The sequence below is a fragment of the Enterobacter sp. DNB-S2 genome (genome assembly GCF_019443845.1).
Classification (GTDB): domain Bacteria; phylum Pseudomonadota; class Gammaproteobacteria; order Enterobacterales; family Enterobacteriaceae; genus Enterobacter; species Enterobacter asburiae_B.
In genome coordinates this window covers 2,292,326-2,346,344 of sequence record NZ_CP050520.1, presented here as the reverse complement: position 1 = coordinate 2,346,344, position 54,019 = coordinate 2,292,326, and the positions used below count along the sequence as shown (strand labels likewise).

The 54,019-nt window shown below is 57.9% G+C and carries 60 protein-coding genes, 2 tRNA genes, 1 pseudogene and 1 riboswitch (2 of these 64 cut by a window edge); of the genes and pseudogenes, 36 read left to right on the top strand and 27 right to left on the bottom strand.

Annotated features, from left to right (window positions below):
- Positions 1-103, bottom strand: partial view of a general stress protein gene (locus HB664_RS11065; RefSeq protein WP_023311077.1) — the 5' portion only. 68 nt of this gene lie to the left of the window's left edge; only the first 103 of its 171 coding nucleotides appear in the window; it begins with the start codon at positions 101-103; its stop codon lies off the left edge, out of view.
- Positions 104-493: 390 nt separating this feature from the next.
- Here HB664_RS11065 and wrbA point away from each other — a divergent pair, with 390 nt between their 5' ends.
- Both wrbA and HB664_RS11055 read left to right on the top strand, forming a co-directional pair.
- Positions 494-1,090: an NAD(P)H:quinone oxidoreductase gene (gene wrbA / locus HB664_RS11060; RefSeq protein WP_023311076.1), complete on the top strand. Its 597-nt coding sequence runs from the start codon at positions 494-496 to the stop codon at positions 1,088-1,090.
- Positions 1,091-1,110: 20 nt separating this feature from the next.
- Positions 1,111-1,338, top strand: a complete 228-nt coding sequence (locus HB664_RS11055) for a YccJ family protein (protein ID WP_008499832.1) — start codon at positions 1,111-1,113, stop codon at positions 1,336-1,338.
- Between the two features lie 33 nt (positions 1,339-1,371).
- Here HB664_RS11055 and agp read toward each other — a convergent pair whose 3' ends face one another.
- Positions 1,372-2,613, bottom strand: a complete 1,242-nt coding sequence (agp, locus tag HB664_RS11050; protein WP_219940796.1) for a bifunctional glucose-1-phosphatase/inositol phosphatase — start codon at positions 2,611-2,613, stop codon at positions 1,372-1,374.
- A 152-nt stretch (positions 2,614-2,765) separates the two neighbouring features.
- Between agp and HB664_RS11045 the strand changes: the two genes are divergently transcribed.
- The gene (locus HB664_RS11045) at positions 2,766-3,209 is read left to right on the top strand and encodes a helix-turn-helix domain-containing protein (RefSeq protein ID WP_032658095.1); all 444 of its coding nucleotides are present in this window, start codon (positions 2,766-2,768) and stop codon (positions 3,207-3,209) included.
- 125 nt (positions 3,210-3,334) lie between these two features.
- Positions 3,335-4,129: an SDR family oxidoreductase gene (locus tag HB664_RS11040; RefSeq protein WP_219940795.1), complete on the top strand. Its 795-nt coding sequence runs from the start codon at positions 3,335-3,337 to the stop codon at positions 4,127-4,129.
- 1 nt (position 4,130) lies between these two features.
- Here HB664_RS11040 and HB664_RS11035 read toward each other — a convergent pair whose 3' ends face one another.
- On the bottom strand, positions 4,131-4,490 hold the full coding sequence (locus HB664_RS11035) for a helix-turn-helix domain-containing protein (protein ID WP_023311072.1): 360 nt from the start codon (positions 4,488-4,490) through the stop codon (positions 4,131-4,133).
- Positions 4,491-4,590: 100 nt separating this feature from the next.
- On the opposite strand from HB664_RS11035, the gene HB664_RS11030 reads away from it, so the two are divergent.
- Positions 4,591-5,340, top strand: a complete 750-nt coding sequence (locus HB664_RS11030; protein WP_033145156.1) for an SDR family oxidoreductase — start codon at positions 4,591-4,593, stop codon at positions 5,338-5,340.
- Between the two features lies 1 nt (position 5,341).
- Here HB664_RS11030 and HB664_RS11025 read toward each other — a convergent pair whose 3' ends face one another.
- Positions 5,342-5,845, bottom strand: a complete 504-nt coding sequence (locus tag HB664_RS11025) for a DedA family protein (RefSeq protein ID WP_039261670.1) — start codon at positions 5,843-5,845, stop codon at positions 5,342-5,344.
- 159 nt (positions 5,846-6,004) lie between these two features.
- Positions 6,005-6,174, top strand: a riboswitch (M-box (ykoK) riboswitch).
- Positions 6,175-6,234: 60 nt separating this feature from the next.
- Between HB664_RS11025 and HB664_RS11020 the strand changes: the two genes are divergently transcribed.
- Positions 6,235-7,236 carry a magnesium transporter gene (locus tag HB664_RS11020; protein ID WP_023311069.1) on the top strand — a complete coding sequence of 334 codons (1,002 nt, stop codon included), beginning with the start codon at positions 6,235-6,237 and terminating at the stop codon, positions 7,234-7,236.
- A gap of 84 nt (positions 7,237-7,320) precedes the next feature.
- Here HB664_RS11020 and hpxK read toward each other — a convergent pair whose 3' ends face one another.
- The 7 genes from hpxK to hpxU form a co-directional block, all read right to left on the bottom strand.
- On the bottom strand, positions 7,321-8,550 hold the full coding sequence (gene hpxK / locus HB664_RS11015; RefSeq protein WP_210867287.1) for an allantoate amidohydrolase: 1,230 nt from the start codon (positions 8,548-8,550) through the stop codon (positions 7,321-7,323).
- Positions 8,547-9,788, bottom strand: a complete 1,242-nt coding sequence (locus HB664_RS11010; protein ID WP_182931787.1) for an alanine--glyoxylate aminotransferase family protein — start codon at positions 9,786-9,788, stop codon at positions 8,547-8,549. The genes hpxK and HB664_RS11010 overlap by 4 nt, the downstream gene beginning before the upstream one ends.
- Before the next feature lie 13 nt (positions 9,789-9,801).
- Entirely contained in the window at positions 9,802-10,539 is a 738-nt protein-coding gene (locus HB664_RS11005; RefSeq protein WP_217072755.1) for an amino acid ABC transporter ATP-binding protein, read from the bottom strand.
- A complete protein-coding gene (locus HB664_RS11000; protein WP_071884868.1) occupies positions 10,520-11,176 on the bottom strand; it encodes an amino acid ABC transporter permease in 657 nt (218 codons plus the stop codon). The genes HB664_RS11005 and HB664_RS11000 overlap by 20 nt, the downstream gene beginning before the upstream one ends.
- Positions 11,176-11,841: an amino acid ABC transporter permease gene (locus tag HB664_RS10995; protein ID WP_219940794.1), complete on the bottom strand. Its 666-nt coding sequence runs from the start codon at positions 11,839-11,841 to the stop codon at positions 11,176-11,178. The genes HB664_RS11000 and HB664_RS10995 overlap by 1 nt, the downstream gene beginning before the upstream one ends.
- Positions 11,842-11,845: 4 nt before the next feature.
- A complete protein-coding gene (locus tag HB664_RS10990) occupies positions 11,846-12,628 on the bottom strand; it encodes a transporter substrate-binding domain-containing protein (RefSeq protein ID WP_023311064.1) in 783 nt (260 codons plus the stop codon).
- A gap of 191 nt (positions 12,629-12,819) precedes the next feature.
- The gene (gene hpxU / locus HB664_RS10985; protein WP_219940793.1) at positions 12,820-13,659 is read right to left on the bottom strand and encodes a MurR/RpiR family transcriptional regulator HpxU; all 840 of its coding nucleotides are present in this window, start codon (positions 13,657-13,659) and stop codon (positions 12,820-12,822) included.
- 143 nt (positions 13,660-13,802) lie between these two features.
- Here hpxU and hpxW point away from each other — a divergent pair, with 143 nt between their 5' ends.
- From hpxW to HB664_RS10950, 7 genes are all read left to right on the top strand, one after another.
- Entirely contained in the window at positions 13,803-15,386 is a 1,584-nt protein-coding gene (hpxW, locus tag HB664_RS10980; protein WP_219940792.1) for an oxamate amidohydrolase, read from the top strand.
- A gap of 10 nt (positions 15,387-15,396) precedes the next feature.
- Positions 15,397-15,585 (top strand): oxalurate catabolism protein HpxX, encoded by a 189-nt coding sequence (gene hpxX, locus HB664_RS10975; RefSeq protein WP_033145148.1) that lies wholly within the window; start codon positions 15,397-15,399, stop codon positions 15,583-15,585.
- Positions 15,582-16,979, top strand: coding sequence for an AtzE family amidohydrolase (locus HB664_RS10970; protein ID WP_219940791.1), 1,398 nt, complete (start codon positions 15,582-15,584; stop codon positions 16,977-16,979). The genes hpxX and HB664_RS10970 overlap by 4 nt, the downstream gene beginning before the upstream one ends.
- Positions 16,976-17,362 (top strand): oxalurate catabolism protein HpxZ, encoded by a 387-nt coding sequence (hpxZ, locus tag HB664_RS10965; RefSeq protein ID WP_023311059.1) that lies wholly within the window; start codon positions 16,976-16,978, stop codon positions 17,360-17,362. Before HB664_RS10970 ends, hpxZ begins: the two co-directional genes overlap by 4 nt.
- A 130-nt stretch (positions 17,363-17,492) precedes the next feature.
- Positions 17,493-17,684: a hypothetical protein gene (locus HB664_RS10960; RefSeq protein ID WP_143347263.1), complete on the top strand. Its 192-nt coding sequence runs from the start codon at positions 17,493-17,495 to the stop codon at positions 17,682-17,684.
- A complete protein-coding gene (locus HB664_RS10955; protein WP_258235887.1) occupies positions 17,672-18,925 on the top strand; it encodes a PAAR domain-containing protein in 1,254 nt (417 codons plus the stop codon). Before HB664_RS10960 ends, HB664_RS10955 begins: the two co-directional genes overlap by 13 nt.
- Entirely contained in the window at positions 18,918-19,310 is a 393-nt protein-coding gene (locus tag HB664_RS10950; RefSeq protein WP_219940790.1) for a DUF943 family protein, read from the top strand. Before HB664_RS10955 ends, HB664_RS10950 begins: the two co-directional genes overlap by 8 nt.
- A 625-nt stretch (positions 19,311-19,935) precedes the next feature.
- Here the strand turns inward: HB664_RS10950 and puuE are convergent.
- The 3 genes and pseudogenes from puuE to HB664_RS10930 all read right to left on the bottom strand — a co-directional run bounded on the left by puuE (position 19,936) and on the right by HB664_RS10930 (position 22,343).
- A complete protein-coding gene (gene puuE, locus HB664_RS10940; RefSeq protein ID WP_258235894.1) occupies positions 19,936-20,835 on the bottom strand; it encodes an allantoinase PuuE in 900 nt (299 codons plus the stop codon).
- A pseudogene (gene hpxA / locus HB664_RS10935) lies at positions 20,753-21,627 on the bottom strand (allantoin racemase). The gene puuE and the pseudogene hpxA overlap by 83 nt, the downstream one beginning before the upstream one ends.
- Positions 21,627-22,343 carry a GntR family transcriptional regulator gene (locus tag HB664_RS10930; protein WP_010429412.1) on the bottom strand — a complete coding sequence of 239 codons (717 nt, stop codon included), beginning with the start codon at positions 22,341-22,343 and terminating at the stop codon, positions 21,627-21,629. The pseudogene hpxA and the gene HB664_RS10930 overlap by 1 nt, the downstream one beginning before the upstream one ends.
- A 144-nt stretch (positions 22,344-22,487) precedes the next feature.
- On the opposite strand from HB664_RS10930, the gene HB664_RS10925 reads away from it, so the two are divergent.
- Both HB664_RS10925 and guaD read left to right on the top strand, forming a co-directional pair.
- The gene (locus tag HB664_RS10925) at positions 22,488-23,984 is read left to right on the top strand and encodes an NCS1 family nucleobase:cation symporter-1 (protein ID WP_029741848.1); all 1,497 of its coding nucleotides are present in this window, start codon (positions 22,488-22,490) and stop codon (positions 23,982-23,984) included.
- A 99-nt stretch (positions 23,985-24,083) separates the two neighbouring features.
- Positions 24,084-25,403 (top strand): guanine deaminase, encoded by a 1,320-nt coding sequence (guaD, locus tag HB664_RS10920; RefSeq protein ID WP_196354627.1) that lies wholly within the window; start codon positions 24,084-24,086, stop codon positions 25,401-25,403.
- Here the strand turns inward: guaD and uraH are convergent.
- Both uraH and uraD read right to left on the bottom strand, forming a co-directional pair.
- Positions 25,383-25,706: a hydroxyisourate hydrolase gene (gene uraH, locus HB664_RS10915; protein WP_048976712.1), complete on the bottom strand. Its 324-nt coding sequence runs from the start codon at positions 25,704-25,706 to the stop codon at positions 25,383-25,385. The genes guaD and uraH overlap by 21 nt on opposite strands.
- The gene (gene uraD / locus HB664_RS10910; RefSeq protein WP_064672247.1) at positions 25,703-26,203 is read right to left on the bottom strand and encodes a 2-oxo-4-hydroxy-4-carboxy-5-ureidoimidazoline decarboxylase; all 501 of its coding nucleotides are present in this window, start codon (positions 26,201-26,203) and stop codon (positions 25,703-25,705) included. Before uraD ends, uraH begins: the two co-directional genes overlap by 4 nt.
- Before the next feature lie 239 nt (positions 26,204-26,442).
- On the opposite strand from uraD, the gene hpxO reads away from it, so the two are divergent.
- Genes hpxO through HB664_RS10895 form a run of 3 tightly spaced genes read left to right on the top strand, consistent with a single transcriptional unit; the run spans position 26,443 to position 29,596 of the window.
- Positions 26,443-27,597: an FAD-dependent urate hydroxylase HpxO gene (gene hpxO, locus HB664_RS10905; RefSeq protein WP_219940788.1), complete on the top strand. Its 1,155-nt coding sequence runs from the start codon at positions 26,443-26,445 to the stop codon at positions 27,595-27,597.
- Between the two features lie 17 nt (positions 27,598-27,614).
- Positions 27,615-28,649 (top strand): molybdenum cofactor-independent xanthine hydroxylase subunit HpxD, encoded by a 1,035-nt coding sequence (hpxD, locus tag HB664_RS10900; protein WP_219940787.1) that lies wholly within the window; start codon positions 27,615-27,617, stop codon positions 28,647-28,649.
- An 11-nt stretch (positions 28,650-28,660) separates the two neighbouring features.
- The gene (locus tag HB664_RS10895; RefSeq protein ID WP_219940786.1) at positions 28,661-29,596 is read left to right on the top strand and encodes a PDR/VanB family oxidoreductase; all 936 of its coding nucleotides are present in this window, start codon (positions 28,661-28,663) and stop codon (positions 29,594-29,596) included.
- A gap of 43 nt (positions 29,597-29,639) precedes the next feature.
- Here HB664_RS10895 and HB664_RS10890 read toward each other — a convergent pair.
- Positions 29,640-29,727, bottom strand: a tRNA-Ser gene (locus HB664_RS10890).
- A 276-nt stretch (positions 29,728-30,003) separates the two neighbouring features.
- On the opposite strand from HB664_RS10890, the gene HB664_RS10885 reads away from it, so the two are divergent.
- The 6 genes from HB664_RS10885 to HB664_RS10865 all read left to right on the top strand — a co-directional run bounded on the left by HB664_RS10885 (position 30,004) and on the right by HB664_RS10865 (position 35,141).
- On the top strand, positions 30,004-31,140 hold the full coding sequence (locus tag HB664_RS10885) for a D-alanyl-lipoteichoic acid biosynthesis protein DltD (RefSeq protein ID WP_219940820.1): 1,137 nt from the start codon (positions 30,004-30,006) through the stop codon (positions 31,138-31,140).
- Positions 31,137-31,259, top strand: coding sequence for a hypothetical protein (locus tag HB664_RS22805; protein ID WP_255640238.1), 123 nt, complete (start codon positions 31,137-31,139; stop codon positions 31,257-31,259). The genes HB664_RS10885 and HB664_RS22805 overlap by 4 nt, the downstream gene beginning before the upstream one ends.
- A 9-nt stretch (positions 31,260-31,268) precedes the next feature.
- Entirely contained in the window at positions 31,269-32,387 is a 1,119-nt protein-coding gene (locus tag HB664_RS10880) for an MBOAT family O-acyltransferase (RefSeq protein ID WP_219940819.1), read from the top strand.
- Positions 32,384-33,817 (top strand): AMP-binding protein, encoded by a 1,434-nt coding sequence (locus HB664_RS10875; RefSeq protein WP_219940785.1) that lies wholly within the window; start codon positions 32,384-32,386, stop codon positions 33,815-33,817. The genes HB664_RS10880 and HB664_RS10875 overlap by 4 nt, the downstream gene beginning before the upstream one ends.
- 17 nt (positions 33,818-33,834) lie before the next feature.
- Positions 33,835-34,053: an acyl carrier protein gene (locus tag HB664_RS10870; protein ID WP_008499867.1), complete on the top strand. Its 219-nt coding sequence runs from the start codon at positions 33,835-33,837 to the stop codon at positions 34,051-34,053.
- A gap of 251 nt (positions 34,054-34,304) precedes the next feature.
- The gene (locus HB664_RS10865) at positions 34,305-35,141 is read left to right on the top strand and encodes an alpha/beta fold hydrolase (protein WP_032658141.1); all 837 of its coding nucleotides are present in this window, start codon (positions 34,305-34,307) and stop codon (positions 35,139-35,141) included.
- A 124-nt stretch (positions 35,142-35,265) separates the two neighbouring features.
- Here HB664_RS10865 and HB664_RS10860 read toward each other — a convergent pair whose 3' ends face one another.
- A complete protein-coding gene (locus HB664_RS10860) occupies positions 35,266-35,523 on the bottom strand; it encodes a YjhX family toxin (protein WP_021240841.1) in 258 nt (85 codons plus the stop codon).
- Between the two features lie 313 nt (positions 35,524-35,836).
- Between HB664_RS10860 and HB664_RS10855 the strand changes: the two genes are divergently transcribed.
- Entirely contained in the window at positions 35,837-36,241 is a 405-nt protein-coding gene (locus HB664_RS10855) for a GNAT family N-acetyltransferase (protein ID WP_033146518.1), read from the top strand.
- A 64-nt stretch (positions 36,242-36,305) separates the two neighbouring features.
- Here the strand turns inward: HB664_RS10855 and HB664_RS10850 are convergent.
- Both HB664_RS10850 and HB664_RS10845 read right to left on the bottom strand, forming a co-directional pair.
- Positions 36,306-36,393 (bottom strand) — tRNA-Ser (locus HB664_RS10850).
- 130 nt (positions 36,394-36,523) lie between these two features.
- Positions 36,524-38,152 carry an ABC transporter substrate-binding protein gene (locus HB664_RS10845; RefSeq protein ID WP_033145136.1) on the bottom strand — a complete coding sequence of 543 codons (1,629 nt, stop codon included), beginning with the start codon at positions 38,150-38,152 and terminating at the stop codon, positions 36,524-36,526.
- Between the two features lie 269 nt (positions 38,153-38,421).
- On the opposite strand from HB664_RS10845, the gene yccA reads away from it, so the two are divergent.
- The gene (gene yccA / locus HB664_RS10840) at positions 38,422-39,081 is read left to right on the top strand and encodes an FtsH protease modulator YccA (protein WP_023335168.1); all 660 of its coding nucleotides are present in this window, start codon (positions 38,422-38,424) and stop codon (positions 39,079-39,081) included.
- 54 nt (positions 39,082-39,135) lie between these two features.
- Here the strand turns inward: yccA and HB664_RS10835 are convergent, their stop codons facing one another.
- Positions 39,136-39,612, bottom strand: coding sequence for a hypothetical protein (locus tag HB664_RS10835; protein WP_033145135.1), 477 nt, complete (start codon positions 39,610-39,612; stop codon positions 39,136-39,138).
- Positions 39,609-40,364: a winged helix-turn-helix domain-containing protein gene (locus tag HB664_RS10830; protein WP_219940784.1), complete on the bottom strand. Its 756-nt coding sequence runs from the start codon at positions 40,362-40,364 to the stop codon at positions 39,609-39,611. The genes HB664_RS10835 and HB664_RS10830 overlap by 4 nt, the downstream gene beginning before the upstream one ends.
- 309 nt (positions 40,365-40,673) lie before the next feature.
- On the opposite strand from HB664_RS10830, the gene HB664_RS10825 reads away from it, so the two are divergent.
- From HB664_RS10825 to tusE, 6 genes are all read left to right on the top strand, one after another.
- Complete coding sequence (locus HB664_RS10825) at positions 40,674-41,417, top strand: fimbrial protein (protein WP_219940783.1); 744 nt, start codon at positions 40,674-40,676, stop codon at positions 41,415-41,417.
- Between the two features lie 75 nt (positions 41,418-41,492).
- A complete protein-coding gene (locus tag HB664_RS10820) occupies positions 41,493-41,999 on the top strand; it encodes a CS1 type fimbrial major subunit (protein WP_021240847.1) in 507 nt (168 codons plus the stop codon).
- Between the two features lie 72 nt (positions 42,000-42,071).
- On the top strand, positions 42,072-44,789 hold the full coding sequence (locus HB664_RS10815; RefSeq protein ID WP_219940782.1) for a TcfC E-set like domain-containing protein: 2,718 nt from the start codon (positions 42,072-42,074) through the stop codon (positions 44,787-44,789).
- 1 nt (position 44,790) lies between these two features.
- Positions 44,791-45,948: a CfaE/CblD family pilus tip adhesin gene (locus HB664_RS10810; RefSeq protein WP_219940781.1), complete on the top strand. Its 1,158-nt coding sequence runs from the start codon at positions 44,791-44,793 to the stop codon at positions 45,946-45,948.
- A gap of 10 nt (positions 45,949-45,958) precedes the next feature.
- On the top strand, positions 45,959-46,510 hold the full coding sequence (locus HB664_RS10805) for a LuxR C-terminal-related transcriptional regulator (RefSeq protein WP_047061513.1): 552 nt from the start codon (positions 45,959-45,961) through the stop codon (positions 46,508-46,510).
- Positions 46,511-46,579: 69 nt separating this feature from the next.
- The gene (gene tusE / locus HB664_RS10800) at positions 46,580-46,909 is read left to right on the top strand and encodes a sulfurtransferase TusE (protein WP_008499913.1); all 330 of its coding nucleotides are present in this window, start codon (positions 46,580-46,582) and stop codon (positions 46,907-46,909) included.
- Here the strand turns inward: tusE and yccX are convergent.
- Genes yccX through HB664_RS10785 form a run of 3 tightly spaced genes read right to left on the bottom strand, consistent with a single transcriptional unit; the run spans position 46,906 to position 48,555 of the window.
- Positions 46,906-47,187, bottom strand: a complete 282-nt coding sequence (gene yccX / locus HB664_RS10795) for an acylphosphatase (protein ID WP_033145129.1) — start codon at positions 47,185-47,187, stop codon at positions 46,906-46,908. The genes tusE and yccX overlap by 4 nt on opposite strands.
- Before the next feature lie 11 nt (positions 47,188-47,198).
- Positions 47,199-47,987 (bottom strand): AraC family transcriptional regulator, encoded by a 789-nt coding sequence (locus HB664_RS10790; RefSeq protein ID WP_047652831.1) that lies wholly within the window; start codon positions 47,985-47,987, stop codon positions 47,199-47,201.
- Positions 47,988-47,997: 10 nt separating this feature from the next.
- Positions 47,998-48,555: a kinase inhibitor gene (locus HB664_RS10785; RefSeq protein ID WP_064672236.1), complete on the bottom strand. Its 558-nt coding sequence runs from the start codon at positions 48,553-48,555 to the stop codon at positions 47,998-48,000.
- Positions 48,556-48,728: 173 nt separating this feature from the next.
- Between HB664_RS10785 and rlmI the strand changes: the two genes are divergently transcribed.
- Positions 48,729-49,919, top strand: coding sequence for a 23S rRNA (cytosine(1962)-C(5))-methyltransferase RlmI (gene rlmI / locus HB664_RS10780; protein WP_219940780.1), 1,191 nt, complete (start codon positions 48,729-48,731; stop codon positions 49,917-49,919).
- 60 nt (positions 49,920-49,979) lie between these two features.
- On the top strand, positions 49,980-50,297 hold the full coding sequence (gene hspQ, locus HB664_RS10775) for a heat shock protein HspQ (RefSeq protein ID WP_008499919.1): 318 nt from the start codon (positions 49,980-49,982) through the stop codon (positions 50,295-50,297).
- 36 nt (positions 50,298-50,333) lie between these two features.
- On the opposite strand, the gene HB664_RS10770 is transcribed toward hspQ, so the two are convergent.
- Positions 50,334-50,747: a CoA-binding protein gene (locus HB664_RS10770; RefSeq protein WP_028012609.1), complete on the bottom strand. Its 414-nt coding sequence runs from the start codon at positions 50,745-50,747 to the stop codon at positions 50,334-50,336.
- 173 nt (positions 50,748-50,920) lie between these two features.
- Here HB664_RS10770 and HB664_RS10765 point away from each other — a divergent pair, with 173 nt between their 5' ends.
- Positions 50,921-51,583 (top strand): DUF2057 family protein, encoded by a 663-nt coding sequence (locus HB664_RS10765; protein WP_219940779.1) that lies wholly within the window; start codon positions 50,921-50,923, stop codon positions 51,581-51,583.
- 80 nt (positions 51,584-51,663) lie between these two features.
- Positions 51,664-52,122 (top strand): methylglyoxal synthase, encoded by a 459-nt coding sequence (gene mgsA / locus HB664_RS10760; RefSeq protein ID WP_094934911.1) that lies wholly within the window; start codon positions 51,664-51,666, stop codon positions 52,120-52,122.
- 58 nt (positions 52,123-52,180) lie between these two features.
- Here the strand turns inward: mgsA and helD are convergent, their stop codons facing one another.
- Positions 52,181-54,019, bottom strand: partial view of a DNA helicase IV gene (gene helD / locus HB664_RS10755; RefSeq protein WP_219940778.1) — the 3' portion only. 216 nt of this gene lie beyond the right edge of the window; only the last 1,839 of its 2,055 coding nucleotides appear in the window; its start codon lies off the right edge, out of view; the stop codon is at positions 52,181-52,183.

The following is a 54,019-nucleotide window of genomic DNA, read 5'->3' as shown; positions in this document are numbered from 1 at the left end:
TCTTGAAGTTGCCCCCGCTATGCTGGCCACCTTTACGGCCTGCTTCTGATGCTCTTTCACGGTCTTCTGCGAAATTACCTGAACCACCACGATGGTTTGCCATCTCTAACCTCCAGAATGTGAAACATTAGACATCATATTGCATTCAGTAAAAGAGGATTCTTTCACCTCGCAACACAAGGACAGTGCCTTTATCTGTGCCGCGTGAAACTAAGCTTAGTGGAATGCCGCTATCCGGCAAGCCGCAGGTAATATTCTGCAACATGAACTCAGCCTTTCGGGTGAGATGACGCGGCGGCGATTCATAAACCTTTCTTATCATTTCAAAAATCTGCTGCCAAAAAGTTGTTTCATTTTGCTACAAAGCCTTTTTGTAACCATATTGTTATAAATCAAAGAAATGCCGTTCATTTTTGCAGTCTGGCTGTGATGGCATATCTTTAAAAGAACGCAGCGATCCGCTGTCAGAAAAACCAACGAGGAGTGATGCAAAATGGCAAAAGTTCTGGTGCTCTATTATTCCATGTATGGACACATTGAAACCATGGCTCACGCGGTAGCAGAAGGTGCGAACAGGGTTGATGGCGTTGAGGTTGTGGTGAAACGCGTACCGGAAACCATGCAGGCGGAAGCCTTCCTGAAAGCCGGGGGGAAAACGCAAAACGCCCCGGTCGCCACCCCGCAGGAGCTGGCGGACTATGATGCCATTATCTTCGGCACACCGACCCGCTTCGGCAATATGTCGGGCCAGATGCGCACCTTCCTCGATCAAACCGGCGGACTTTGGGCATCCGGGGCGCTCTACGGCAAACTCGCCAGCGTATTCAGCTCTACCGGCACCGGCGGCGGTCAGGAGCAGACGATTACCTCAACCTGGACTACCCTTGCTCATCACGGGATGGTGATTGTGCCGATTGGCTACGGCGCCCAGGAGCTGTTTGACATTTCCCAGGTGCGTGGCGGTACGCCTTACGGCGCAACCACCATTGCCGGTGGGGATGGCTCACGTCAGCCAAGCAATGAAGAACTGTCTATCGCCCGCTATCAGGGTGAATACGTCGCGGGTCTGGCCAAAAAACTGAACGGCTAACACCCAACAGGAGGACAAGCATGCCAACTCAAGAATCCAAAGCTCACCACGTGGGCGAATGGGCAAGTTTACGCAACACCTCTCCGGAGATTGCCGAAGCTATCTTTGAAGTCGCAAAGTACGATGAAAAGCTGGCCGAGCAGATTTGGGAGGAAGGTAACGATGAGGTGCTGGTGCGCGCCTTCGAAAAAACGGATAAAGACTCGCTCTTCTGGGGCGAGCAAACCATCGAACGTAAAAACGTCTAAGCGTTTCCCCCCGCCGCAGCGGGGGGTTCTCTTTTACTTCGCCGCGTTATTCATCACCGCATTGAATTTATCGACAGGACAGAAGCCGTTCGCATCCACCGGGCAGCCTTTCAGCTCCAGCGTCACGCGCTGCGCGGGGGACTTAAGCGACAGCACGCTGGCGTTACGCAGCTGCTCTGAGCTCTGGTAGACATACTCAATTTTCATCAGCTCCTGGTTGGCATTTTTGTCATGCCAGCGCTGGAAGACAATCTTGCCGCCAATCGGGGTGCGCTCCTGCTGGTCGTGCAGCTGATACGGTTTGAAATCCAGGGCCGTCAGCAGGGAAGCGATGTTCGAGTCATGCCCCACCAGCAGGGTGATTTTCGGCGCTTTCGCCTGTTCGGTGACCAGCGTTTTATCAATGTACTTCACCAGCGGCTTCGCCACGTTTTGCGCCACTTCGGTGGAGGTAAACAGCGAGTCCTGATAGCCGTTCTTCAGCTTCGACAGCACGCGCCACTGCTGGTCGGTTTTGATTTCGCCCCAGGCCACCTGGTCGGCCGGGAAGCCTTCGTAATACTGCAGCGTGAACGCGTCCACCAGCGAGTTACCCACCTTCAGCGGCCCGGATACGCCAGGCTCTTTTTCATAGTCGGCGCTGAAGGTATCTTTCGCGTCAGTCAGCGAGCAGACCTTTTTCTCTTTGCAGGACGGGGAATCCGCGTAGTTCGTCATCTGCTCCAGCAGCTTATAGCTTTCGCCCAGCTGCATTTTCTGCCGCTCGGACTCCATCGCCTTGAGCGCTTTTTCGCGAAATTCCGGCGAGTTATCGGTAATCACCGGATTAAAGGTCGGATCCATGGTGCCCATTTTTTCCTGATGGTGCACGGGAACGTCGCAGCCCGGGAACGCACCGGTGATGAAGAACTGCGCGGTGGCGACGGTACGCTGCAGGCTGTTGGCGTAAGCATAAACGCTATCCGCCGCTGGGCATTCTCCCGTCTTCACCATCCCCTGCTGCGCCAGCCACTCGCGCATGTAATGGCCCATATAGACTTCCAGCACGCCGCCCTTGGTGGTGAGCTGACCGCCCGGCACCTCCCACTCCGGCCACTGCTTCGGCGTGGACTGCTCCAGCACGCTACCGTTATTGGCGAGCGGCGCGCGCAGGTTGTGACGGCTCATGATTAAAACTTGCTCCAGCTGATACCCTTCCGGCGTCTCTTGCGCCTGCACGCCAAACGTTGCTGAAATGGAACCGGCGACTGCCAGCGCGAGTAGTGCTTTTTTCATCCCTAATTCCTCACTCGTTTTAAAATGTCGCGTTCAGTGTGACAGATTCGTGACAATTTTCCGGGAAGCATTTCTCAAACTGATGATTAACGTGCTTACGGTGTGTGCCAATAAGTTTTATAATAAAACCACACCCCACCGGAGAATTGACCGTGAAACGTACCCGCCTCGAAGAGAGCACCTGCCCCGTCGCCCGTTCGCTGGATATCATCGGCGACTGGTGGTCGCTGCTGATTGTTCGCGACGCGCTGCGCGGGATTAAGCGCTTCGGCGAGTTCCAGAAAAGCCTCGGCATCGCGAAAAACATGCTGACCACGCGGCTGAAACTGCTGGTCGACGAAGGCATCCTCCGGCTTCAGCCCGCGTCCGACGGCAGCGCCTGGCAGGAATACGTCCTGACCGACAAGGGGCGAGCCCTGCAAACGGTGCTGGTTGCCCTCTCCCAGTGGGGCAATGAATTTTTGTTTGCGGATAACGAATGCGGCACCGTGCTGGTCGATACCGAACAGCGCAAACCCCTGCGCAAACTGGCGCTTATCGCCGACGATGGCCGCGAACTGACGCCTGAAGAGATCGTGGCGAAACTCCCCTCCTGATCGTTCCCGACGGCAACAGCACAAAATGCTCGCAAATATGGTTGCATTATAAAACCAAATAGCAGAGAGTTTATTGAGTTTCATCTTGAAACCAAATAACCCACTTTGCCCTGAGGTAACACACGATGACTACGCAAATCACCACCGCCCTGATTACGGGCGCCTCTTCCGGAATTGGTGCTGTTTATGCCGATCGCCTTGCCGCGCGCGGCGCTAACCTGGTGCTGGTCGCCCGTCGCGAAGATCGCCTGAACACCCTTGCCGCCGACCTTCGCGCGCGCTACGGCGTGGCCGTCGATATTCTGGTGGCCGATCTTACCGATGAAGCCGGGATCCGCGCCGTGGAAGAGGCGCTGCGCAGCAATACCGCGATTGATACGCTCATTAACAACGCGGGCACCGCGCAGATGGCGCCGTTCCTCGCGGGCGATGTGGCGCAGCATCAGGCCATTAACACCCTGAACACCACGGCGCTGATGCGTCTGACCTACGCCATCCTGCCCCGCCTGGCGCAGAACAATCGCGGCACGCTGATCAATATCACGTCCGTGCTGGCCCTGCACGTCCGGGCGGGCAGCGCGCTCTACAGCGCCACCAAGGCGTGGGTGTTGAGCTTTACCCGTGGGTTACAGGAAGAATTTGCCGACAGCAGCGTGCGCATTCAGGCCGTGCTGCCCGCCGCCACGGCGACAGAAATCTGGAGCCATTCGGGCGTCACGGTGAACGATCTGCCGGAAGGATCGGTGATGACCACCGACGATATGGTGGATGCATCGCTGGCGGGTCTGGATCAGGGTGAACCGATCACTATCCCGCCGATGCATGACGCCGGCCTGTGGGATCGCTACGAAGCGGCGCGTCTTGAGCTGTTCAACAGCGCGCGCACCGGCATTCCGGCACCGCGCTACGCAAAACAGTAGCCTAACGCTCAAGCTGGTCGCCGTACTCACTCATCCAGGCGGCCAGCGGGGAGAGTGCGTCCTGCAGGGTTAACCCCAGCGCGGTGATCTGATACTCCACGCGCGGCGGGATCTCCGGGTAGACCGTCCGCGTCACCAGCCCGCGCTGCTCAAACAGGCGCAGCTGCTTGGTCAGCTCTTTCTGCGTGATGGGGGCAGCGGCCCGCAGCAGATCGCCAAAGCGTACGGGCGTGTTGAACACAATCAGACGGTACAAAATGGGGATCGCCCACTTACCGGATATCAGGTTCACAAACTGCGTCATCGGGCAGGTATACGCCTCAGATTTTTTTTCACAGCACACCTCCAGCATTTCTGCCATAGCACACCTCTTGCCTCTTTAGTATCCATTTGGTACCTGGTTTCCTTTCGATACTAACGTTTCTATAGTGCTTTCTCCAGAGACATTTCAGGAGAAGAACATGGGTCGTTTAACAGATAAATATACGCTGATTACCGGCGGCACCAGCGGCATCGGTCTTGCCACCGCGCAGGCGTTTATCGCCGAAGGCGCGCGCGTCGCCGTGACCGGACGCAACCCGGACACCCTCGCCGAAGCAGAACGTATTCTTGGCGATAAGGCCTGGGTGATCCCGACCGATGCGGGAGATATCGCCTCGCAAAAAGCGCTGGCGGAAACCCTCGCCGCCCGCTGGCCACGCCTGGACGCGGTGTTTCTCAACGCCGGTGACGTAACGCACGCGCCGCTGGAAGCCTGGCAGGAGGAGGCGTGGGACCGACTGATGGGCATCAACCTGAAGGGGCCGTTCTTTTTAATTCAGGCGCTGCTGCCGCTGCTGAATAACCCGTCGTCGGTGATCCTCTGCGGTTCGGTGAGCGCGCGTATCGGCCTGCCGACCAGCAGCGTGTATGCCGCGAGCAAGGCCGCCCTGCTGTCGCTGGCGCGCACGCTGTCGGCGGAGCTGCTGCCGCGCGGGATCCGCGTCAACGGCCTGAGCCCCGGTCCGGTGGAGACCCCGGCGTTTACCAAAACGGGCTTAAGCGACGAGGCGCTTAACGCGATGATGGCGGAGATCATCAAGCTGGTGCCGCTCGGCAGAATGGGCTCGACGACGGAGCTGGCAAAAGCCGCGCTCTATCTGGCCTCCGACGAGTCGAGCTACACGGTGGGAACGGAGCTGCTGGTCGACGGCGGAATGGGGAGTTTGTAACTCAAAAGGCGCTGATGCCGGTGACGATGCCGACATACAGCGCCGCCCATGCGCAGGCGGAAAGCAGGCTGACGGCGTAGACCTTGACTGCATTCAGCCTGAGCATTCCCGCCGCCAGCGGCACGATGTAGCGCAGCACCGCCAGAAAACGCGCGGTGAACAGGACCAGCACCCCGTTTTTCTGCAGCTGATGCTGCACCCGCAGCATTTTACCGGCGTGCTTTGCCGAGAAGCGGGTCATCCATCGCGTGTGCCCCATCAGCTGGCCGATATGGTAGTTCAGCACCGAACCCGCCGTTGCCCCCAACACCACGGCCAGCCACGCCTGCGCAGGATGCATGCTCGCCTGGCTGACGGTAATGCCCGCCAGCAGCATCACCGAGGCGGGCGGCAGCACGGAGGAGACTAGCACCGTCGATTTACTCAGCGCCATCACAAATAACAGCGCGAAAAGATGTGCCGGATACAGCGCAAAATGATTCAGCAGATTATCAAACCACGCCATTATCCTCTCCTCCGTTGATTATTTAATCCTCCATTAGAAATGAATTAACCTAAATAAACCCTCAACATTTTATTAATAAAAATCGTCTAAACCGTTCTTAAACATTATTTAATTTTCTGAGCGGTAAATTTAAATAAGCGTATTATTCCTCACGTTTTACAACGATCTCGTTATGGCGAGGCTCCTGTACAAATACACGTTATCGCTCTGGTAGGTTCGAGAGAACCGACACAGGGTAAAACAGGCACTGTCGAATCAAGGCTTTGTCAGTATAACTTCCCTCGCGGGATACGGTGTACAGTGCTGAACCCAGGACGTGGGGATCTCCTCTTCGACATGCCCTGTCTTGCTCGCCCCTGAGAGATGTTATTATTCAAAGGGAATTCACTATGTCTTACGCTATTCACAACCAGAACCTGGCATTCAATGACAGCGCGATCGCGCAATATATGAATACCGATTTTATTGTCCTCGATATTTCATTATGCGTGGCGCTGGCGCGCGAGCAATTCTTCGAAAAATTAAAAGACGACGATATTCCGTCTCATATTTTTATTGAAGACAATGGCCGCCTGGCGGGCATGATTGCCGTGCGCAAATTGCTGCAAACCGCCGATACGGTACAGCCGGTGAAATCGCTGATGATTTCGCAGTTTTTGCAGGTCAAACCGGAGGACGAACGTGCCGACGTTGCCGGACTGCTGGCGCACGGCGGCGCGGATGTGGTGCCCGTGGTCACCCACGGCAAGCTCGTCGGCTGCCTGACCGAGCGCGAAATCGCCCATCTGCTGGAAGATGACGTCACCGAAGACGCCCAGCTTCAGGGGGCGACGCTGCCGCTGGAGAAGCCCTATCTGGACACCAGCCCGTATAGCCTGTGGAAGAAACGCTCCGTCTGGCTGCTGCTGCTGTTTGTCGCGGAGGCCTACACCAGCTCGGTGATCCAGCATTTTGAAGAGGCGCTGGAGTCCGCCATCGCGCTGGCGTTCTTTATTCCACTGCTGATCGGCACGGGCGGCAACAGCGGGACGCAGATCACCTCCACGCTGGTGCGCGCCATGGCGCTGGGGGAAGTTCGTCTGCGCGACGTTGGCCGCGTGCTGCGTAAAGAGATGACCACCTCGCTGATGATTGCCGCCACGCTCGGTGTCGCCGGGTGCATTCGCGCCTGGATGATGGGGATTGGGTTGGAAATTACGCTTATCGTCAGCCTGACGCTGGTGTGCATTACGCTCTGGAGTGCGATCGTGTCGTCGGTCATTCCGATGGTGCTCAAGCGCTGCGGCATTGACCCGGCGGTCGTCTCCGCGCCGTTTATCGCGACGCTTATCGACGGCACCGGGCTGATTATCTACTTCAAGATCGCGCAATATACGCTGGGACTGGAGTAACGTAGTTCCCTGCCGGGTGGCGCTGCGCTTACCCGGCCTACCCATCCCGTAGGCCCGTGCAAGCGTAGCGCCGCCGGGCAATACTCAGATCGCACCAAGCGTTCTTACCGCCCGCCCAAACGCCTCAATCGCCAGGGCGACATCTTCAGCCATCACCGATTCCGCCGGATGGTGGCTGACGCCCCCTTTGCAGCGCACAAACAGCATGCCGACCGGCCAGCGTTCCGCGATGGCAATCGCATCGTGGCCCGCACCGCTGGGCAGCGATAGCGAGCGCCTCTGTACCGAAGTGACGGCCTCCCCCAGCACCTTTTGCAGGTGGATATCGCACGGCGTGGCGGCAATGCGGTAAAACTCCTCGGCGCTGAAGTCCAGACCGCGGCGCGATGCGATCGCCTGGGCATGTTCCAGCAGGTCGTTAAGCAACCGATCAAGCGGCGCATCCTGCGGCCCGCGAATATCCAGCGAGAGCTGAACCTCGCCGGGGATCACGTTCACCGCCCCCGGCAGACAGCGCAGCTCGCCAACCGTCGCCACCAGGTTGCCGCCCTGCTGTCGGGTAGCGTTTTCAATGATAACCATCCACTCGGCGGCGGCGGCCAGCGCGTCCCTGCGGTGGAGCATCGGCACGGTTCCCGCATGCCCGGCCTCGCCGGTAAAGCGGCAGTTCAGACGGCGCGCGCCGTTAATGGCTTCCACCACGCCAAGGGCGAGCGCCTCCTGCTCAAGGCACGGCCCCTGCTCAATATGCAGCTCCAGATAGGCGCTGAAATCCTCCTGACGGCGCGCGGCATGGAGCACGCGGGCAGGATCGAGCCCCATCAGGGTCATCGCCTGCGCCACGCTGATCCCGCTGGCGTCGGCTTTTTCCAGCCAGCCCTGCGGCCAGGTTCCCGTCAGCCCCCGGCTGCCTAACAGCGTAATGCCGAAGCGGGTTCCCTCTTCGTCGCAAAAGCCGACAATCTCAATGGCCTGGGCCAGATGCACCCCCTGCTGGTGCAGGCTGTCCACCACCTCAATGGCGGCAAGCACGCCGAGCATGCCGTCGTAGCGCCCGGCATTGCGCACGGTATCGAGATGCGAGCCGAGCAGCACCGCCTGCGCCCCTTCCTGCGCGCCCTCATAGCGTCCACAGATATTGCCCACGCTGTCCTGCCAGACGGTCATTCCCGCCTGGCTCATCCACTGCCCCACCAGCTGGTTGGCCTGCAGATGCTGGGTGGAGAGATAGACCCGCGTCAGCGCATCCGGGGTTTCGCTGATGGCGGCCAGCGCGTCGGCGCGCGCCATCACCCGTTCTGCCGCCGGGCTCATTGCGGCGTCTCGCGGCGATAGTGGTCCCACGCGGCCTGCATGGCGGCACCCTGCGTGGTGGAGAATTTCAGGTAGTTCAGCACCGACTCCAGCGCGCTCAGGGTGGTCATCACGCAGTCTTTGCGCGCGTTGTAGCCCATGGTGCCAATGCGCCACACTTTGCCGTGCAGCGGACCAAACGAGGTGCCGATTTCAATCCCGAAATCCTCCAGCATCAGCTTGCGCACCTGGTCGCCGTTGACGCCCTGCGGGATAACCACGCCCAGCACGTTGTTCATCTTGTGCTTCAGGTCGCCGAAGGTCTCCAGCCCCATCGCCTGAATGCCCTTCAGCAGCGCATCGCCGTGCAGTTTATGGCGCGCGATGCCGTTATCCAGCCCTTCCTGCAGGATCAGACGCGCGCACTCGCGGGCGCCAAACAGCGCGGTCGTGGCTTCGGTATGGTGGTTCAGCCGCTCCGGGCCCCAGTAATCCATCACCATGCCGAGATCGAAATAGTTGGAGTAGATCATCTCCTCGTCGCCGTCGCGGTGGGCGTCGGTGCGGATGCCCTCCTCAACGCATTTGCGGCGGCGGATCGCCTCCTCCATGCGCGCGCTCAGGGTGATCGGCGAGGTGCCCGACGGGCCGCCGAGGCACTTCTGCATCCCGGCCGAGACGGCGTCCAGCCCCCAGGCGTCGGTCTCCAGCGCGTTGCCGCCGAGCGACGCGGTGGCATCGGTGTAGAACAGCACGTCGTAGCGGCGGCAGATCGCGCCAAGCTCGGCGAGCGGCTGGAGCATGGTGGTGGAGGTATCGCCCTGCACGGTCAGCAGCAGGCGCGGACGAACACGCTTAATCGCATCCTCCACCTGGTCGGGGGTGAACACCTCGCCCCACGGCACCTCGATGGTATGCACCTCCGCGCGGCAGCGGCGGGCAATTTCGCACAGCAGATGACCAAAGCGGCCAAAGACCGGCACCAGCACCTTATCTCCCGGGCGAATGGCGGAGACCAGAATGGCTTCAATTCCCGCGCGGGAGGTGCCGTCCACCAGCATCGTCCAGCGGTTCTCGGTGCGGAACACCCCGCGATAGAGCGCCATCACCTCGTTCATGTAGTGGGTCATGGCCGGATCGTACTGGCCGATCAGCTGGCTCGACATGGCGCGCAGCACGCGCGGGTCGGCGTTGATCGGGCCCGGCCCCATCAGCAGGCGCTGGGGCGGGTTGATTTGCGGAAAGCGTGCGATATCCATTGTTAAGTCCTTATCAGTTGAGGCCGCGCACGGAGGAGATGAACTGCTTCAGTTCCGTGGTCTGCGGGTTGGCGAACAGCGTTTTGCTGTCGCCCTGCTCCCAGACTTTCCCCTGGTGCATAAACACCACGCGGTCGCCCACTTCGCGGGCAAAATTCATTTCATGGGTAACCAGTATCAGCGTCATCCCCTCCGCCGCCAGCTGCTCCAGCACCTTGAGCACTTCGCCCACCAGCTCCGGGTCGAGCGCGGAGGTGATCTCGTCGCAGAGTAAAACTTTCGGCGACATGGCCAGCGCGCGGGCAATCGCCACGCGCTGCTGCTGGCCGCCGGAGAGATTCGACGGGTAGTAATCCAGACGATCGCCTAAGCCCACTTTCTCCAGCATCTGCTGCGCCAGATCGCGGCATTCGGCGGCGCTTTTCTTCAGCACCCGACGCGGGGCGAGCATCACGTTTTCCAGCGCCGTCATGTGCGGAAACAGGTTGAAGCTCTGAAACACCATCCCGACCGAGCGGCTGATTTCGCGCGCCTGAGAATCCCGGTCGGTAATGGTCATGCCGCCCAGCTTGATGCTGCCGTCCTGATAGCCTTCCAGGCCGTTGATGCAGCGCAGCAGCGTGCTTTTGCCCGATCCGCTGCGCCCGATAATGGAGATCACCTGGCCCATGTCGATATCCAGATCGACGCCCTTGAGCACGTGGTTATCGCCGTAGTACTTCTGCACCTGATTAATGGTGATGAGAGGCATTGAATTTCGTCTCCAGATAGCGGCTGTAGCGCGACAGCGGATAACACAGAATAAAGTAGCCGAGCGCCACCAGCGCAAAAACCTTAAACGGCTGATACGTCACGTTGGTCAGCATGGTCCCGGCCTTGGTCAGCTCGATAAAACCGATAATCGACGCCAGAGCGGTGCCCTTGATCACCTGCACGGCAAAGCCGACCGTCGGGGCGATACCGATGCGCAGCGCCTGCGGGGCGACGACGCGAAACAGGGTCTGGCCGAAGGTCAGCCCCAGACAGCGCGACGCTTCCCACTGCCCTTTTGGCAAGGCGCGAATACTGCCAAACCAGATGTCGAGCAGAAACGCGCTGGTGTAGAAGGTGAGCGCCAGCGAGGCGGCGGTCCACGGCGAGACGTCGATGCCGAACAGCGCAACGCCGAAGAAGGCCAGGAACAGCTGCATCAGCAGCGGCGTGCCCTGAAACAGCTCAATATAGCCGCGGATGATGCGCCTGACCGTGCGCCCGCCCGTCAGGCGCAGCAGCAGGAGCGGCAGCGTCACCGCCGCCCCGCCGACAAACGCCACCAGCGACAGCAGCACCGTCCAGCGTCCGGCCAGCAGCAGGTTGCGAATAATGTCCCAGTCGGTAAAGGTGGTCATCATGCCTGCACCCCCAGCCATTTGCGTCCCGCCGCCATCATCAGCTGGCGCAGGGTAATCGACAGCGCTAAGTAAATCCCGGTTGTCACCAGATAAACCTCAAAGCTCAGAAACGTTCTGGACTGGATCAGGTTGGCGGCGAAGGTTAGCTCTTCATACGAGACCTGCGACACCACCGACGAGCCGAGCATCACGATAATGCACTGGCTCACCAGCGCCGGGTAAATGCGCTGCAGCGCGGGCGGCAGCACCACGCGGATAAAGACCTGCAGGCGGGTCAGCCCCAGCACGCGTCCGGCTTCCCACTGCCCTTTCGGCGTGACCTGAATGCCCGCGCGGATAATCTCGGTGCTGTAGGCGCCCAGGTTCACCACCATGGCCAGCAGCGCCGCTTCCCCCGCCGTCATCTTCAGCCCAAGATTCGGCAGGCCGAAGACGATGAAAAACAGCTGCACCACAAACGGCGTGTTGCGGATGATCTCCACGTACGCGCCCCAGATCCGGCTGTACCAGGTTGGGCGCGCGCTGCGGATCGCCGCCCCGAAAATCCCTATCGCCAGGCCGCCGACGGTCGCCATCACCGTCAGCTGAATAGTGACCCACAGCCCCGCCAGCAGCTCCGGCCAGTGCGGCCAGAGCGCGGAGAAATGAAGTTGCTCAGTCATCGGCTCAGGCGCCAAGGTTGGCCGGCAGCGGGGCCTTCAGCCACTGCTCGGACAGGCCGTTCAGCGTGCCGTCCTTGATACCCTGCTCAATCAGCGCGTCCACTTTTGCCTTCAGGGCCGGTTCGTTTTTCTTCAGGCCAATAAAGCACGGCGAATCTTTCAGCATAAAGCTCGGCACCGGAGCTTTATCCGCGTTCTGGCGCGAAATGGCCGCCACCACCAGGTTGCCGGTCGCCACGTACTGCACCTGTCCGGAGAGGTAGGCGGAGAGCGTGGTGTTGTTATCTTCGTAGCGCTTCACGTCCGCGTCTTTCGGCGCCAGGCCGGTCAGCACCATGTCCTCCACCGCCCCGCGCGTCACGCCGATGGTTTTTCCGCTCAGCGCGGCGGCGTCTTTCAGCTCGGCCCCTTTCGGACCAAACACGCCGAGGAAGAACGGCGCGTAGGCGCGGCTAAAGTCGATCACCTTCTCGCGCTCCGGATTTTTACCGAGGCTGGAAATGACCAGATCCACCTTATCGGTTTGCAGGTACGGCACGCGGTTGGCGCTGGTCACCGGCACCAGCTGCAGCTTGAGCTTCATCTGTTTGGCCAGATAGCGCGCCATGTCGATGTCATAGCCCTGCGGCTGCAGATCGGTCCCCACCGAGCCAAACGGCGGGAAGTCCTGCGGAACGGCAATGCGAATGGTGCCGCGCTTCTCGATATCCTGAAGCTGGTCAGCCTTTGCCGGCAGCTGTGTGAAGAGACATGCGGCCCCGGCCAGTGCAATCAACAATTTTTTCATGGTGCTTCCCCGTAACGTTAACATGAAACAAAAGATTCTTTGAGTGTGATTTTGCAACTAATGTGCCAACCAGGGCGAAGCGGAAAATATTCTTGCGAAGCCTGTTAAAACGCGGACGGGTCGAAAAAACGTATGTTTTCCCGACCCGTCAGATGCACCATTTTAATGCAAAGCACCAGCCTGATGCCCCATTATCGCTGTTCGAGTTCGTCCAGCTGCTGGTAGAGGGAGGCAATTTTGTGAATACGCGGACGGCCTTTATCGAGACTGTCATGCAGGAAGGCGTTTGCCAGCAGGTTAATCAGGCTGTTGACCGAGGAGTAGCTGTCATAGGCCGAGACGCTGTCCAGCGGGGCGCAGAGCTGCCAGCTCGCCAGCGGAAACAGGCTGTGCGCCTGCGGCTCGCACATCAGCAGCACCGGAGTACCGCCGCTCTGAAGCTGCTGCATCAGCGGGCGGATGATGCGCGGGCGGCGGCGAAAGGCCATCATGACCACCAGATCGTCCGGCGTTAAATCCACCAGCTCCTCGCTCAGGCTCTGCCCCGGCTGCGGCAGGACCAGCACCTGACCGCGCGCCTGCAGCAGCTGCTGGCGCAGGTGCAGCGCCGCCGGATAGGCGTTACGCATGCCGATAATGACGATGCGCCGCGCCTTCACCATGCAGGCCATCGCGTCGGCAAACTGCTGCGCGTCGAGGGCATTGACCCACTGGGTCAGGTTCGCCATCTCCTGCTTATAGTGGCGCGCCAGCAGCGTATTGCCCTGCACCGCGTCGCGGTTATCGGTGAGCGGCATCCCGCTCTGGCGCAGGGTGCGCAGCTCGTCGCGCATGTCCTTATATTTCTCATAGCCCAGACGCTTAAACAGGCGGCTAACCGTGGCTTTCGACACCCCGCTCAGCTGCGCCAGCTCGGCGCTGTTGTAGCTAATGAGATCGTCAAAATGATCGAAAATAAAGTCCGCCACCCGCTGCTCCTGCGGCGACAGCGACGGGTACTGTGCTTTCAGACGTTCATCCAGTTGTTCCATAGCGCCTCTGTAACTTTTGTTTCATCACATTGTACCTTTTATTATGCGTATTCATTATACGTGCCAGTTTACTGAAACTTTTCTTTCAGAACTGGAACAGCTTTTGCAGCGCCTTGTGACTTTCAGGGTTACGAGGACTCTCTATGCAAAGTAATGTCTCCACGCACGGCATGGCCGTTGCGCCCCACCATCTTGCCAGCCAGAGCGCTCTGGCGGTGCTGCGCGAAGGCGGCAGCGCGATAGAGGCGATGGTCGCCGCGGCGGCCACCGTTGCCGTGGTTTACCCGCACATGAACGGGCTGGGCGGCGATGGCTTCTGGCTTATCGTGCCCCCGGAAGGCGAACCTGTCGCCATTGATGCCAGCGGCGCGGCGGGATCGCGCGCGACGCTCGCCGCCTACGACGGTCTGGCGCATATCCCCCATCGCGGCCCCCGCGCGGCGCTGACCGTCGCCGGCACGGTGAGCGGCTGGGACGAGGCGCTGAAGGTCTCGCGCGAGTTGACCGGCAAGGCGCTGCCGCTGGCTCGCCTGCTGGCCGACGCCATTGACTATGCGCAAAACGGCACGCCGGTTACGGCCTCTCAGGCCCACGCCACGGCCAGCAAATTCGACGAGCTGAAGGACGTCCCCGGCTTCGCGGAAACCTGGCTGGTGGACGGTAAGCCGCCGCAGGTCGGGAGCCGCTTTTACCAGCCCGCCATGGCCACGACGTTGACGCGCCTGGTGGAAGACGGTCTGGACAGCTTTTACCGCGGCCCGCTGGCGGACGTGCTGGCGCACGGCATGGAGACGCTGGGCCTGCCCGTGACGCTGGCCGATCTTAACGCGCACGCTGCACGGCGCACCGCACCGCTGAGGCTGCAGCATCAGCAGGGGGAGATCTTTAACCACGCCCCGCCGACGCAGGGGCTGGTCTCGCTGGCGATACTCGGCATCACCGACCGCCTGAACATGGCCGAGGCCGACGACGCCGATACCATTCACCGCATCGTTGAAGCCACCAAGCTGGCCTTTGGCCTGCGCGATGCCCACATTACCGACCCGCGCGAGCTGAAAACCGATATTCAGGGTCTGCTGGATCCCGCCGCCCTGCAGGCGCTTGCCGACAGGGTTGACGACGGCCGCGCCGCGCCGTGGGGCACCGGAAAAGGCCCCGGCGATACGGTGTGGATGGGAGTGATGGATAACAGCGGGCTTGCCGTGTCGTTTATCCAGAGTATCTATCACGAGTTCGGCAGCGGCGTGGTGCTGCCCGACACCGGCATCGTCTGGCAGAACCGGGGCGCATCGTTCAGCCTCGATCCCAATCATCTTCTGGCCCTCGCGCCGGGCAAGCAGCCCTTCCATACCCTGAACCCGGCGGCGGCGCGTCTTAAGGACGGGCGCGTGATGGTCTACGGATCGATGGGCGGTGACGGACAGCCGCAAACCCAGGCCGCGCTCTTTACCCGCTACGCGATTCAGGGCGTGCCTTTACAGGAGAGCATTTCCCGCCCGCGCTGGCTGCTGGGGCGCACCTGGGGACAAACCTCGGACACGTTAAAGCTGGAAGGACGCTTTACCGCTGAGACGGTCTCACGGCTTCAGGCACTCGGGCACGAGGTGGAAATGTTCCCTGACTTCAGCGAAGCGATGGGCCACGCGGGCGCGATTGTCCGCCACCCCAACGGGCTGTTCGAAGGGGCATTTGACCCGCGCAGCAACGGCGCGGCCGCCGGATTCTGAGGAGAAAACTATGACGACACAACAACCCGACTGGCAGGCGTATCTGGCGCAAATGGAGTCCGTGCTCGGCGTGACGCTGGACGATGCCCGCCGCGCCGAGCTGCAGGTGCAGTTCAGCCGCATAGCAAACATGGCCGCCCCGCTGATGGCGCTGCCGCTCGATGACCGTCTGGAGATCGCAGGAGTGTACAAAGCATGAGGCTACACGAGATGAGTATCAGCGCGATCCAGCATGCGCTGGGCGCGGGCGAGCTGAGCGCTCGCGAGATTGCCCGCCAGACGCTGGAGGCGATTGCGCGCGTTAACCCGCAGATCGGCGCCTGGACCGCCGTGACGGAAGCGCGCATGCTCGCCGAGGCCGAGAGCATCGACACCCTGCGCCGCGAAAAGCGCCCCCTGCCCCCGCTGGCGGGCGTGCCCTACGCGGTAAAAAACCTGTTCGACGTTGCCGGCCACACCACCCTTGCCGGGGCAGAGCTGTTCAGCCAGCGCCCCGCCGCGGCCGCTGACAGCTTCGCGGTGCGCCAGCTGCGCAGCGCGGGCGGGCTGCTGACCGGGATGGTGAATATGGACGCCTACGCCTACGGCTTCACGACCGAAAACAGCCACTACGGCACGACGCGTAACCCGCACGATCTGGCGCGCATTGCGGGCGGGTCTTCCGGCGGCTCGGCCGCCGCCGTGGCCGCCGGGCTGGTGCACTTTTCGCTCGGCACCGACACCAACGGCTCGATTCGCGTTCCGGCCTCCCTGTGCGGCATCTACGGTCTGAAGCCCACCTTTGGCCGCCTGTCGCGATCCGGCAGCCATCCGTTTGTCGCGAGCCTGGATCATATCGGCCCCTTTGCCCGCCGCGTGTGCGACCTGGCGTCCGTCTACGATGCGCTGCAGGGGCGGGACAGCAGCGACGCTTTTCAGGCAGAGAGCTCGCGCGAGCAGACGCGCCCCCTCCTCGATCGCGGGCTTGACGGCCTGCGCTGCGCGGTGCTCGGCGGCTACTTCGCCACCTGGTGCGATGCGGATGCCAGAGACGCCGTGGCGCGGGCGGCGAAGGCGCTCGACGTGCGGGATGAGCTGCAGTTCCCGGACGCCGAACTGGCGCGCTCCGCGGCGTTTATCATCAGCGCCTCCGAAGGGGGAAACCAGTACCTGCCCGCGCTTCGCCGCGAGCCCGAGCGTTTTGAGCCGCACTCCCGGGAACGCCTGCTGGCAGGCGCGATGATCCCCTCCGCCTGGTACATTCAGGCCCAGCGGTTTCGCGCGCACGCCCGACAGGCGTTTAAAACCCTGTTCGCGCAGGCCGACGTGCTGATCGCTCCGGCAACGCCGCGCAGCGCGACGCTCGCGGGTGAGCAGACCATGGAGATTAACGGTCAGCCGCTCCCCATCCGCGCCAGCATGGGGATGCTGACCCAGCCGATTTCATTTCTGGGCCTGCCCGTGACCACCGTTCCGCTGCGTACCGCGCAGGGTGCGCCGATTGGCCTGCAGCTGATTGCCGCGCCGTTTAACGAGCAGGCCTGCCTGCGCGCCGCGCGCGTGCTGGAAGAGAGCGGCATCGCCGACGCCCGTCCGGCGGAGGTGGCCGCATGATGAATCACGATGACATTAACCTGCCGTGGGTGGTTGCCGAGGTGACCGCCGCGTTTTACCGCTATGAAGACGCGCTGGTCAGCAACAACGTTGCGGTGCTGGACGAGCTGTTCTGGCACGACAAAAACACGGTGCGTCTGGGGGCGGGTGAAAACCTGTACGGGATTGATGAAATCCGCGCCTTTCGGGCGGCGCGCCCCGCCGCCGGGCTGCAGCGGACGTTGCGCCACACCGTCATCACCACCTTCGGCGAGGATTATGCGGTGTGCAGCACCGAGTTTACCCGCGAGGGGACGGAACGCATTGGCCGCCAGCAGCAGACGTGGGTGCGGTTTGCCTACGGATGGCGGATCGTGGCGGCACAGGTGAGTTTGATGGTGTAATGAAAAGATGCTTATAGTTACATCCGACGGCAAGCCGGCGACAGAGTGCGACATATAGGGGAATTTTGGTTAAGTCTCGACCGGTGTATGATGGATGAGACAATAACATTATGAACCAGAAGGATTTGATATGTCACAGCAATATACTAACGAACTGACCCCGGAATTAGTCGCCACACTCGCTCGTCCGCCGTTTTCGGCGGAGAAAAAGGCTGTAATATCTGACGATTCCCGTCACACAGTCGAAGCGAAGGAAACATTCATGCATGAACATCCGGTGGTGGAGATTTACCGGCAGAGGGCTGAATTATGTCCATCATGAGAGGGGGTAGCGTTCACGGCAAGAATGTCGGATTACACGGAGATAAAACCTCCTCGGGGGCACAATGTATCGCGGCCCGGCCCGGTATGTCGGTCATGGGGTTGCTGAAACTCTATATCGGCGACAAGACCACACCCTGTCCGAAGTGTGGGGAGGTGGGAGTCATTGTGGACGGGGATCACCGCTGCTCAAACAGTGCCGCTGTTGCGGTGGATGGTGCGGAGATCCGTTGCGGGTGTCCGCAGGGGTCCAATTTTCTGATTGCCCCGGGTACTATCCCGCAGCTTTCAGAGCCAAGCGCCGGGATGGTACCGGTCGCAGCCCCAGAGCCGGAACTGCATGCGCAGACGGCGGAAAAACCTCGCTCTGAACCTCTCCCTCTTCCGGCGCGAATTTACCAGACCACGAGGCAGATGGATGACTATCAGGCCAAGGATATGCGCTACGGCGATCTGGACACGCTGACGCTACGTAACCAGTTTTACATCGACGTGGACAATGTGTCCGCGAAGGTGAACCCTCGAACCCTGAAGCTACAGCCGACAGCGAACACTGCAACACAATATTCCCCTTATGCCATGCAGGATCTTGAACAGCAGCAGCCGTCTGTCAGCAGGGATGAGGTGACGCGCCTGATGTTTGATGAGTTCCGGGAACTGGCGAAGCTGTATTCCTTCCACGGTCCGTATAAGAACATCATCACCGAGATGATTGACCATATGCAGGAGAATCACGGTGCACCATACAGCAGCCCGTTGCTGGACAGGGCGTTGAAGGAGCAGATCCTGAATGACCATTCAGAGAAAAGCTCTTTGCTGGAAATTAAAGATGTTCTGAAACGAGTAATTGACTATGAACATGGATTTATACCACTGGATAAAAAAGGCGATATCTTCGACGAAAATGGAAACCTTAAAGAAATAGGGAAAACTGTACTGCCTAAATTTGACCGGAAGATAGATAACACTAACGGTCTGTTGATCTCTGTACATGACACCTGGTCCACTCATATCACGCTGGTATCACTACTGGTGAGTGGTGACAGCTACCGGGCAACGGTGCATTACCGGATTCAGGATCACTTTGGACTCGATGACGATGATGTACTGAACCCTGTATACCGGGAGTTTCGTATTTTCCGTTTGTGGTTCGCGCTACAGCGTTGGAATGAGTACGGATATAAGCCGTTTATCACTGAGATGAATGCCTCTGTCGAAATTAACGGGAGGCGAGGTGAATAAACGGCTGTTAGCTGGCGCTATTGCGGTAGTAGCTTGTGGTTATGTGCTCTGGCAGCTTTTGACACCAGTTGAAATAGTGGCGGTGCATGAAGGGGATACGATCTTAGTTAGGAATTTCCCGTATCTGAAAAGTCGCCAAATAGCTTGGTGGGAAGCCAACAAAGATATAATTCAGGCGAAATATGGGATACCTAATAAAAGCGAAGGTGGTTATTACAGCGTAACTATTATGGACTTTGGCGACGGTTATCGTATTGTTCGAGGGACGGATGAAGACTCTGATTTAATTTGCTTCGATGAAATGCCCGTAGATGCGCGATGTATCGAAAAACACCCTCGGCTATGGATTATGTCTAGCCAAAATACCGGGCTGTTTTATAGATAATAATACTTACCAAAAGGATCTTCTTGAGATCCTTTTTTAACGCATAATCTCTTGCCCTGTAAACGAAAAAACCCGCCAGTAGGCGGGTTGATCCGGGTTCGTTGAGCTTGCAACTCGGGAAACCGGACGGTAACTGGATCTTTAGCGGAAGACAGTCACCAAATCGCTTCTTTCAGTTAGCCTCTACAAGGCTGTCTGTTTAATAGTAAACGACAGTTTTACTTATGTTGACTATCAGTCTGCCTTCTTCCGCGAACCTTAGTGACCAGTGGCTGCTGCCTGTGGCGATTTGTAGTATCTGTCCGGGTTGGCTCCAGAGTAAAGTTACCGGAACAGGCGCAGCAGTCGGGCTGAACGGGGGGCTCTTGCTTACAGCCCAGCAGGGAGTGAACTATCTAACTGGAACGGGGCGTTGTGATATAGGTAAGGCTTCCACCACAACACGTAGACCTTATGCGGTTTGCCTACGGGTGGCGGATCGTGGCGGCGCAGGTGAGTTTGATGGTGTAAAGCTGAAAAACCTGCCCGGTGGCGCTGCGCTTACCGAGCCTACGATGTCCCGTATGCCCTGTGGGTCCTGTAGGCCGGGTAAGGCGCAGCCGCCACCCGGCTAAACACGGCACACTTACTTCTTAAACGGATGCACCTCCCGCCAGTGATCGGCAATCTGCTGGCGGGTACAGACCCACACCCGCTCGTGCTGCTGCACGTAATCCAGGAACCGCTGCAGCGCGCGAAAACGCCCCGGCCGCCCCAGCAGGCGACAGTGCATGCCGATGGACATCATCTTCGGCGCGCTTTCCCCCTCTTCGTACAGCACGTCAAAACTGTCCTTCAGATACGTATAAAACTGCTCGGCAGTGTTAAACCCCTGCGCGGTGGCGAAGCGCATGTCGTTCGCATCCAGCGTATACGGCACGATCAGGTGCGGTTTACGGGTGCCGTCGCCGCAGGCCACTTCCGTCCAGAAGGGCAGATCGTCGCCGTAGTAGTCGCTGTCGTAGTCGAAGCCGCCGTGCTCCACCACCAGCTGGCGGGTGTTGGGGCTGTCGCGCCCGGTGTACCAGCCCGTCGGCGGCTTGCCGAAAAGGTCGGTCAACACGTGCACCGCCTTGTGCAGGTGTTCGCGCTCCTGGCTGATATTCATGCTCTGATAGTGGATCCAGCGCCAGCCGTGGCTGACCACGTCGTAGTCCGCTCCCTTGATTGCCTCGACGATCTCAGGATGACGCGCCAGCGCCATCGCCACGCCGAAAACCGTCAGCGGCAGGCCGCGCTTTTGAAATTCATTGTGGATCCGCCAGAACCCGGCGCGGCTGCCGTATTCGTAGAGGGAGTCCATCGACATGTGTTTATCCGGGTAGCTGGCCGCGCCGATAATGTCCGACAGGAACTGCTCGGATCCGGCATCGCCGTGCAGAACGTGGTTTTCCGCCCCTTCCTCATAATTGAGCACAAACTGCACGGCGATGCGCGCCTGATTCGGCCACCGCGCGTGCGGCGGGTTGCCCGCGTAGCCGCGCAGATCCCGCGGGTAATCCTGTTCAAAAAGCCCCATTGCCACCCCCAAAAATTAAAATGGATTCAGTGCCTGAAAATGTCCGCTTAACGCTTTTTTCTCCGGGAACGCCAGATCCCCGTGCTTGCTGGTCGACAGCCCCAGCGCCACCAGCGATTCCACCATCTTCACCGCCGCGCTGACGCCGTCGATGACCGGCACGCGCAGCTCGCGCGTCAGCTCCTGCGCCAGCGTCGCCATACCGCCGCAGCCCAGCACGATGGCGCCGCAGCCGTCCTCTTTCAGCGCCTGTATACAGCGCGCGCGCACCTTCTCCTGCGCCACACCGCTGCCGTCTTCCAGCGCCAGCACCGGGAGATCGATAGCGTGCAGCGCCGCGCACCTGTCCTGAAAGCCATACTGGTGCAGCAGATGGCGGGCAATAATCAGCGTGCGCGGCAGCGTGGTGACCACCGAAAAGCGCGTCGCCACCAGCGTCGCCATATGCATGGCGGCTTCGGCGATACCGACCACCGGCCCCTGCGCCAGCTCGCGCGCCGCCAGCAGGCCCGGATCGCCAAAGCAGGCGATGACGTGACCATCGACGCCCTGCTCTCTGCCGAGCTTAACCTGTTCGAGAACCCCCACGGCGGCGATGGCCTCATCAAAGTGGCCTTCTATAGACGGCACGCCCGCGCTGGGGCAGACCGCGAGGATCTCCGTTCCAGGCGCCGCCACCGCGCGGGCCGCCGCGCCGATGGTTTCCGTCATCGCGAGGCTGGTGTTGGGGTTGATCACTTGTATACAGACAGATGACATTACGACTCCTTGTGGCCGGCAAACAGCCGGGCAAAATCGGGCAGGCACTCGCCCGCCCGCTCGAAGCAGAGGCTGGCGACGATATGTTCAAAATGGTGCATTAAGGCATCGCTTAGCGGCTGGAGCGCCTTCTGGCGCAGCAGATCCACAAGCTGTTCGTGATCGTTGCAGCGGCACCCCTGACGCCACGGCGCGCCCCAGGTGGCAATCACCAGCGAGGAGCGCTGGCTCAGGCCGGTCACCATCTCCGTCAGCACCTGGTTGCCGGAGATGGCCTGCAGCTGAATGTGGAAATTGGCGGAGTGGCGGATTGCCGCCGGGCCGTCGTACGCCTCGTGCGCCTGCTGCTCCTGACGAATAATGGCCTCCAGCGCGGCAAGGTGCGGCGGCTGGCAGCGGGCCAGCACGTCCGGCAGGTTGGCGACCTCCAGCAGCGCGCGGGTGCGGAAGATATGCTGCGCCTCTTCCACCGTCGGGCTGGCAACGTGTGCACCACGCTTGGGCGTTAAGGTGACCATTTGCACAGCCGCGAGTCGTTGAAGCACCTTGCGGATGCCCGTGCGGCTTACGCCAAAGACCTCGGCCAGCGCCTCCTCCGGCAGTTTGCTCCCCGGCAGCAGCTGATGTTCGACAATCGCGGTCATCAGTGCCTGAAAGATCGATTCGTCTTTGTCATGCAGGTCTGGCGCGGTCTGCAGGGCGTTTATGTTGTTCATTCACCACTCCGTCTTTTACTCTTCGTTATCGAATCGTATACATAAAAATAAAATATTGCATACAAGATTTATTATTTTGGCCTGGATCCTGCAACACCGTCTGCACTCCCGCTTAACGGGTTTTCATTCACAGGAGCAGGTTTCATGCCAAACAGTCAAAACGCGCAGCAGGGTACGGCCGCTGATTCCGGTGCGGTTTACAGCCCACGTCTTTGCAATGAGGATCTGGCACCGACGCGTGACCAGAACTGGAGCTGGTACAACATCTTTTCGTTCTGGATGTCGGACGTTCACAGCATGGGGGGTTATGTTGTCGCCGCGAGCTTCTTTACGCTCGGGCTGGCAAGCTGGCAGGTGCTGCTGTGCCTGCTGGTGGGGATTTGCATCGTGCAGCTGTGCGCCAACCTGGTAGCCAAACCGAGCCAGATGGCGGGCGTGCCCTACGCGGTAATCAGCCGTCAGGCGTTTGGCGTGTTCGGGGCCAATATTCCGGCGGTGATCCGCGGGCTGATCGCCTTCGCGTGGTACGGCATTCAGACCTACCTGGCCGCCAACGCCCTGATGCTGGTGGCGCTCAAGTTCTGGCCGTCGCTCTCTTCGCTCACTACCGGCGCATTCCTGGGCCTGTCGCATCTCGGCTGGATCTGCTTTGCCATCATGTGGGTGCTGCAGGCGATGGTCTTCTGGCACGGCATGAGCGCCATCAAGCGCTTTATTGATATCGCCGGTCCGGCGGTCTACGTGGTGATGCTGGCCCTCGCAGGCTGGATTGTATACAAGACCGGTTTTGACGGCATTTCCTTCACTCTCGCCAGCAAATCCCTGAGCGCGGGGGAGCAGACCTGGCAGATGATCACCGCGACCGCGCTGGTGGTGTCTTACTTCTCCGGCCCGCTGCTCAACTTTGGCGACTTCTCCCGCTACGGCAAAAGCATGGGCGAGATCCGCCGCGGCAACCGCTGGGGGCTACCGTTTAACTTCCTGCTGTTCTCCATCGTCACCGTGGTGATTGTCTCCGGCACCCAGTCGCTGTTTGGCCGCATGATCACCGACCCGATCGAAACCGTCAGCCGCGTGGGCAACGATCTGGCCGTAGCGATTGGCCTGCTGACGATGATCACCGCCACCATCGGGATCAACATCGTCGCGAACTTCGTCTCCCCGGCATTTGATTTCTCTAACTGCTCGCCGCAGAAAATCAGCTTCCGCACCGGGGGCATGATTGCCGCCGTTGGCTCGATCCTGCTTACCCCGTGGAACCTGTTCAACTCGCCGGAGCTTATCCACTACACCCTGGACGTGCTCGGGGCGTTCATCGGCCCGCTGTTCGGCATTCTGATTGCCGACTTCTACCTGATTAAGCGCGGCAAGGTGTCGGTTGACGATCTGTTCGACGACACGCCGAAGGGCAAATACTGGTACCGCAACGGCTTCAACCCGAAAGCCATTGGCGCGCTGATCCCGTCCGTTGCCGTGGGCCTGGTGATCAGCTTTATTCCGGCCCTGCATGAGGTGGCGAACTTCAGCTGGTTTATCGGCGTCTTCCTCGGCGGCGTGACCTACCGCTGGCTGGCGCGGGAAGATCGCGAGACGGCGGGCGCGACGTCGTTCAGCTCCCGCGTGGCGACGCAAAAAGAGTAACTTCCTCCTTCCGGCCGCAGCTTAGCTGCGGCCCGTTCATTCTGGCACCGTTCTTGCTGCGCCTTATCACCCCGTTATGTACACAATAAGGCAGGAACCATGATGGATTACCAGACAGCGATCCGCGGCGCATTTTTTGATATTGCCCAGGTCTGCGATAGCGCAGACGCGATTGCCCGGCACGCGCGCTACCTTGAGGACGGGGTGCTGTTTATACAGAACGGAAAAATTCTGGCGCACATGCCGTGGCAGGAGGGCGAGCAGTATCTTGACCCCCACAAGGGCTACACCGACCTGCGCGGTAAGCTACTGCTGCCCGGTTTTGTCGATACCCACGTCCATTATCCGCAAACGGAGATGATCGGTGCCTTTGGCGAGCAGCTGCTGGAGTGGCTGACCACCTACACCTTCCCGGTGGAGAGCCAGTTTGCCGATGAAGCCTACGCGAAAGAGATCGCCGAATTTTTCATTCACCAGCTGGTAAGCAACGGCACCACCACCGCGCTGGTGTTTTGCACGCTGCATCCGGAATCGGTCGAGGCGCTGTTTACCGAAGCCCTGCGCCTCAACATGCGCCTAATCGCCGGGAAGGTGATGATGGACAGACACACGCCGGACTACCTGAGCGAAGACGCGAAGCAGAGCTACCGGCAGACGCGGGCGCTGATCCAGCGCTGGCACCACCGGGGACGGCTGGGCTACGCCATTACCCCGCGCTTTGCCCCGACCTCATCCCCCGAGCTGCTCGCCGCGGTCAGCCTGCTCAGAGAGGAGTTCCCGGATACCTGGATGCAGACCCACCTGAGCGAAAACCCCAACGAAGTGGCCTGGGTGAGCGACCTCTGGCCGGAGCACGAGCGCTATCTGGACGTGTATCACCACTACGGCCTGACCGGCGAGCGCAGCGTGTTTGCCCACGCGATTCACCTTCACCACAGCGAGTGGCAGTGCCTGCATGACACCGGTTCGGCGGTGGCGTTTTGCCCCACCTCTAACCTGTTTCTCGGCAGCGGGCTGTTTCGCCTGCCCGCCTGCTGGCAGCACAAGGTGCGGATGGGCATCGGCACCGACGTCGGCGCGGGCACCACCTTCAGCATGCTGCGCACCCTGGGGGAGGCCTACAAGGTCGGCCAGCTTCAGAGCTACCGCCTGCGCGCCAGCGAGGCGTTTTATCACGCCACGCTGGGCGGCGCGCACGCCCTCAGGCTCGCCGATAAGATTGGCAACTTCGCACCCGGCAAAGAGGCGGATTTCGTGGTGATCGACCCTGACGTGACGCCGCTGCAGCGCCTGCGCAATCGCCGCTGTCAGGATATCTACGAGCAGCTTTTTGTGCTGATGACCCTCGGCGACGAGCGCAACATCAGCGAGACCTGGGTCAACGGCGAGCGGGTGTGGTCAACTTCCCCGGTAGGTTGACCATCCGCCGGGCGCAATCACAAACGGCAGATGGAAATGCTCGTCTGCCGCTTCTCCCGTCACAAAATCAATTTGCGCGCAGGGGTATAGCGTGTCGCGGCCGGTTTCGCTAAACCACGCGCCGATCTCCGCCACCAGCCGATAGCGGCCTGCGGGCAGAGAGGGAACGAACGCGGCGATGCGTCCCTGGACGTTGGTCACGCCCGAGGCCAGCGTGTTCCCGTCCTGTTGTAGATGAACCGTCACGCCCTCTGCGGGTTTGCCCGTCGAGATATCCAGAATATGGGTGCTGAGTGTGCTCATTCGCTAATAACTCCTTCCAGCCGTAGCAGCGTAATTTCCCGCAGCTGTTCCAGCGCGGCACGGACTTCCTGCGCGTCGCTGTTCTCCAGCCGCGCGTGCAGCGCCTGTAAAATCTCCTCGCCGCTGCGGCCCTTCGCGCGGATCAGAAACACGCGTCCGAAGCGGGCCTCGTAGCGGGCATTGCCCTCGCGCAGCGCCCGGGCAAGGGCAGCATCGCCTTCATTCACCGCGCCCTGCTCCTGGCGCGACAGCGCCGCCTCCGCCTGTGAACCTGCGGGCTTTTCTCCGATGCGCGGATGGGCGCTCAGGGCCTGCGCCAGCGCCGCTTCGTCCCAGTTTTGCGTCAGCGCGTTTGCCGTACTGAACAATTCGTCCCGGCTGGCGTAGGGCCGCCCCAGAGCCAGCGCATCGGCCCACTCGGGGAGCGCCACGCAGGGGTGAATCAGCGCTAACGCCTTTTCGTGGGGAAGATGATTGAAGTCGTGCAGTGCGATCATAGCGTCTCCTTTATTGTCTTCTTCCTGATTGTTGCACAAACCACGCCACTCTGAGCGCGGGCGTGAAACAGTCGATTCCGTATAGCTCAACTGGAAATTTTTGATTCAAAAAAAGGCACGCTCACCGCGTTTGCGCACCTTAGCAGTGCAAACTCACCTCTCACAACGCCGTTTTCACCACTCTGCAGCCTGGTACGCAAATTGCTGAATGTCTTTACACCCTGCAAAAGGAGAGAAGCATGAGAGCAATCGTCATTGGTGCGGGTATTGGCGGCCTGAGCGCCGCCGTCGCGCTGAAGAAAGCGGGCATCGACTGTACCGTGTTTGAAGCCGTCAAAGAGATCAGGCCCGTCGGGGCGGCCATCTCCATCTGGCCTAACGGCGTGAAATGCATGCAGCACCTCGGCATGGGCGACATCATCGAGACCTACGGCGGTCCGATGCGTTTTATGGCCTACAAGGATTACCGGCGCGGCGAGACTCTGACCCGCTTCAGCCTTGCCCCGCTGGTTGAGCGTACCGGCGGGCGCCCCTGCCCCGTCTCGCGCGCTGAGCTTCAGCGCGAAATGCTGGATTTCTGGGGGCCCGACAGGGTGCAGTTCGGCAAGCGCGTCGAACGCGTAAGCGAAGACGGCGCGGGCGTGAGCGTGACCTTCACCGACGGCACCACGGCAGTGGGCGATTTTCTGATTGCCGCCGACGGCAGCCACTCCGCCGTGCGCCCGTACGTGCTGGGGTATACCCCGGAGCGCCGCTACGCCGGGTACGTGAACTGGAACGGGCTGGTGAAGATTGACGAAGAGATCGCCCCCGCGCACCAGTGGACCACCTTCGTTGGCGAAGGCAAACGCGTGTCGCTGATGCCCGTTTCCGGCGGACGTTTCTACTTCTTTTTTGACGTACCGCTGCCCGCGGGCCTGGCGGAGGATCGCACCACCCTGCGCGCCGACCTCACGGGCTACTTCCGCGGCTGGGCGCCGCCGGTGCAGAAGCTTATCGCGGCGCTGGATCCTGAAACGACCAACCGCATTGAAATCCACGACATTGAGCCGTTCGACAGCCTGGTGCGCGGCAACGTCGCGCTGCTCGGCGATGCCGCGCACAGCACCACGCCGGATATCGGCCAGGGCGGCTGTGCGGCGATGGAAGACGCCGTGGTGCTGGGTGAGTGCCTGCGTGAAAACCACAGCATTACGCTGGCGCTGCGCCAGTACGAAGCGCTGCGCTGCGACCGGGTGCGCGACCTGGTGCTGAAGGCGCGTAAACGCTGCGACGTCACCCACGGGAAAGACATGGCGTTGACGCAGGCCTGGTATCAGGAGCTCAAAGAGGAGACCGGTGAGCGCATCATCAACGGTCTGTGCGAGACCATTCAGGGCGGCCCGTTAGGCTGAACGCAAGAGGGACAACGATGAAAAGAGAACCGACTCCACCCGCCCACTGCACGTTTGAGCCAGAGGACTGGCTGCGCCTCGCGAAGTGCTGGCATCCGGTCGCGCGCGCCTGCGACGTCGGCCCGGCGCCGGTTAAGGCGACCCTGCTGGACGAACAGCTGGTGATTTACCGGATTAACGACCAGGTCGTGGTCGCCCGTGACGTCTGCCCGCCCCGCGGCGTGCCGCTGACGCTCGGCTTTCACGACGAGCACGGAATTATCTGCCCCTACCACGGCTTACGCTTTGGAGAAGACGGGCGCTGCAACCGTATTCCGTCCAGCCCCGACCAGCCCGTTCCGGCGAAGCTGAACCTGATTAACTACGCCGTGGAGGAGCGCTTCGGCCTGATCTGGACCTGCCTGGCGTTTGACCCGGACAATCCTGTGCCGCTGCCCACCATGCCGCACTGGGATGACGACGGATTTCAGCAGATCAACTGCCCGGCGTTTGAGGTGAACGGCTTTGCCGGTCGTCAGGTAGAGGGGTTTCTGGACGTGGCGCACTTTGCCTGGATCCACACCGAGACCTTTGCCGACCCCAATAATCAGCGGGTCCCCACCTATCAACCGCAGGAGACGCCGTTCGGTTTTGTTGCCGATTACTGGAGCTCCGTGAGCAACTATCCCGCCAGTTCACCCGTGCAGGCGCCGGAAGGGTTCCAGTGGCTGCGCCATTTTGAAATGCATCTGCCGTTTACCGCCACCCTGACGATTCATTTTCCGGGAGAATCGCGACTGGTCATCATGAACGCCGCGTCGCCCGTGTCATCGCGCGTCACCCGCATGTTCGCCCCTATCGCGCGTAACTTTGACCTGCATATTCCGGTGGAGGATGTGCATGCCTTCAATCTGCGCATTTTTGAAGAGGATCGCCTGATGGTGGAAACCCAGCGCCCGGAAAGTCTGCCGCTGGATCTGACGCTGGAAGCCCATATTCCCGCCGATAAGAGCTCAATTGCCTACCGTCGGGGACTGAAGAAGATGGGCTTTGGCGAATTTTTCCTCGTATGACGGAGGCCGATATGCTGAGCGTAATTGTTGACGGGCTGTGGCGCGAGGGCGACAAAAGCCTCGCCGTCAGGCTGGTGGCTGAAGACGGTAACGCGCTGCCGGCGTGGCAGCCCGGCGCGCACATTGATGTCCACTTGCCCTGCGGCGCGGTGCGCCAGTATTCCCTGACCGGTGCGTGTGGAGACGAGAGCTATCTTATCTGCGTGGGGCGGGAAACCGCCTCGCGCGGCGGATCGCGTTACGTTCACGAGACGCTGCGACCCGGGCAGAAATTAGCGATCTCTGCCCCGCGCAATCTGTTTCCGCTGCATCAGGCTGAGCGGGTGTTGCTGCTGGCGGCGGGCATTGGCATTACGCCGCTGTATGCGATGGCCCTGCAGCTGAAGGCGGCCGGAACGCCGTTTACGCTGCACTATTACGTAAAACGCCGCGAAAGCGCGGCCTTTGCGCGCGAACTCTACCGGTTCGGTGAGTGCCAGATTCATACCGCCAGCCCGCGCACGGCGCTGGCAGAGCATCTTCCGGTGGCCGAGGCGGGGCTTCACGCCTGGATCTGCGGCCCGGCCGGGTTTATGGAAAAAGTGCGAGACGTGGCGACGGCCAGGGGATGGGATGATGGCCATCTCCACAGCGAGGCGTTTCAGCCCGCGGTCCCTGCCGCACGCGGTGACGCGGGCGAGATCTTTACGGTCAAACTCGCCTCCACCGGGGAGCGCTGGCCGGTGCCTGTGGATAAGACCATCGCTCAGGTACTACAGGAAAACGGCGTGGACGTGCCGCTGTCATGCGAAATGGGGATCTGCGGGGCGTGCCTGACGCCGGTGATTGACGGCGTGGTGGATCACCGGGATAGCGTGCAGTCGGAGGCGGAAAAAAGCGCGACGGACCAGCAGGTGGCGCTGTGCTGTTCGCGGAGCCATTCCGGGGAGCTGGTGATTGCCCTGTAAAACGAAAAAACCCTGCGATATTGCTATCGCAGGGTTTCGAATTTGGCGGAAGCGTAGAGATTCGAACTCTAGAACCCTTTCGGGTCGCCGGTTTTCAAGACCGGTGCCTTCAACCGCTCGGCCACGCTTCCAAAGTGAGGCGCACTATAAACATCTATTAGCCCCTTGTAAAGCAGGAATTTTTCTATTTTCACCCGCCGGCGTTTGACTGCGCAAAAATCACCCAGGCGCTTGCCGCGCACCGGTCACAGCCACCTTGTACATACCGTTACACAGCAACGCTCATCCTTTTAAATCGCTCTGGTATAGAATGCCACAAAAATAAACGGTCATTTGTTGTGTAATTGTTATAAATCTGAGTACCCGCAGATTTAGAAATTACTGCCATGCAGTGTTACTGGTTGATGATGAAAATCAAAAATACGCTTTGCTTACATATCCTGATGGCGACCCTGGCCATATTGTTCCTTTGTGTTCACCCGCTGGTGACGAGCTTCAATCCGCCCCTCACCTTCCAGCCGCTGATTAAATCAATGGCGGGCACGCCGAAAGAACAAGCGGAAAAAATTGCGACTATTTCCCATGCCTTAGAAGGGAATGCTATTTTCTTCATTGGCGCGTCTGAGGTGGCCACCTCAGAAGATGAACATTACGCTGTATATAATTACTTTAATAAGCAATTACACAAACCCGTCGTGGCGTATGGCGATGCGTTCGTCGATGATGAAACGCAATTTTTACTGTTCTCTCGTTTTAAAAATAGCCTTAACGCAAACAGTAAAGTTGTTTTGCTTCTGGCTCCTGACAGCTTTTATTCAAAAGGGCTGCCACCGGCTATCTATGCCGATAATTTCCCCGGCTCTATTTTTAATCCGCTGATGAAGGATCCGCAGGCGCGCCCGCTGCTGGTTAATTATTTAAAGCATATTGATAGTAAAGAAATAAGCCATTTAACCTTCGGCCAAATGCGCGTCTTTGGCTGGCACCCCGATCTGATGTGGGACGAGCTGAGCTTCCAGTTTGCCAACGTCTGCACCCTGATAAAAAACGACTGGCTGGCGCTGCTCAACATCACGCCCCAGACGGTACAGCCCTGGCCGCAGCAGCCAGCCGCCCACATTGCCCCCCACTGGGATAAAGAGCTGGCGAATGCGCGCGAGTTAAATAAAAAACGCCAGCAGAGCGCGGCCACCCTGTGGATGGACAAAACGATTTACGAGGAGGACAGTACGCGGCAGCAGTGGGATGACACGCCGGTTGTGCCTGCGCAAATCGCCGCCTTCAGTAAAACCGTCCAGCTGCTTAAGGAACACCACGTGCAGGTCATTGCTATCGTCGACCCGGTTAACCCCTGGGCGCTTTACAATACCGATACCTTCCGCCCGGTTGATAAACAAATAAAAACCATTCTGGAAAAGAACCAGATCCCTTATTTAGATATGTACGCCATGCCTTATCAGAATGGCTGGAACTGGGATCGTTTGCACCCTTCCGAACTGGCCTGGGTTCCTATGATTCGCTTTATTGCACAGAGTTTTAAATGATGAAAATCGCGATCCGTCTTTTTTTACTTTATCTCCTGCTGGCGATCACCATCGTCGCGTGGACCTCTGTCGATGACAGCATGAGTATGCAGCTGCATTTTGAATATCAAAAGTTCTGAGGCCGAATGATGTACAGCTCAGGAATGTTTTTTGTTTATTTGTTTTCATCCGCGCTGGCGTTTGCGCTGGTTAATCGCGTATTACGCCATCGTCTGACCTGGTTATCTGCGCTGTCGGTGCTGACGGCGCTGGGATGGGGATATATATTTCAGGGGGATTATATTGTCCCCGTCGCCGTTTTTTTCAGCTTTTATGTTTTTGCCACGCTAAAAGAGAAGGGATGGTTAAAAACGTGGCAGGCGGTCATTCTGACATTATTGCCGCTGCTGCTGGTGAAATTACATTTAAATAACCACTGGGGCATGATCGGCCTCTCTTTTATGACGTTCCGCGCGCTGGACGTGCTGCTCTATCGCAGTAAAAAAGAAGGTCAGAATTTCCTGCACTATTTCTGTTATCTGTTTATGCCCTTTATTATCCTGGCCGGCCCAATGTACCGCTGGCGGACGTGGATGAGTGACGTCAGCAAGCTCGTATTTGCCCTTAACCGCGAACAGTTTTTAGTCGCGCTGGAGCAAATCATTACCGGCATTGTCCAGAAGTTCCTGTTTGCCATGCTGATTGATTCGCTTGTCGTGCAGCCCTGGAGCCATAAGCCGTTTACGCTGACCGTGGGCGTGGTGATGTCGATTGCCTACAGCACCTACCTGTACTTTGATTTTGCGGGCTACAGCAATATGGCCATCGGCGCGGGCCGCCTGTTTGGGCTCAGCATTCCGGCAAACTTTAACATGCCGCTTCTGGCAAAGAACCCGCAGGATTTCTGGCGCCGCTTCCACATCAGCCTGTCTGAATGGCTGCGCGATGTGGTCTTTATGCCCGTTTATATGAACCTGATGAAATTCAACTTTTTCCGTCAGAACAAAACGCTGGCGCAAAATATCGGTATTTTTTGCACCTTATTCTGCATGGGGGCATGGAATGGCCTGGAACGCCATTACGTCATCAGCGGCGCGCTGTTTGGCGCGATTTCCGTCGCTCACAATATGCTGCTGTGGTCAGCCAAACGCAGCCCGGCATTGCACCGCGGCCTGCAGTATCCGGCCGTTGCGTTTTTAGGGCGAATTCTGACGCTGGGAAGCGCCGCAGGATCCCTTTACATCTTTAGTGGAATGTCACCTCTATGAAAAATCACTCCGATCTTCAGGAACTGCAGGATTTCTTACGTGCGGCATTATGCGATCCCGCCTCCCCGCAGCAGCTGGCCATCAGCGGCAGCGACGAAGCCTTAAGCTGGCTACAGCTTTCTGCTGCCGTGACGGACTGGGCGCATCGCTATCAGCGCTGCCAGCCTGTTGCCGGTACGCCGGTCGTATTGTACGGACACCAGCAGGCCGAGTTCGCCGTGGCGATTTATAGCTGCCTGCTGCACAACATTCCGTACATCCCGGTGGACTGCATCTATCCGCAGGAGCGCCTTCGGGAGATCTGCCATCTGGCCAGCGCCCCTTACTATTACGACGTCGTGACCCGGCAGTTCATCGCCACCGGGGAACCGGGCAAGGTACTGGAGGAGCAGGATCTGGCCTACATCATGTTTACTTCAGGCAGCACCGGTAAACCTAAAGGCGTGCAGATTGGGCGTGAAAGCGTATGGCACTTCATGAAATGGGTCAGCCAGGACTTTTCACTGCCGGAAAAACCGGTCCTGATGAACCACGCGGTATTCAGCTTTGACCTCTCCCTGATCCCTTTGCTGGCGAATCTGGCGATGGGCGGACACATCGTGCTGAACGCCAAAGAGGACATTCAGAAAGAGAACTGGCTGGAGCGACTGAAAAGCAACGCGGTCTCCGCCTGGGTTTCCACCCCTTCTTTTGCATACCAGCAGCTGCTTTCCCCGCAGTTCAACAGCGAGTATTTGCCCGCGCTCAACGTCTTTATCTTCATTGGTGAAGTGCTCAATAAAGCGCTGGTTAAACAGCTTCGCCGCCGCTTCCCGCAGGCCAAAATCATTAACTCGTATGGCCCTACGGAAGCGACGATTGCGACGACCGTGGTTGAAATCACGGATGCGATCCTGAACAGCGACAGCGCCGTGCTGCCGGTGGGGGTCATGATGCCTGAGAGCAAAATGGAAATTTCCGCCGACGGCGAGCTGATTATCTGGGGTAAAAACGTCATGCGCGGCTATCTCGGCCTGCCGCAGGAGAACGCGGCGAAATTACTCCGTCGGGAAGATGAAGCGTTTCGCGGCTACCGGACCGGCGATCTGGGCTATGAAGCGGGGCTGATCTACTGTCAGGGCCGCAACGACAGCCAGGTCAAACTGAACGGCTACCGTATTGAAATCAACGAGATCGAGAACCGCCTGCTGGCCATGTCCGGCATCAACGAAGCGGTGGTCCTGCCGCTGATGAAATCCTGCGGCAGCGTACTGCGCATTGCCGCGTTCTGCGTGACGGATATGGCGCCGGACACCATCAAAACATCGCTGTCGAAGGTCGTTCCGCACTATATGGTGCCTTCACAAATTATCGTAAAAGACGCTTTGCCGCTGAATCCTAACGGCAAAATTGACCGCAAGCTGCTGGACGCTTACGCCCGCACAAATTAATGACTCCAGGAAAAATTATGGAACAAGAAATTCTCGCCCTGTTCGAAAAAGTGTTATCCCGTAAGGTGGGCTTTCACGATGAACTGATTGAATCCGACATTCTCGACTCCATCCTGGCGGTCGATATGGTGCTGGAAGTGCAGGACGTTTACGGCTGCATGATCCCGCCAACTGACGTGGCGACGGTGCTAAAAACCCCGGCGGACCTGGCCCGCTATATTGAAGAAAACCGCTAAACGCCCCTGCTGTTAATGCTGCCCTGAAGGCTCAGGAGGATCTCTCCAGAGCCTTCATTCGTTCCCCCTCCCCCTGAACGCTGTTCTTCTCCTTTTCACAGGAATGAAACCGACTGCTTTTACTATTTCTCCTACACTTTAGGAGTACTGTCGGTACGGGAAACAGAAAAAAGCCAACTTACTTAAGGCATTAATGATTCGCTGTGCGCTCAGCCGGGGAACGTTTTGCCTTTAACAGAGGAGTCTGCGGTATGGCATTCGTAACAACGAAAGACGGCGTCAATATTTACTACAAAGACTGGGGCCCAAAAGAGGCTCAACCCATCGTTTTCCACCATGGCTGGCCGCTGAGTGCCGATGACTGGGATAACCAGATGCTCTTCTTCCTCGCTGAAGGCTATCGCGTTATCGCTATCGATCGTCGTGGACACGGGCGTTCGGACCAGGTGAGTGAAGGCCACGATATGGATCATTACGCGGCCGACGCGTCGGCCGTGGTTGAAAGCCTCGACCTGCGCAATGCCGTGCACGTCGGTCACTCCACCGGCGGCGGACAGGTCGCCCGCTATGTTGCGCAGTACGGGCAACCGCAGGGGCGCGTCGCCAAAGCGGTGCTCGTCAGCGCCGTCCCGCCGCTGATGGTCAAAACGGACAGTAACCCCGGCGGAACGCCCATCGAGGTTTTCGACGGCTTCCGCAAAGCGCTGGCGGCTAATCGCGCCCAGTTTTACCTCGACGTCGCCAGCGGCCCTTTCTACGGCTTTAATCGGGATGGCGCGGACGTTTCACAGGGCACGATTCAAAACTGGTGGCGTCAGGGAATGATCGGCAGCGCCAAGGCCCACTACGAGGGGATTAAGGCATTTTCAGAGACCGACCAGACGGAGGATCTAAAAACCATCACGGTTCCCGTTCTGGTGTTGCAGGGCGATGACGATCAGGTCGTGCCGTATAAGAATGCAGCCCTGCTGCAGGACAAGCTGCTGGCGAACAGCGTACTGAAAATTTATCCGGGCTTCCCGCACGGGATGCATACCACGCACGCGGATACCATCAACGCGGACATTCTGGCCTTTATCCGCTCTTAAACGTCGCCTTTATTGCCGGGTGGCGCTGCGCTTACCCGGCCTACACTCCTGCATCCGCAACGATATCGCTAAATTGCCAGTTCAATGCATGAACGCCACCCGCGGGTGGCGTTGTTTATTCCGCTTAGCGATTATCCAGCTGGGCGCGAACGTTGTTCAGCCCGGTAGTGTTGATGCGGTAAGGCTGCCCGTTCACGGAACGGATCAGCTTTTTGGTGCGGAGTTTTTTAAAGACGCTAAGCGTGCAGTCGCTCAGCACCAGCCCTTCACGGGTGTAGCACTCTACGGAAGTGACGCGGCCAGAGCTGTCGCGGACGTGCACAATACGTCCACCTTTGGCGAGAACGTGTAAGGTGCGTTGTTCCTGACGGGATAAATTCATACTGGAAAACCTGTGTAATCATCATGCGTAAAAACGAGCCCACACCCGCAGGTGCGCGCGTAAGGTTTAAGCGCAGCGATAACCAGTCCGTCCTGAAAAGGGCGGGAAACTGATTATCTGATGAAAACATTCTCCAGCATCAAAGCCTCGGTAAGAGATAGCAATATATTTACGGGATGAATGATAACGCCTGTTTTTTACAGGGAAATAGCAGAGTCTTAAAAGTGTGAGGCGGATCGATCCTAAAAATCGTGTTTAGTCAGTTTTACTGCCAGACTGGGATCCCCTGATGGACACTGACTGGAGCTTTTTTATGCCTGATAACTATACCGTTGTTGAGACCGTCCCCACTGCAGAAGCGTTTTGTCGGCTGCGCGAAATCTCGGGCCTCAGCCCTCGTCCTCTGGAGGCAGCCCGGAAAGCACTGCCTGGCAGCTGTTACGGCATGCATATTCTGTATGAGGGTAAACCAGTGGGTATGGGGCGAATCGTGGGGGACGGTGCGTTGAATTTCGATATTGTCGATGTCGCCGTTGATCCCCTTTATCAGGGGAAAGGGCTTGGCAGAGTCATTATGGAAACGCTTGTAGCCTGGCTGGATACCCATGCCTGTAAAGGGGCCTACGTTTGTTTAATGGCGGATGTGCCTGAGCTTTATGCAAAATTTGGTTTTACGCTCGTTCGCCCGGAAAGCGAAGGAATGGCCAGAATCTGGTGACAGACAAACCCGCGTTAAGGCAAAAGAAAAACCCCAGGTTAACGAGTAACCTGGGGTTTATATCTGGCGGAAGCGCAGAGATTCGAACTCTGGAACCCTTTCGGGTCGCCGGTTTTCAAGACCGGTGCCTTCAACCGCTCGGCCACACTTCCTAAGTGAGGCGAACTATAAACACCTCACCGCGAGCTGTAAAGAGTGGCTGCACTCGTTCGCTGTAAAAATAGTCAAAACGTGTCTAATCGGTTGAACTGACGACACATCGACGATTTTATCAGCACAGGCCTAGTGTTTTTTGATGTACATGTCTTTCGTGAAATAGTACCCCAGCTTATCCGGCGTAAATCCGCCTACCCACGGTTTCACCAGGTGCGTGCGGACGTAGTGATAAACCGGAATGGCCGGTACATCACGCCCCAGCAGATCTTCCGCCTGCTGGTAGAACTTACCCCGCTCTTCCGCTGATTTGGCTTTTGCGGCATCGAGCAGCGCCCGATCGTATTCCGGATTGCTGTACTGGCTGGTGTTTTCGCTGTCGCCCGTGCGGAAGTTGTTCAGGAAGGTCGCCGCATCGTCGTAATCGGCAATCCACGCGTACCGCACCGCGTCAAAGTTGTGGGTGTGCATGGTATCCAGCATGGTTTTCCACTCCTGGTTTTGCAGCTTTGCCTCCACGCCAAGGTTTTTCTTCCACATGGAGCTGGCCGCAATCGCGATGCGCTGGTGCGATTCAGAGGTGTTGTAGAGCAGGTTGAAGCTCAGAGGATGGCTGGCGTTATATCCGGCCTCGTTCAGCAGCTTTTTCGCCTCAGCGATGCGCTTGTCCAGCGGCCAGCTGGCGTAATCCGGGTTCTGTAACTTCACGCCGCCAATATCCGGCTGGCTGATGAGCCACGCCGGGCGCTGCCCCTGCCCTAATACTTTTCCGGCAATGATGTCTTTATCCAGCGCCATGTTCAGCGCCTTACGCACGCGCGCGTCGTTGAACGGCGGCCGGGTGGTATTGAATTCGTAGTAATAGGTCGCCAGCTGAGGTGAAACGTCCAGCTCGCTGCCGAGGGTTTTCTTGAGCTGGGCAAACTGGTTGATCGGCACCGTGTACACGATGTCAATTTCGCCCGCCTTATAGCGGTTCACATCCGAGGCCTCGGACGTGATGGGCAGGTAGGTGACTTTGTTAATCACGGTATGTGCGTTATCCCAGTAGCGCGGGTTGCGCTCTGCCACGATGCGTTCGTTGACCACCCACTGCGACAGCTTATACGCCCCGCTGCTGACGAAATGCTCCGGCTTGGTCCACTTATCCCCGAAGCGGCCAATCAGCACTTTATCCACCGGCACCAGCGACGGGTGCGCCAGCATCGCGAGGAAGGCCGCGTTTGGCTGCGTGAGCGTCACTTCCAGCGTGGTGTCGTTAATCGCTTTTACGCCCAGCGTATCGGGCGCTTTTTTTCCCTGAGCAATATCGGCCGCGTTGACGATATGCATGTTGCCCGGATAGCTGGCATACGGCGAAGCCGTTTTCGGATCGATCAGGCGCTGCCAGCTCCAGACCACATCCTCAGCGGTAATCGCCGTGCCGTCACTCCAGGTGATGCCCGGGCGCAAATGGAACGTCCAGACGGTGTTGTCCTTGTTCTCCCATTTTTCCGCCAGTCGCGGTTGGACTTCGCCTGCTGGGGAAACGCCCACCAGCCCTTCGAATAAATCACTGATAATATTGAATTCGACATCGCTTTCGACTTTATGCGGGTCGAGCGAAGCCGGTTCACTGCCGTTGTTTCTGACCAGTTCCTGTTTGTCGGCCAGCGCGGTTCCTGCCGGCACGTTAGCCGCCCAGGCTGCCGTGCTGGCGCACAGGATCCCTGCGGTTAACAAAGAGAGCGTAAAGTGAGTGCGTGTTTGTGGTTTCATTTCCTTCGCCTTATAGTCTGTTTTATGACGATCCGGAAATAACTCTTAGCGTTCGAATGGTAATAACGCAATATTTTTCAGTAACCTATAAGAGCTTGATCTGGTAAATTGTCGCAAACCGCTGTTCATACTGGCGAAACGGATTTCTGCAGAAGAAATAACCACCTCCAGCGCTAACGTGCTGAGTAAAGATGGGTAAAACCACTTTGAGACTGGCGTGCCGTTTCCTATTCTTTCCACTAATTACATCTGTCATAAGAGAGTGACTCATGGATCGTATAATTACTTCTTCACGCGACCGCACATCGCTACTCAGCACCCATAAGGTGCTGCGCAATACCTATTTCATGCTCAGCCTGACGCTGGCTTTCTCAGCGATCACCGCCACCGCCAGCACCGTTCTGATGCTGCCGTCTCCGGGGCTGATCCTGACGCTGGTGGGTATGTATGGTCTGATGTTCCTGACCTACAAAACCGCTGACAAGCCCGTCGGCATCCTGTCCGCGTTTGCTTTCACCGGCTTCCTGGGCTACATCCTGGGGCCGATGCTGAATGCGTATCTGTCTGCCGGTATGGGTGATCTTATCGGCATGGCGCTGGGCGGTACCGCGCTGGTGTTCTTCTGCTGCTCGGCCTACGTGCTGACCACGCGTAAGGACATGTCCTTCCTCGGCGGTATGCTGATGGCGGGTGTTGTGGTAGTGCTGGTGGGCATGGTGGCAAACATCTTCCTGCAGCTGCCTGCCCTGCATCTGGCAATCAGCGCCGTGTTTATTCTGATTTCTTCAGGCGCGATCCTGTTTGAAACCAGCAACATCATTCGCGGCGGCGAGACGAACTATATCCGCGCCACCGTGAGCCTGTATGTGTCGCTGTACAACATCTTCGTCAGCCTGCTGAGCATCCTGGGCTTCGCCAGCCGCGATTAAGCACAACGGATACGAAAAAGGAGAATGCCTGTGGCATTCTCCTTTTTTTATGCCCTACTCACCCCGGCAAATATAGGTGGGATAGCGCCGGTCCTGAATCAGCCACACGGAAGGCGAGAGTTCAGAGATCGTCAGGTAGTAGCGTGCGGTCGGATTGGCGAAGCTACCCCACTGAGCATCAGGCGTATTGTCATTGTGCCGACGCCAGGTTTTGGTGTAGCTCAATACGATGACGTTATCATCGTCCCGCTGCTGCCAGGTAAAATCCACATCCCTGTCAACGATCAAACATTGCCCGCCAGCCCTTGCCGCGCCTTTATAGGTGGTCAACCCGGTACCGTCCCGATGAAAATAGAACTGGGCAACGGTATTGACCTTCACTTCACTGGCTTTTCCCTCATTGCGCGTGAAATTAAATTCAGTGCTGCAGGCCAGCACATCCTTTTTACCCACGCTGCCGGAATAGTAAAAAAATGCCAGCGAACAACCAACCAGTACACCGCCCACGCCAAAAAGAAGTTTTATTTTCATTTTTGTGCCCCGCTTTTATAACGTATGGTTTTACACAGGCTGGTTTTGCTGACCGGACAGGCACCAATAAACACCTCATCTGCAGCGGAAATAGTAAAACGGGCGCTGAAATAATAAATGTCGTACGCCTCCCGTCCGCACGCTATGTTATTAGCCTCCAGCCGCTCCGCTAATTTCGATAGCACCAGCGGTCGTCCGTGATCGTTGATAATCCAGATGCTGCAACTGGCGATTTTTTCCTTAACCGGCTTGAGTTTCGCCGGAATGAAAATCCCCTGCTGTCGGCTGAAGTAGAGGCTCGTCCCCAGCGCAGCGACGATCAATACGGCCACAATCGCCCATTTTTTCATGGAGGCGCGTTGAGGCTTTACTTCTTGCGGTGCGACCGAGGGCTGCGGATCGACGGATGGAATATTCTCCCCGGGCTGAAAAATCACCTCAGCATCAAAGCGAAATCCGTAACGGGGTACGGTCACAATAAATTCGTGCCCCTCTCCCAGAGACTGGAAGCTTTTACGTAATTCGCTTACCGCTTTATTGAGATTATTTCCCGATGGCGTAAAGCCAAATTCCTCCCACACGCGAGTGATCAATTCCTCCCGGCTCAGGTCGTGCCCTTTGTGTTTTATAAATTCCTGCAAAAGCCGCACGGCTGGCGCCGAAAGCGTTAATACAGATTCTGGTTGTCCAACAAGACTTATTGCATGTGCTTCAGGATCGAATAACAACGAATTATTGCATATAAAAAACATCTTTTATTCTCGGCTGTTACCGCATGCTTTTTTAATCCCTGGTACATCGACATGAAAACCGCCTCCTGACCTGCTTATTTTTTCATCAGAAGGAATTTTCTTCCTATCCCTGGTCGCGGTATTTTCGCTTAACTATACAACCTTAAAGACAGAAAAGCAGGATAAAAACCTGTATTTAACGAGTTAATTAATACAAATTTTCACAAACCGCTGTTCTGGTTAAAGTTTCCCTGCCCTGAAGCAATACGAAAGCAGACGGTGTCCTGGTGTTAACGCGCCGCCGATGAACTCAGAGCAGGCAGACTGAATGTGAAACAGAAAAATAGAGTGAACATGACAACCGCCTTTTATGTCGCCGCGCTGTCATTGCCATTTTTCTCAGAAATGGCAATGGCCAATATGAGCGTGTACCCCATGGAACTGAATGTGGACAGGTCCGGTGCGGCGCAAATTAAGGTAGCGTCGAAAACGGATGATATTCAGTTCATTCGGGTGAGGCAAAAGAAAATTCTTAATCCCGGCACGGCCCAGGAAAAAGAGATTGATGTGGCCTCGTGGAAAGAAGGCGGCGTTGTTGTCACGCCCGAAAAATTTGCCCTCGCGGCAGGCGCAATGCGCGTCGTTCGTCTGGTATCGCTTACGCCACCGGAAAAAGAGACCACCTGGCGCGTCTATTTTGAAGGGGTTAAGCAGCCTGACAGCATTATTCCCGGCAAGGCAGAAAGCCCGGCTGCGACGGCGACATTGGGCGTCAATGTGATCTGGGGCGCCCTGATCCACCTCGCCCCGGAAAAAAGTGTGGTTTCACTCTCGATAGACCCTCGCAGGGGCACGTTAAAAAACAACGGTACGCTGCGCGTGCCGCTGAGAGAGATCGGTATTTGTGACGCAGATTCGTCGTGTAAATGGGTTAAAGAAGACGCGACGATTTATCCGGATACCGAACGGAAATTAAAAACGCTCACAAATTCACAAGGCCAGAAATATAAATTCCGCTACTTCAACTGGGTGAATAAAACCGCTGAAGAAGCTGATTTACCCGTCGTGCAATAACACGACGTTACCGTAAAGACCCCAAAGGGTTTGTTTAAAGAGCCAGGGTGCTCATTTGTAAATATGGAGATATCAATGCGTAAGTACTTTAAACCTCTGATGATTGTTGCCGCGATGACCACGTCCGTTAGCGCGCTGGCGATCCAAAAAGATATTACCGTCAACGCCAGCGTTGATTCACAGCTGGATATGACCCAGGCCGATAACACGCCGCTGCCGGCAAGCATCGATATGCAGTACCTGCCTGGCCGCGGTCTGGAAAGCTACCGCCTGAATACCAAGGTGTGGTCTAACTCCGCCACCAGCAACGTGAAAGTCCGTCTGGTAAGCGCCGCGAAGCTGGCAAATGCCGACGGTGCTGAGACCATCCCAATGACGGTGAAGCTGGGCGACAAAACCCTCTCTACCGCCGATGTGGAATATACCGGTACCGAACTGTTCCCGGGAAGCATTGAAAACGGTTCAGCGGTACTGCCGCTGACCATTTCTCAGACCACCAAAGGCATTCTGAAAACCGGTCAGTACAGCGGCGTTGTCAGCCTGATGCTGACGCAGGCGACTACCACGGAAGGCGGTGCGTAACACCACAGCACCTAAGGAATAACGTCAGAGGGTGCCCACCCTCTGACGTCAGGATGATGTCGAGGCTCGTTCATGGCGTTTCACAGAAATACTCTCCTCTTTGTTGCTTTGTTACCCGCATCCATCCAACTCGCCTGCGCCGGGATGGCCGTCCCGGCAGGTTTTGAAGATCTGGCGAAAACGCAGCGCCTGTGGACAGAGGTCAACCTCTACGGCGAGTCGCTTGGACTTTTTGAAACGGATATCACGCTTGAAACGGTCAGTTTTGTCGCACCTGAAACCGTTGTGGCGGCCATCAAACGCCGGTTTAACGACGACCCTGCTCTCGTTGGCACCGTGTCTGCCGCGCTGGCCGTTCCGCTTGCCCGTAACGGCAACCAGGCCTGCAGCAGCAACGGCTCCGCAGCGGGCTGCGATTACATTGATACCGACCGCGCTGCCATTATCTATGATGAGAATAACGCCCGTATTAGCCTGTTTTTGGACAAGAAATTTCTGCCTAAAGCCACCGCGGAAAATCAGTGGTATCAGCCCACGCAGGACACCGAAAATGCGCTGATCCATCAGCAGAATATTAACTTCGTTGCCGACAGGGATTATCAGTCGGCCACGGTACAGGGCAATGGCGCGCTGGCGCTCACGCAGGACGGCTATGTTAACCTCGACTGGACCTGGCTGGGACAGCGTTCACGGCGTCAGCAGCAGCAGGAGATAACCGTCAACAACGCCTGGTTCCGCCAGGATATCCTGCGTCAGTACTATGTCCAGCTGGGCGAGATGGATACCCGCGATCTGTTCAGTAATGCCGGCGGAAATATCAACCTCAGCCAGCTGCCGCTGGGCAAAATTCGCGGTCTGCGCACGGGTTCAACACGGGCGTGGATGAATCCGGTTCAGCAGTCAAAGGGAACTCCTGTCACCGTACTGCTTTCCCATGACGCGCGTATCGACGCCCGCCGTGGCAATCAGCTGCTGGCCAGCTTTTATCTGAATGCCGGGGCGCAAACCCTCGACACGCGATCGTTTCCGGACGGGAGCTACACCGTCACGCTGTCGGTCTATGAAAATAACCGGCTGACGCGTACCGAGCAGGTGCCGTTTACCCGAACCGGCATTACGCCGTTTGACCGCGTCGAGTGGTTCCTGCAGGCGGGTGAAACCGACAATAGCGATCGGAACGAAGAACGCAGCGCGGTTGCGCAGGCGGGTGTGCGCCTGCCCGTCACCCCGACCCTGGCGCTGACCAGCGGAGCAACGATAAAGAAAAACCAGCGTTTCCTGGAAAATGCGCTCGACTGGAGCCGGGGCTTCAACGCGGGCCCGATCGACGGCGTGCTGAGTACCCGGTTTAGCTACCTTTACGGCAGCGAAGGCCAGCGCGGCAATATTCAGCAAATCAGCTACAACGACGGTTTTTCGCTGAGCCTCTATCGCAACGCGCTATCAGCGGAAAACTGCAACACCCGAAGCGCGGGGTTTGACGCCGTGAACGGCTGTTATCGCACCCTCTCGGTGATGTTTTCCGTCCCTGTCGGCGCCTGGTATGCGAGCCTCGGATATTCGGATAACCGCAACGAAGGACGGTACGTTTCACGTCGGGAGCTCCCGGACAGCGACGACCGCCACGATGCGGGTTTGCCGTGGGAATCGGTCTATATGACCCGCTCGCGCTCGCGCGCCTGGCAGGGAGGGCTGAGCAATGCCTTTAGCACCCGAGGCCTCAACATTAACAGCAGCATTAACCTGTTCATGCGTCACGATGACGCCCGCGACGGCAGGGACAAAGGCGGCTACCTGAGCGTGAGCCTGTCCATGGCGCATAACCGTCAGGGTGATGCGTCGAGCTATACCTCTCTTGGCGCGACCTGGCAGCACCAGCAGCGTGAAAAAAATCAGCTGAGCTACAACGTGGCGCATAACTGGTACGCCGATGCACGCGGTGAAAACGAGTATGGTCTGAGCGCGTCGGGCATTAACAGCGACTCGCTGAATACCTCAGCCTATACGCGCCAGGGCGGGCGATACGGCAACGGCAGCCTGACCGTCAGCGACGCCTGGGATCGTCAGGACAGGCGCCATACGCTGAGCAGCAGCGGCAACTACAGCTCGACCCTTGCGCTGTCGCGTTCTGGCCTGTGGCTGGGACGCTGGAGCGACGGTCGTCCTGCTTCCGCCGTCGCGGTTAACGTTGCCACACCGGAAGATACCCAGGCTCCGAGCGTTGCCGTGTCGCTGGATAACAGCGGGAGCGCAGACATTCCGGGCAATAGCCGCGCCCTCTTCGCAGTGCCGGGCTACCAGCAGACAACGTTGACGATTAACGAATCGCTGGACGTATCCCGGGGAGCCAGCAGTGAGATCACGCAAGGTTCAGGCAGCAGAACGCTGTTTATGGTGCCTGGCAAACTGCTGCGTCGGGATGTACAAACCACCGCAAGCTACACCTGGCTCGGCCAGTTAACCGACGAGCGTCATTCGCCGTTTATCGGTGGCGTGCCGCTGAACGTTAACGGCTGGAGCGATCTCGGCAACGGCGGATTCAGCGCCCAGAGCGATGCCCTGCTGCATAACCTCTACCTGGTGCGCCAGCAGCAGTTTTATCAGTGCGAACTCAACGTGAAAAGTATGCGCGACGTGGTGCGCTATGTCGGCTCAATTCCTTGCCGGGAGTTAACCTTCTCCGCCCTGCCGGATGCCGTCCAGCAGCAGGCGCAGCTGATGCTCGCCGGACGATCGGTACCTGCCGGTCCAACAGCCATGAACGCCGACAACCTCACTAAAGGGAAATGATGTGATTAAGTGCTTCTTTATATTACTGTTCTTAAGCCTGTGGACAGGCCAGGCGCTGGCGGGCGCCCCTGCGGGACGAAACACCAGCGTTGGGATCAGCTTCGATCGTACGGCACCGCCTGCGCGTTTCGATATCTGGTTTCATGAATCGGGCGGCTATGACCTCGCCGACCCGCAAAAGTGGGGACGTAATACCCTGACCTGTGAGTCCCGAACTGATACCACGAACGGGGCCTGCATGAACTCGCCGGTCTGGTTCTCAGCTAACCCGGCCGCGCCCTATGCCATCAATTTACGTTTCACGCATGCCCTCACCAGCAAGACGGTGGATATCAAGGTATATGGCGATCACTACATGTTTATCAACAATAAAGTCTTTACCTTCGCCAGTTTTGTCACAGGGGGAACGGGCGATCTCAGCGCCTGGAACAGAGAGCCCTATTTCGATTTCTATATTGTGAAAAGCGAACTGGATAAGCTCGCCCTGCCGGGGATCTGGACCGCAACGCTGAAGCAGAACCTGCGTCAATGGGGGAGCGCCGACTGTGGCGGAAACTTCAATGACGTAAACGTCGGATGCCCTGGCTACCTCACCATCGCCAGGTGGCAGGCAAACATTCGCATTGAGGTGGTCGATCCGGGTAATCAGCAGATTTATCTGCCGGCATTTCCGCACTCTACGCCTATCGTTAACCTCAACCTGACCAACTTCCCGGGGCGGCCGGGAGGTAGTGAGATCCAGGGGGAAAACTCGCTGGATATGTGCCTGTACGACGGTAATAACAGCACCAGCACCCGCGCCTATCTTCGCTTTGAGGATGACGGACTCCCCTCAGCGGATCGTGCCGAAGGCGCGTTTTCAATCAGGCGACGCGGCGGTAGCCAGACCGATGCGCGGGATCGTCTCGATTATCGGGTCTCCGTCACCAATCCAATAACAGGCGCAACCGAAGCCGTCGCGAACGGTAAAACCCTGGTCTGGCAAGGCACGAACGATCCGCAGCATCTGCGTCAGGTCGTGCTGCCCGGCGGACGCGAGAGCGTATTGTGCATTCCTGCCCCTATTATCCTGAAAACCCCCGCGTTTGCCGCCAGCAGCAAAAACGCGGGCGACTATACCGGCACGCTGCGCGTTATCTATACGCCCAGCACGTTATAACGAGGTCACCGTGAGTTACGCTATTCTCGACAATAATCGATTTTACGCCGAAGGGTTGCGCTACGCGCTGCTGCGTCGGGGCGTTCAGCCAGAGGTCCAAAGCGACACCGTGCAATGGCAGCCAGCGCTGCTTACCCGCCGCGTGGTTGTCGTACGCTGCCGTTTTTCCGTGGCGGGTACGCATCAGGCATTGATAAACATTTTGCTCAGACTGGAAGCCGCCCGCTGGCAAGGCAGCCTGTATCTGGTCTGCAATGAAAAGGGGTGGGCGCTGGCGACGCATTTACGCAAGCGTTTCAGTACGTTGACCCTTTATATCATCGATGACCGGATCGCCGTCGCTGATGCGGCATATTTGCTGGCAAAAGAGCCTCGCCGCGTCCGAAGTCTTGACTGCTGTCTTACCGGCCTTGAATTCAACGTGCTCGATCTGATGCTTACCGGCTTGCCGGTACGCCACATTGCCATCGTGACGCGTATGTCTGAGAAGCAGGTTTCGACCCATAAATGCAACGCGCTGAAAAAGCTTAATGCCAACAATCTGCTGCAACTGCTCCTGTAGGGCACGGCTTATCCTTCGGCGGCTTTTTTGCTACACTGTCGCCGTTTTTTTCACAGACGACAGAAGATTATGTTCATTTTTGCAGGCCAGGAAATTGAGACCGATAGCGAAGGCTATCTGAAAGATACGACGCTCTGGAGCGAGCCGCTGGCGGAGAAAATTGCGGAAAACGAAGGGATTACCCTCTCCCCCGAACACTGGGAAGTGGTGCGTTTTGTTCGCGAGTTCTATCTTGAATTCAACACCTCTCCGGCGATCCGCATGCTGGTTAAAGCCATGGCCAATAAGTTCGGCGAAGAGAAAGGCAACAGCCGCTATCTGTATCGTCTGTTCCCGAAAGGCCCGGCAAAACAGGCCACCAAAATTGCCGGCCTGCCTAAGCCGGTGAAGTGTATTTAATACCGAATCCCGAAGTTTACGTATTCGCGCCCGGGTTGATGCGGTTCCGTTAACACCTTATCAACCCGTGCGCTGCGCGGCCCGCCCGCTTTCAGCCACGCCACCAGCTTGTCGACCTGCTCCGCTTCGCCGCAGGCGACCACCTCAACGCTGCCGTCGTCCCTATTTCGCGCGTATCCCGTGAGCCCAAGCTCAACCGCTTCGCGCTGGGTGCTGTAGCGGAACCCCACGCCCTGAACAACGCCGTGAACCCAGGCAATGGTGCAGACTTTTGACATTTTTCTTCTCCTTAACGTAGCGTTTTAGGCAAACAGCCATAGTGCTGCCGGAAACGGGCGGTGAAACGAGAGCTGGAAAGATACCCACATTGTAATGCGATTTCGCCAATCGGTAATCGGGTTGACTGGAGCTGTGACAAAGCAACGGCCATCCTCACCTCCTCCACGATCTGGCGAAAACTCTGCGACTCTTCACGCAAGCGTCTGCGCAGCGTCGGCACGCTTAAGGCCAGACGGCTGGCAACATCCTGCGCGGTCCAGGCTCTGGCGGGCGACAGCATAATGAACTGCCGCACCTGCTCGGTCAGGTTACTGTTACGCTCAACAAGCAGCGGACCCGCCACGCCATCGTGCAGCAGGGCCAGCAAAAGGCCGAAAGCCTGATGCTTTTGTAGAGCCTCCGGTAAATCCTGACGCACGGCGTGCAGCAGATTGTCCCACATAAACGCCAACCCCTCGCTCAGCGGGGCGCAGAGCGAATGCAGCGTCGTGCGCGGCCAGGATTTCAGGTAATGCGCCTTAAACTCGGCGACGATCTCCGGGGATAACATTAGCAAATCCGAGTGAAACAGACCGTTTACAGGCTGATTGATAATCTCCATCGCCGTATTGGCCGGGATAATGATGAGCTCATCCCGTGTCGCCTCCAGGCGGTTATCATCCTGAACTATCACCTTAGTGCCGTGAGTGATATGACAAATAGCCGGAAAAAAGAGCTTAACCTGGTGCAGGCGATGCATTTTGCTGGCAGTCACTTCACCCGCGGTAAGATGGTTATGTCGAAAATGAAACTCCTGCACCCTGCCATCCTTATCTGCTGTAGGTTGCTGTTAACTGAGCCTTTGCCAGAACGTGACTATTGAGCATAAAACCGACCAGCGCGCCGCTGGCATTGTTGTCGACGGGCAGTTTATCCACGTCCAGGGCCCAGACGGTAATCTGATAGCGGTGAGGCTTGTCCCCTTCGGGTGGACATGCGCCGCCGAATCCAGAATAGCCGAAATCATTACGCCCCTGCACAACGCCGGCAGGTAATTTCTCGCCGTTCGGGTTACCGGCATCAGCGGGCAGCGTCATTGTCTTCGCCGGGATATTGGCTACGGTCCAGTGCCACCAGCCGCTGCCGGTGGGCGCATCCGGGTCATATACCGTGACGGCAAAACTTTTCGTACCGGCAGGCGGATTTTTCCATGCCAGCTGCGGTGAGATATTCCCACCGTGGCAGCCAAACCCCTCAAATACCTGCTGTTGCGCCAGCCGCCTTTCGCCGGAAATATCCTGGCTGGTGATGCCGAAAGGCGTTGTTGCTAAAACCTGAAAACTCATCGCCGCCAGAGCGGCTATTGCTATCACACTGCGCTTTTTCATGGGTGCTCCCTCTGCTGTACCGGAAGCCCTACTGTAAAGCCTGCTGCTATACCGGAATGTGCCTAAGCGATTTGATTTTGTGCCGAAACGCTCAACGGTATCCGCAGATGATTGCGCCTTGCTGAATGTGGTAATCTACGCGCCATTTCCTGAAATCGACAGAACAGCAAATTATGAGTGTACGTTTAGTGTTAGCCAAAGGGCGCGAGAAATCATTACTGCGCCGTCATCCTTGGGTCTTTTCCGGCGCGGTTGCCCGTATGGAAGGCAAAGCCAGCCTCGGTGAAACCATTGATATCGTTGACCATCAGGGGAAATGGTTAGCGCGAGGCGCCTACTCGCCAGCGTCCCAGATCCGCGCTCGCGTCTGGACGTTTGATAAAGATGAAACCATTGATATCGACTTCTTCGTTCGCCGTCTGCAGCAGGCGCAGCAGTGGCGCGACTGGCTGGCAAAACGCGACGGGCTGGACAGCTACCGCCTGATTGCCGGTGAGTCCGACGGCCTGCCTGGCGTGACCATCGATCGCTTCGGTAACTTCCTGGTGCTGCAGCTCCTGAGCGCCGGAGCGGAATACCAGCGTGCCGCGCTGATCAGCGCGCTGCAAACGCTGTTCCCGGAATGCGCCATTTACGACCGCAGCGATGTGGCGGTGCGCAAAAAAGAAGGCATGGAGCTGACTCAGGGGCCCGTAACGGGCGAACTGCCACCGGCCCTGCTGCCGATTGAAGAGCACGGCATGAAGCTGCTGGTGGATATTCAGGGCGGGCACAAAACGGGTTACTACCTCGACCAGCGCGACAGCCGTCTGGCTACGCGTCAGTACGTTGCCGACAAACGCGTGCTGAACTGCTTCTCCTATACCGGCGGTTTTGCCGTTTCGGCGCTGATGGGCGGCTGTGCCCAGGTGGTAAGCGTGGACACGTCGCAGGAAGCGCTGGACGTGGCAAAACAGAACGTCGAGCTAAACAAGCTGGACTTGAGCAAAGCGGAGTTTGTCCGCGATGACGTGTTCAAGTTGCTGCGTAAATATCGCGATCAGGGCGAGAAGTTCGACGTCATCGTGATGGATCCGCCGAAGTTTGTGGAAAACAAAAGCCAGCTGATGGGCGCGTGCCGCGGGTATAAAGATATCAACATGCTGGCTATCCAGCTGCTGAACCCGAGCGGGGTTCTGCTCACCTTCTCCTGCTCCGGCCTGATGACCACAGATTTATTTCAGAAAATCATCGCCGATGCCGCAATAGATGCTGGTCGTGATGTACAATTTATAGAGCAGTTCCGTCAGGCAGCCGATCACCCCGTGATTGCTACCTACCCGGAAGGACTGTATCTGAAAGGGTTTGCCTGTCGCGTCATGTAACTTGAAAAGAGAAATATTGCCCGCACATAACGTGTAAGTCGTATTTCCCGGGAGGTGACTATGATTGCCAGCAAATTCGGTATCGGCCAGCAGGTCCGCCACACTTTGCTAGGGTATTTGGGTGTGGTCGTGGATATCGACCCGGAGTATTCCCTTGATGAACCGTCAGCAGACGAGCTGGCGGTGAACGCAGAGCTTCGCGCCGCGCCCTGGTACCATGTGGTAATGGAAGGTGATGATGGACAACCCGTTCACACCTATCTGGCCGAAGCGCAGCTGAGTAGCGAGCTGCAGGAAGAGCATCCGGAGCAACCCACAATGGATGAACTTGCTCAGACTATCCGCAAACAGTTACAGGCTCCGCGCCTGCGGAACTAAGCGTGTAAAAAAAGCCCGATAACGGGCTTTTTTTTATTACTTCGCCAGCCCCAGACGGGGGATGTCGATCGCCGGACAGCGATCCATGACGACCTTCAACCCCGCATCCCGCGCCAGCACGGCGGCCTGCTCGTTAATCACGCCCAGCTGCATCCACAGCGTTTTCGCCCCTACGGCGATAGCGTCCTGCGCCACTTCCCACGCTGCTTCGGAATTACGGAAGACATCGACCATATCGATTTTTTCCGGCACGTCCGCGAGCGTGGCGTAACCCTGCTGACCCAGCAATGTTTTCCCCGCCACTTTTGGTGAGACCGGGATAACGTGATAGCCCTGATCGAGAAGGTATTTCATCACCCGATAGCTGGGACGATCGGGTTTATCGCTCGCGCCCACCAGCGCAATGGTACGCGTGGATGTCAGAATCTCGGCAATATCGTTCTCTTTCATGGTTTTTCTCCTGGCTTTTTTAAAAGTGTACGCCAAACCGCACATCTCAACCATCCATCCCATACAGATGCATGAGGGCAAAACGGCGAAATATGTCTATATGTTAGTAAACGTGATTATCGAAAAATTTAGATACATTAATGCGGCGACAGGATTTCTGACGGGAGCCTTCTATGAAAACCGGTATTGCCACTGCCCTGATTGCGTTAGTGATGCCGGTCTGCGTTTTTGCTACCACGCTCCGGCTCTCTACCGACATTGATCTTCTTGTACTGGACGGAAAAAAGGTCTCCAGCTCGTTATTGCGCGGTGCAGACAGCATCGAGTTAGATAACGGGCCGCATCAGCTGGTCTTTCGGGTAGAAAAGTCGATCGGTCTGGCTAATCACGAGCAACGGATGTACATCTCCCCGCCGCTGATCGTCAGCTTTAATACCCGGCAAATCAGTCAGGTGAACATCACCCTGCCTCGCCTTGAAACGGAGAAGGAATCTGCGGCCTTCGACGCTTCACCCCGCGTTGAACTGCTGGACGGGAATGCGATGCCGATCCCGGTGAAGCTGGATATTCTGGCGTTAACGACCTCGCCGAAAGGCCCGGATTACGAGGCCGCGACCCAGGCCTATAACAAAGCGGGAAAACGCGCATCGCTTCCGCAGTTTGCCACCATGATGGCGGACGACAGTACGCTTTTATCCGGCGTCTCTGAACTGGACGTTATTCCTCCCCAGTCCCAGACCCTGACGGAACAGCGTCTTAAATTCTGGTTCCAGCAGGCCGATCCCGACACGCGGGCCCGTTTTTTACAGTGGGCAAAACAACAACCTTCATCATAAGCCACATTTTTTACGCCTTTCTCTTGCAGCGTCAGACGGTTCCCGTCATCGTGTAGTCAGTTAACCTGATGGATATGATTATGGAACTGACAACACGCACGCTGCCTGAGCGCAAACACATTGCTCTTGTGGCGCACGATCACTGTAAACAAATGCTGCTTAACTGGGTTCGACGCCATCAGCCTTCGCTGGAAAAGCACGCCCTGTCGGCGACCGGCACAACCGGTAACCTGATCCAGCGCGAAACGGGTCTGCAGGTGAATGCCATGCTGAGCGGCCCGATGGGCGGCGATCAGCAGGTCGGCGCGCAGATTTCCGAAGGGAAAATTGATGTGCTGATCTTCTTCTGGGACCCGCTGAACGCGGTTCCGCACGATCCGGATGTTAAAGCGCTGCTGCGCCTGGCGACGGTGTGGAATATTCCGGTGGCGACGAACCTGTCGACGGCGGATTTCATCATCGAATCGCCGCAGTTTAACTCGCCGGTTGATATCCTTATTCCGGACTATCAGCGTTATCTTTCCGAGAGACTGAAGTAGCTTTTTTGCCGGGTGGCGGCTACGCCTTACCCGGCCTGGAAAATCTTTCCTGACATCGTTATGGCTTACGCGCCACCGGCACATCAATACTCTTCAGGATATCGACAAACACGGATGGCTCCTCTTTATTGAACAGCAGCCACACGCGATGCCGCGCGCGGGTGATGGCCACATACAGCAAACGCCGCTCTTCGGCATCCGGGAAATCTTCCGGCACCGGCAGCAGGGCCTCTTCCATCACCGACTCGCGGGCCGGGGCCGGGAAACCGTCGCTGCCCTCTTTCAGCCCCACCACAATCACATAGTCAGCCTGCTGCCCTTTGCTGGCGTGAATTGTCATAAATTCAAGCTGCAGTTTCGGCCAGCGGGTGGCGGCTTTTTCCAGCGTCGCGGGCTTAAGGTGATGGTAGCGGGCCAGCACCAGAATACGTTCATCGGGCTTCGCGTAGCCGCTGAGCTTGTCCAGCAGCGGCTCCAGCTGGTCATCTGCAAGCAGGGTGACGGCTTTTTTATCCCCTGGGCGCAGGCTATTGAGCGGCTTGGCCAGCTGATGCGGGTTTTGCTGGATAAAGCGGTTGGCGATCTCACCAATGCGTGAATTGAAGCGGTAGGTGGTGTCCAGATCGCTGCGATCCCCTTCGCCAAAATAGTGGTGGAACGCGGTCGTCAGGGAGAGCTGCGCCCCGCTGAAGCGATAGATGGCCTGCCAGTCGTCACCCACCGCAAACAGCGACGTATGTTTATTTTGCGCCCTTAGCGCCGAGAGTAGTGCAGCACGCTGCGGAGAGATATCCTGGAACTCATCCACCAGAATGTGTTTCCACGGGCTGACAAAACGTCCCTTCTCAAGAATGATGATGGCCTGATGGATTAAACCGGAGAAATCGACGGCATTTTCCTCTTTCAGCGCGGTTTTCCAGGCTTTCAGCAGCGGAGCCATCAGCTTGACCCGCTTCGAAAACAGATCGCGGATCGCCTCCGGCGCGCTTTCAATCATCTCTGCCTGCGTTCCACCGTGCATTCGCATCAGGCTGACCCAGCGGTCAAGTCGCGAACCCAGCCGACGCGCCAGTTTGTCATCCTGCCAGAAGCTGCCCTCTGGCACCTCCCAGCTGAGCTCCTCCTCCAGCCACTGACGCCACCCTTTCGCCTGCGCCTTTTTCTCACTGCACTGCTGGCGCCACGCTTTGATGAACAGCGCCTGACGCGCCTGCGCGTCGTTTTCCAGCTTACTGATGGAAGGCACTTTTTTACTGCCCTGCTGAATAATATGCAGCGCAAGGGCATGGAAGGTTCTGGCCGTGATATCCCGCGTGTGCAGACGTTCCTGGATACGTTCGTCCATCTCCTGGGCAGCCTTGCGGCCAAAGGCCAGAAGCAGTATTTGATCGGCTACCGCTTCTCCGGTCGTCAGCAGCCAGCCGGCACGCGCCACCAGCACCGACGTTTTACCGCTACCGGCCCCCGCCAGCACCAGCAGCGACTGCTCGCCGTTGACCACCGCGCGCGCCTGGGCCGGATTGAGCGGTGAAGACTCCACCGTACTAAAAAAGTCGGCGTATTGGGTGAGCATGGCGTCCGTCCAGGCCTGGTTATGGGCGAGACGGCTTTTATCCTTATCATTCAGCCACGCCTGACACTGGCGCCAGGCGTCGCGACAGTTGTCAAACTCGTCGAGACGCGTCACGGAGAGCGGCAGCGCCGAGAGTGCCTGTCGGATCTTTTGCTGCAGCCCGGCGGTCTGCTGACGGGTCAGCCACGCGTGCTGTGCGTTGCTCTGCGCGATATCGTCCAGCACCTGCTGCAGCACCTGGGCGGCAATTACGCTCATATCCTGGCTCCACTGCTGCCAGAGTGCGTTCAGGTGATGATGGAAACGCTGGGTTTCCGACCACTC

What these genes read in the sequence shown, in the direction of transcription:
- wrbA (WP_023311076.1), top strand. Translation starts at nt 494, where the DNA reads ATGGCAAAAGTTCTGGTGCTCTATTATTCCATGTATGGACACATTGAA.
- HB664_RS11055 (WP_008499832.1), top strand. Translation starts at nt 1,111, where the DNA reads ATGCCAACTCAAGAATCCAAAGCTCACCACGTGGGCGAATGGGCAAGT.
- agp (WP_219940796.1), bottom strand. Translation starts at nt 2,613, where the DNA reads ATGAAAAAAGCACTACTCGCGCTGGCAGTCGCCGGTTCCATTTCAGCA.
- HB664_RS11040 (WP_219940795.1), top strand. Translation starts at nt 3,335, where the DNA reads ATGACTACGCAAATCACCACCGCCCTGATTACGGGCGCCTCTTCCGGA.
- HB664_RS11035 (WP_023311072.1), bottom strand. Translation starts at nt 4,490, where the DNA reads ATGGCAGAAATGCTGGAGGTGTGCTGTGAAAAAAAATCTGAGGCGTAT.
- HB664_RS11030 (WP_033145156.1), top strand. Translation starts at nt 4,591, where the DNA reads ATGGGTCGTTTAACAGATAAATATACGCTGATTACCGGCGGCACCAGC.
- HB664_RS11025 (WP_039261670.1), bottom strand. Translation starts at nt 5,845, where the DNA reads ATGGCGTGGTTTGATAATCTGCTGAATCATTTTGCGCTGTATCCGGCA.
- HB664_RS11020 (WP_023311069.1), top strand. Translation starts at nt 6,235, where the DNA reads ATGTCTTACGCTATTCACAACCAGAACCTGGCATTCAATGACAGCGCG.
- hpxK (WP_210867287.1), bottom strand. Translation starts at nt 8,550, where the DNA reads ATGAGCCCGGCGGCAGAACGGGTGATGGCGCGCGCCGACGCGCTGGCC.
- HB664_RS11010 (WP_182931787.1), bottom strand. Translation starts at nt 9,788, where the DNA reads ATGGATATCGCACGCTTTCCGCAAATCAACCCGCCCCAGCGCCTGCTG.
- HB664_RS11005 (WP_217072755.1), bottom strand. Translation starts at nt 10,539, where the DNA reads ATGCCTCTCATCACCATTAATCAGGTGCAGAAGTACTACGGCGATAAC.
- HB664_RS11000 (WP_071884868.1), bottom strand. Translation starts at nt 11,176, where the DNA reads ATGACCACCTTTACCGACTGGGACATTATTCGCAACCTGCTGCTGGCC.
- HB664_RS10995 (WP_219940794.1), bottom strand. Translation starts at nt 11,841, where the DNA reads ATGACTGAGCAACTTCATTTCTCCGCGCTCTGGCCGCACTGGCCGGAG.
- HB664_RS10990 (WP_023311064.1), bottom strand. Translation starts at nt 12,628, where the DNA reads ATGAAAAAATTGTTGATTGCACTGGCCGGGGCCGCATGTCTCTTCACA.
- hpxU (WP_219940793.1), bottom strand. Translation starts at nt 13,659, where the DNA reads ATGGAACAACTGGATGAACGTCTGAAAGCACAGTACCCGTCGCTGTCG.
- hpxW (WP_219940792.1), top strand. Translation starts at nt 13,803, where the DNA reads ATGCAAAGTAATGTCTCCACGCACGGCATGGCCGTTGCGCCCCACCAT.
- hpxX (WP_033145148.1), top strand. Translation starts at nt 15,397, where the DNA reads ATGACGACACAACAACCCGACTGGCAGGCGTATCTGGCGCAAATGGAG.
- HB664_RS10970 (WP_219940791.1), top strand. Translation starts at nt 15,582, where the DNA reads ATGAGGCTACACGAGATGAGTATCAGCGCGATCCAGCATGCGCTGGGC.
- hpxZ (WP_023311059.1), top strand. Translation starts at nt 16,976, where the DNA reads ATGATGAATCACGATGACATTAACCTGCCGTGGGTGGTTGCCGAGGTG.
- HB664_RS10960 (WP_143347263.1), top strand. Translation starts at nt 17,493, where the DNA reads ATGTCACAGCAATATACTAACGAACTGACCCCGGAATTAGTCGCCACA.
- HB664_RS10955 (WP_258235887.1), top strand. Translation starts at nt 17,672, where the DNA reads ATGTCCATCATGAGAGGGGGTAGCGTTCACGGCAAGAATGTCGGATTA.
- HB664_RS10930 (WP_010429412.1), bottom strand. Translation starts at nt 22,343, where the DNA reads ATGAACAACATAAACGCCCTGCAGACCGCGCCAGACCTGCATGACAAA.
- HB664_RS10925 (WP_029741848.1), top strand. Translation starts at nt 22,488, where the DNA reads ATGCCAAACAGTCAAAACGCGCAGCAGGGTACGGCCGCTGATTCCGGT.
- guaD (WP_196354627.1), top strand. Translation starts at nt 24,084, where the DNA reads ATGATGGATTACCAGACAGCGATCCGCGGCGCATTTTTTGATATTGCC.
- uraH (WP_048976712.1), bottom strand. Translation starts at nt 25,706, where the DNA reads ATGAGCACACTCAGCACCCATATTCTGGATATCTCGACGGGCAAACCC.
- uraD (WP_064672247.1), bottom strand. Translation starts at nt 26,203, where the DNA reads ATGATCGCACTGCACGACTTCAATCATCTTCCCCACGAAAAGGCGTTA.
- hpxO (WP_219940788.1), top strand. Translation starts at nt 26,443, where the DNA reads ATGAGAGCAATCGTCATTGGTGCGGGTATTGGCGGCCTGAGCGCCGCC.
- hpxD (WP_219940787.1), top strand. Translation starts at nt 27,615, where the DNA reads ATGAAAAGAGAACCGACTCCACCCGCCCACTGCACGTTTGAGCCAGAG.
- HB664_RS10895 (WP_219940786.1), top strand. Translation starts at nt 28,661, where the DNA reads ATGCTGAGCGTAATTGTTGACGGGCTGTGGCGCGAGGGCGACAAAAGC.
- HB664_RS10885 (WP_219940820.1), top strand. Translation starts at nt 30,004, where the DNA reads ATGAAAATCAAAAATACGCTTTGCTTACATATCCTGATGGCGACCCTG.
- HB664_RS22805 (WP_255640238.1), top strand. Translation starts at nt 31,137, where the DNA reads ATGATGAAAATCGCGATCCGTCTTTTTTTACTTTATCTCCTGCTGGCG.
- HB664_RS10880 (WP_219940819.1), top strand. Translation starts at nt 31,269, where the DNA reads ATGTACAGCTCAGGAATGTTTTTTGTTTATTTGTTTTCATCCGCGCTG.
- HB664_RS10875 (WP_219940785.1), top strand. Translation starts at nt 32,384, where the DNA reads ATGAAAAATCACTCCGATCTTCAGGAACTGCAGGATTTCTTACGTGCG.
- HB664_RS10870 (WP_008499867.1), top strand. Translation starts at nt 33,835, where the DNA reads ATGGAACAAGAAATTCTCGCCCTGTTCGAAAAAGTGTTATCCCGTAAG.
- HB664_RS10865 (WP_032658141.1), top strand. Translation starts at nt 34,305, where the DNA reads ATGGCATTCGTAACAACGAAAGACGGCGTCAATATTTACTACAAAGAC.
- HB664_RS10860 (WP_021240841.1), bottom strand. Translation starts at nt 35,523, where the DNA reads ATGAATTTATCCCGTCAGGAACAACGCACCTTACACGTTCTCGCCAAA.
- HB664_RS10855 (WP_033146518.1), top strand. Translation starts at nt 35,837, where the DNA reads ATGCCTGATAACTATACCGTTGTTGAGACCGTCCCCACTGCAGAAGCG.
- HB664_RS10845 (WP_033145136.1), bottom strand. Translation starts at nt 38,152, where the DNA reads ATGAAACCACAAACACGCACTCACTTTACGCTCTCTTTGTTAACCGCA.
- yccA (WP_023335168.1), top strand. Translation starts at nt 38,422, where the DNA reads ATGGATCGTATAATTACTTCTTCACGCGACCGCACATCGCTACTCAGC.
- HB664_RS10835 (WP_033145135.1), bottom strand. Translation starts at nt 39,612, where the DNA reads ATGAAAATAAAACTTCTTTTTGGCGTGGGCGGTGTACTGGTTGGTTGT.
- HB664_RS10830 (WP_219940784.1), bottom strand. Translation starts at nt 40,364, where the DNA reads ATGTTTTTTATATGCAATAATTCGTTGTTATTCGATCCTGAAGCACAT.
- HB664_RS10820 (WP_021240847.1), top strand. Translation starts at nt 41,493, where the DNA reads ATGCGTAAGTACTTTAAACCTCTGATGATTGTTGCCGCGATGACCACG.
- HB664_RS10815 (WP_219940782.1), top strand. Translation starts at nt 42,072, where the DNA reads ATGGCGTTTCACAGAAATACTCTCCTCTTTGTTGCTTTGTTACCCGCA.
- tusE (WP_008499913.1), top strand. Translation starts at nt 46,580, where the DNA reads ATGTTCATTTTTGCAGGCCAGGAAATTGAGACCGATAGCGAAGGCTAT.
- yccX (WP_033145129.1), bottom strand. Translation starts at nt 47,187, where the DNA reads ATGTCAAAAGTCTGCACCATTGCCTGGGTTCACGGCGTTGTTCAGGGC.
- HB664_RS10785 (WP_064672236.1), bottom strand. Translation starts at nt 48,555, where the DNA reads ATGAAAAAGCGCAGTGTGATAGCAATAGCCGCTCTGGCGGCGATGAGT.
- rlmI (WP_219940780.1), top strand. Translation starts at nt 48,729, where the DNA reads ATGAGTGTACGTTTAGTGTTAGCCAAAGGGCGCGAGAAATCATTACTG.
- hspQ (WP_008499919.1), top strand. Translation starts at nt 49,980, where the DNA reads ATGATTGCCAGCAAATTCGGTATCGGCCAGCAGGTCCGCCACACTTTG.
- HB664_RS10770 (WP_028012609.1), bottom strand. Translation starts at nt 50,747, where the DNA reads ATGAAAGAGAACGATATTGCCGAGATTCTGACATCCACGCGTACCATT.
- HB664_RS10765 (WP_219940779.1), top strand. Translation starts at nt 50,921, where the DNA reads ATGAAAACCGGTATTGCCACTGCCCTGATTGCGTTAGTGATGCCGGTC.
- mgsA (WP_094934911.1), top strand. Translation starts at nt 51,664, where the DNA reads ATGGAACTGACAACACGCACGCTGCCTGAGCGCAAACACATTGCTCTT.